This is a genomic window from Bacteroidales bacterium (assembly GCA_016707785.1).
GTDB lineage: Bacteria > Bacteroidota > Bacteroidia > Bacteroidales > UBA4417 > UBA4417.
In genome coordinates this window covers 1-57,671 of the sequence record JADJGZ010000018.1, presented here as the reverse complement: position 1 = coordinate 57,671, position 57,671 = coordinate 1, and the positions used below count along the sequence as shown (strand labels likewise).

The window sequence follows — 57,671 nt, the reverse complement described above, 5'->3', positions numbered from 1 at the left end:
ATAGATTTGCCTCGTAATTGGAGGGGCTATTCAGACAGACAATAAATCGGGTTTAATTAAAACTCATCCCTGATCCAATACTATCTTTCTAAACTACATTATTAATGTCAGGCTTTATGAAACATGATCCGGTGAATGCAATTTTTGATCTGAAGCAATTCGGAGAATATGGGGATGTGAATCCATCCATTACTGATTCGGCTACCTATACTTTTATGCAGGCAAAAACCATGACTGAAACCTTTCATGGTGAGACAGAAGGCTGTTTTCTGTATTCAAGGCACTGGAATCCCAGTAATAAATACCTGGCAGATGCCCTGGCAGCAATGGAAGGAACAGAAGAAGGCTGGGTGACAGCTTCCGGCATGGGTGCAATTACCAATACAATATTGCAAATGTGCAACAGCGGGGATCATGTTGTGTCGAGTATGACCACTTACGGAGGGACTTTTGCATTTCTACAGAACTATCTTCCCAAGTTCAATATTTCTGTCTCCTTTGTTGATATTACTGATATAGAAGCTGTTGAGAAAGCTGTTCGCCCTAATACCCGACTCATCTATACGGAGTCGATGACCAATCCATTGTTACAGATATCAGATATTCCAGCTTTGGCAACTATTGCCAATAAACATGGGATTAAACTGGTGGTGGATAATACTTTTACACCGATGATTATTGCCCCTGCCAGGTTGGGTGCTCATGTGGTGGTTTATAGCCTGACAAAATTCATCAACGGAAAGAATGATTGTGTAGCCGGCGCTGTTTGTGGCTCAGCTGAGTTCATCAATTCCCTGATTGATGTGAATAATGGCACTGCAATGCTTTTAGGCCCTGTACTCGATCCCCTGCGATCATCCTCTATTCTGAAAAACTTGCATACCCTTCATATCCGGATGCAACAACATAGCAGGAATGCATCCTTTTTAGCAGGTAAATTCCAGGAAGCCGGTATCAGAGTAATTTATCCGGGTCTTGAATCTCATCCCGGATATGCAGCTATGAAACGACTGATGAATCCTGATTTCGGTTTTGGTGGCATGCTTGCAATCGACCTCAATACTGCTGAACGTGCAGGCAAATTCATGGAACTAATGGAGATGAAGGATGTTGGATATCTTGCAGTTAGCCTGGGTTATTTCAAGACTTTATTCAGCAATTCCGGTAAAAGTACTTCCAGTGAAGTGCCTGAAGATGTTCAAAAACAGATGGGATTATCAGCAGGACTTATCAGATATAGCGTTGGTTTGGACCATGATATTGAAAGGACCTGGCAGAAAGATTCAATGGTGCCTTGAAAACCTTGAGAAATAACCCATGCAGATTGAAAGCGTCAGTTCTTTATTTTGAGAATCAGGACGGAGGGTAGTATTTCAGGATCATATTTTTTATTCGTAAACAGGGCTTTCCAATCATCAACGGCTAAAACCAGCAGATCATATCCATTTTCTGCATGAAGTTCCGGGATGAGTGCAGAGTAGGGTAGTAAGGAAAGTTTTGCCTGGGAATCTTCAGATAGTTCACTAGGCAATTCTGGAGGAAGACCTGTATCTTTTGAATTGATTAAAGTAATCCTGCTGGTTTCTTTCCGACCAATGTAGTTGTTTATCAGGCGGATGGCAAAAGTATTGGCAGTACCAGGAATTAACATCAGGACAGAGTTTGTTTCGGAATATTGTTTATTAACAAAAATTCCGAGGTTGCAATTACAGTCTGCGAGCATTCTTTTAATTTTTCCTCCCAGGTAATTACCTGAAAATACTGATCGGGCACTGCCGAGTAGCAGGAAGTCATATTTTTCCCGATTGGCAGTTCTAACTATTTCATTCTGAACATCATCGGTTGCTTTATAGATTGTGTTTATTGTGAGGCCGGCAGATTCGGCTGATTTTCGTATCGGGGCAAAACCCTCTTCTTCAAAGATAATAGCTTGTGCCGGATGAACTTCAGCACTTGGAGTCAGGTGAATCGCAGCATATTGATTGTTATCCAGGCTAGGATCTGGTGGAGAAATCTGCTGAGCCAATTTTAGCAGGGTACTACCCATTGCCGGAGGTCCGAACGAGATCAAAATCCTGAAGGGTTGCAATATTTTATCTGCGACAGCTCTTGCTTTTTTCTGGAAAAGATATTCAATAAGTTGTAAAGAAGGCGTTGTCATGAAGGTGGTAATCAATGCCATAAGCACCAGGATTGCAAAAATCTGCGGCGAAAGTATACCCAATTCATATCCAATATTCAGGACAACTAACTGTATAAGACCCCGGGTATTCATCAGCGCCCCGATTGAGAGGGAGATTTTCCAGGATAACCCGCCAAACCTTGCAGCCAATGCACTCCCTCCGAATTTTCCCAGTATGGCAATTCCCAGAACCCAGAAGAATACCTGCCATAAATGGCCTTCATTCAATAAGTTGATTTGAGTTCTCAAGCCGGTAAATGCGAAAAACAACGGAAGGAAAAGAACCAAACTTATGTCTTCAATTTTTTCAATAAGGTTTTTCTTGAAGTCCAGGTTGTGAGGCATGATCAAACCGGCAACAAAAGCTCCGAAAAGAGCATGAATACCTATGGTTTCTGTAATATATGCAGAGAAAAGCAGCAGGGCAAAAATGAGTGCAACCAGGGTCTTATTGATCGTCTCCCTTGAAATATAGATTTTCCCTACCTTGATAAGGAACGGTTGAACCAGGTACAACATGACGACCATATAAATTACAGTAAAGCCAATAGTAGAAATTGCTCCAATCATTGAGCCCGATTTTACTATTGCAATCACCGCAGCAAGGGCAGCCCAGGCGGTTACGTCATCAATAGCTCCACAAGTGAGTGACATCACACCCAGAGGGGTTTTTGTCAATCCTCTTTCCTGCAGGATGCGTGCAAGTATCGGAAATGCTGTGATACTCATTGAAATTCCCATGAACAGAGCAAAGGGGAGAAAACCAATATTTGCAGGGGCATAATCAACAAAAAGAAACAAGGACAGGATTACTCCGAGGAGGTATGGGAAAATAATGCTTGCGTGACTTACTAATACTGCTGTTCCTGCTGTATTACGGAGTAGTTTGAGATCAAGCTCCATTCCAATAATAAACATGAAAAGGATTAAGCCTATCTGGCTTAGGAACTGAAGGTTAACTAATGAGTCTTGCGGAAATACAAAGGTAAAAATGCCCGGAAAGAATAAACCCAGAAAAGAGGGTCCTAAAAGGATACCGGCCATTACTTCTCCTATTACGGCAGGTTGTTTAATTTTTTGAAAGAGAAAAGCGAATAACCTGCTGATCAGAATTATGATGAGTATTTGTAGGAGCAGAATACTGAGGGGATGTTGAAAGCTTTCATGAACACTCTCTGTTAGTTGCCCCCAAATACCAACTGAATCATGAGTTATTTCCTGGTTAAGTGTTGATGGATTTATGGCACCTCTGTGAAGAATTTCGAGATCCTTTCCTTTCTGCAAAATCAACCATATAGAAATGAGAAACACCACTATTGTCGTGAGATAAAAGATGGAATTTCGAGCTATTTTCATGAAAAGCGATCATCATATTTATAAGCGATGCAAAATTAATGCAATATTTACAAGGATGGTGACATGGCCAGGTTAAGTTTTCAACCGGAAAAAACAACAACGTTTTATCAGAGCCTTAGAATGTATTGGCCTGATAAAACGTTGATAGTATGTATTCTGTACTTTGTTGCGAGTTTAAATATCTTGAATTGTCACTATTGATAGTCCTCAATTGGTGCGCAGGAGCAAACGAGATTTCTGTCGCCAAAAGCATCATCAATCCTGGTAACAGCCGGCCAGTATTTATCTTCCCTGGCACAAGGCAGCGGGAATGCGGCTTTTTCTCTCGAATAAGGAAAGTCCCAATTGTCAGCTGTAACCATTGCTACTGTGTGTGGGGCTTTTTTGATCACGTTGATGGATTTGTCAACTTTCCCCTCTTCAAGCAGGGTAATATCTTTCCTGATATCAATCATTGCATCGGCAAAGCGATCCAATTCCGATAGCGGCTCGCTTTCAGTAGGTTCTACCATCAGTGTGCCAATAACAGGGAAAGCCACTGTTGGGGCGTGGAATCCATAATCCATCAATCGTTTTGCTATATCAATCACAGCCACATCTGCGGTCTTCAGGAATTGATTGCAATCAAGAATCATCTCATGGGCAACATGCCCTTTTCTTCCGGTATAGAGGATTTTGTAATGTCCTTGCAGGCGAGCCCTCAAATAGTTGGCATTCAATATGGCATATTTCGTGGCATCAGTCAGCCCTTCTCCTCCCAGTAATTTGATATAAGCATAAGAAATTGGCAGAATGAGAGCACTGCCAAATGGGGCTGCTGCAACAGCTGAAATGGCTTGTTCACCGCCAACCTTAAACTCACAATGCCCGGGAAGGAATGGTACCAGGTGACTGGCAACACCGATGGGGCCAACACCCGGGCCTCCTCCACCATGAGGAATGGCAAAGGTTTTATGGAGATTCAGGTGACAAACATCAGCCCCTATAATACCCGGATTGGTAAGTCCAACCTGGGCATTCATATTAGCGCCATCCATGTATACCTGTCCGCCATTTTCATGAATGATGGAGACAATTTCAAGGATATTTTCCTCGAAAACCCCATGAGTGGAAGGGTAGGTGACCATCAGGGCAGCCAGTTGATCCTTATGCTTTTCAGCTTTTTCTTTTAGATCCTGGGTATCGATATTCCCGTTCACATCGGTTTTAACAACCACCACACTCATTCCAGCCATAGCGGCACTGGCAGGGTTAGTGCCATGAGCGGAAGCAGGGATGAGGCAAATATTTCTATGGCTTTGACCCATACTTGCATGATAGGCGGCAATCACCAGAAGTCCGGTATATTCACCGGAAGCTCCTGAGTTAGGCTGGAAGGAGATAGCTGTAAAACCTGTGATTTCACATAATGCTTTTTCCAATTCATTGATCATGCTGAGGTAGCCTTCTGCCTGGTTTGCCGGGACAAATGGATGAATAGCCCCAAATTCGGGCCAGCTCAAAGGCATAAGTTCAACCACTGCATTCAGTTTCATTGTGCAGGATCCAAGAGGGATCATGGAACGGTTTAATGCCAGATCACGGTTCTCCAATTTCTTCAGGAACCTCATCATTTCAGTTTCCGAATGATAGCTATTAAAAACCGGTGCAGTGAGGTAAGCACTCTTTCGATCAAATTTTTCATCAAAGGATCTCATGAGTCCACAAACAGCCGGGTCACACACAAATTCAGAGAATTGCCTGTTACTGGCAGAAGCAAATATATGGAGTATGAGGTTTACATCTTCCAGGGTAGTTGTTTCATCGAGACTGATTACCAGTTGTTTAGAGTCAATATACCGGAAGTTCACATGGCTCTCAGTTGCCAGTTTACGGATAGCATCCATACTTGAACCTTCCGGAATCTCAACCAATACGGTATCGAAGAAATTGGTATTTAATTGTTTGTAATCATATTGGGCCATTTCCTGGGCCAATACTGCTGTAAGTATATTAATATGCCTGGCTATCTGTCTAAGCCTGTCAGGTCCGTGATACACAGAATACATACCTGCCATAATAGCCAGTAAAGCCTGGGCTGTGCATATGTTTGAAGTGGCTCTTTCGCGTTTGATGTGTTGTTCCCTGGTTTGCAGAGCCATACGAAGAGCCCTGTTGCCCTGGGCATCCACTGATACGCCAATGATCCTGCCCGGGATAAAACGTTTATACTCTTCTTTGGTAGCGAAGAAGGCAGCATGAGGGCCACCGAAACCCATTGGAATTCCAAAACGTTGAGTGCTTCCAAGAACCACATCAGCTCCCCATTCTCCAGGAGGAGTAAGCATTGTCAGACTGAGAAGATCAGCCGCTACAGCCACAGTAATATTCTTTTCATGGGCAGCTTGAACGATTGCTGAATAATCATTGATGCCTCCAAATTGATTGGGATATTGCAACATAATCCCAAACACTGAAGGATTCATATCGAATTCCTTTGTACAACTTACTTTCACTTCAATTCCGAGTGGAGCAGAGCGGGTTTTAAGAACCTCGATGGTCTGTGGGAATAGATTCCTGGAAACCATAAAGATATTTGCATTGTTTTTTACCGCTTCCCTGGATCTGGCATTATAAAGCATAATCATTGCTTCTGATGCAGCAGTGGCTTCATCCAGTAAAGATGCGTTAGCAATGGGCATGCCGGTGAGATCAATCACCATGGTCTGGAAAGTAAGCAGAGCTTCAAGCCTGCCTTGTGAAATTTCAGCCTGGTATGGAGTATAAGAAGTGTACCAGCCCGGGTTTTCAAATATATTCCTAAGGATTACCCCTGGAGTGATTGTATTATAATATCCCTGTCCAATATAGGACTTGAAGACTTTGTTTTTTGAAGCCAGAGCTTTTATATGCTCGAGGAATTCATATTCGTTTAATCCCTTAGGTAGATTTAGAGGCTTTTGTAACCTGATGGATGAGGGGACGGTTTCTTCTATGAGTTGATCAATAGAAGTTACTCCGATTGTTGAAAGCATTTTTGCCAGTTCCTTCTTTCCAGGACCGTTGTGCCGATCAATAAAGTTGTTGGTTATCATTGAGTTATAGAATTTATTCGTCATTTCTTTGGTGTGACAAAGTTAATAATCTTACAATGTCTCATTCATTTTCGCACCTTATTGTTAATTAATTAACGGGCTTGTTGATAAAAGCTATTCATATCGATGATTCAACACTCATTTTGGTTCCATATTCAAGCGGAACAGGGTTAAATTCAAATAACTGACTACCCGGTAAAACTCTATCGAAATAGCGAAACCTGTCAGGAATGAGTATAATCCTTACCATTTGATCATTTCAATTATCTTTGCCAGCCAAAGGATGTATTGGAGAGTATGATCTTTCCGATAAGGTAATGGTCGTGAACATATATATAGAGAGGATATGAAAGTGAACAGGCCCGTTTTTGCAGGGGCAATGGCTATTTGTGTTGCAGCCATATTATGGGGACTTGACGGAATAGTGCTCACTCCACAGCTTTACCGGTTGGATATCAGTCTGGTAGTATTTATCCTTCACGCATTGCCATTCCTGTTAATGAATTTTTTCTTTTTAAGGAATACCGGCATCTGAAGCGTTTTACAGGAAGTGATATTTTGATGATTTTCCTGTTATCCTTATTTGGAGGTGCCATCGGAACTTTATCAATTGTAAAGGCATTATTCCTTGTGAATTTTAAGGCTTTAACTGTAGTCGTGCTTTTACAGAAACTCCAGCCTGTTTTTGCGATAACTTTAGCTGCGATCCTTTTGAAGGAGAAAATGAAGTCGAACTTTGCAATTTGGTCAGGACTGGCTATTGTTGCAGGTTACTTCCTCACCTTTGGATTGAAGATGCCTGATTTAAGTTCCGGGAATAATACAGCTCTTGCTGCCGGTTATTCCCTTTTGGCGGCTTTTGCTTTTGGGAGTTCCACTGTTTTCAGTAAAAAAGTGCTTCAGAAGTACAGTTTTTTCACCGCTACTTTTTTCAGGTATGGCACCACTACCTTGATTATGCTGTTGATTGTGCTGATTACCGGCTCCTTAAATTTGCTTTCGGGTGTTCAGCGTTTCGAATGGTTAATATTCCTACTGATAGGCTTAACCACAGGATCGGGTGCAATATTTCTCTATTATTTTGGTTTAACCCGGATCAGGGCTATGCTTGCTACGATCTGTGAATTATGCTTTCCATTGTCCGCGATCTTGTTTGATTATCTCTTCAACCAAAAAGTACTGACCCCCGTTCAATGGGTAAGTGCATTAGTGATGATTTTCGCCATCTTAAAACTCAGCCTGCAGAAAGCAGATCAGGCTAAATAGCAGGAGATTCTTGGTGGCAGGGCTTTAACCTGGGGGTGAAGAATACCATTACTATTCATTTAGTGTAATATGCGTGGAGCTTTTTAAATAATCTCCCTATTCAATATTTGATATCGATTATTTCGGTGCCGGCATCATTGAAGGCCTGGTAACTATAGTGGAATGCAATGAAAAAAACCGGGCACCGCTTGATGTTTTCATAAAAAAAGCCACTATCCGATAAAAGAAGTGGCTGAATGAGTAATCAGGATCTAGTTTGAAATGCTTAATCAGCAAATTCCTTTAGGTTATCCATTAATTTGCGACGAGTGAAAAATATACGGCTTTTTACGGTGCCAATAGAAATATTCAAACTATCAGCGATCTCCTTATATTTAAATCCGTCGTTATGCATTTCGAAAGGCAATCTTTGATCAGGAGCAAGTCGGGAGATACTTTTCTTGATCTCTTTTTCTGAAAATTTTGACTCAGGAGAAGCAAATTCAGATTTACGGGGAATATTCAGATAAAAAAGATCCTCCGTACTGTCGATGATGGTATTTGCTTTCTGATTCCTGCGATAATTGTTAATGAAAGTGTTTTTCATTATGGTATAGGTCCAGGCTTTCAGATTTGTATCATCAGCAAATTTGTCACGATTTGCTAATGCCTTAAGATAAGTATCCTGAATCAGGTCTTTAGCTTCTTCACGGTTTGAAGTAAGCATGTTTGCATAATAATGAAGGTTGTCATGCAAACTTATAAGTTTATGGGTGAATTCTATCTGTGTCATAAGGCCAATGTTTAAGTAAACACACTGCAAAATTAAACAAAATAATTTAGAATCATTAAAAATAGTGTTAAATAATTGTTAATGAAAGTTAACACTAATGAGAGAATGACCACTATTCAATCTTATGTTTATTAAGAATGAATAAAAACTGTTCACGAATATACAATCAAAAATTAAACAATCAATATATTCAGAAAGAAAAATATGTTAAAAAATGAATATAAAATTTTAATATTCACATTTTCAGGGAAATAAAAACACTCATCCGCGGAGATTATCCGGAATGATTAAAAGGAATTTTAAGAAAATCAGAGTAGTTTCAGGTAGTTTTCGAGTTCTTCAACATTATGAAGAAGGGTCATGTTGCTTTTAAGTTCGAACTCATTGCTTAAAAACTGATATCCTCCCAGGAGAATCGTCTTATTTGAAAACATTGAACCTAATTTATCCAACAATTCCTGCAAACCGGATCCGGGTAAAGAGCAGGTAATGGAGGTGAAAAGGATATCAAAATAACGGATAGCAGCGATTTCAGGAAGATCAGCAACAGGCACATTTTGTCCCAGGTAAATGACCTGATGCCCGTGCTTACGAATGAGGTAATGGAAAAAAAGTAGTCCCATCTCATGGTATTCCTGATCAGGCAGAAATAGTAGGAAAGTTTTGGCATTTGAATGGAGTGCAACATGCTGTCCATCAATTGCAAGGATCAATTTCTGACGAATGAGATTCGATACAAAGTGTTCCTGAGCGGGTGTTATTGTGCCGGTTTGCCATAATACGCCTATTTTCTCAAGGAATTTATGCAAAACATCCGTAATCGTTGTTTCAAAACCAAATTTAATAATAGATGAGGACAATATTTTGTCAAATCTTTGTTCATCCATTTCAATCATTGAAAGAACCAGGCTTTCTACTTCATGGCTGAACATAGGGTCTTGTTCTGAAAGATCCAGTAATTTGCTATTCAACTCTTCAGAAGTCATTGAAACAATGTTTGAAATCCTGAAACCGTATCGGTTTAATACGGAGACATTTAACAATCGTTTCAGGTCCTCATCAGAATAATACCTGATATTAGTAGCTGTCCTGGATGGATCTACAAGATGATACCTCTTTTCCCAGATACGAATGGTATGGGCTTTAATACCAGTAAGCTTCTCCAGGTCCTTAATTGAATATTTAATCATGTTGGTGGCAAAATTTATGCGCAATTTCGTTATACAACATGAGAAAAGCAAAAATGTTTAATCTTTTAGTATAAAATATTAAACTAAGTGACTTTTAAAGTTATTGTTATTTGCATTTTTTGGAATCTAAAATCCTACCGGACTGACTAAATTGAGTTATTCCTGGTAATAACTATGGTCAGGGGGGAATTAATCTTAATTCTGAATACAGATCCTACTCAAGTCCCCAATTTTTTAATAATGTGCTAACTTTTAATTGCGTCTTTTCAAATTGCTGTTTCTGCATTTTAATGAAGCTGTTTTTAGCAGGATTTCCCATTACTGCATACATTTCTTCCGTATTCTGATAGGTCATTTGACGGAAAGGGTTTTCATAATCGCGCACCCTTGAATCTTTGATTTCATTAACAATTCTAAGTTTAAATTCCAGATATTTTGCAAATAAGGATGTAACGAACTCCTTGCCAACTTCTGCAGGTTTTAGAAGTTCATTTAAAGAACTTATCGCATGAAGCAGCCTTGCAGCAGGATATTGATCAGTCTGCAAATGGTAAAATTTATGTACATCTTCCCAACTGACAATTTCATAATCGATGATCTTTTGTTTCATCAGATCAAGTTCTGAAGTTGAAATCAATTGTCCACCTACATTTGTAAATAGTTCTCTTTTTGCGGTTTTTTGAAGTAAGGTTGTGAAAACTTCAAAATTCATATCAGGGTGATATTCAAGGTATTCTATCAATACTTCCACGGCATAGATCAGAATGAACTCCTGATAGGTCTCCCAGGCTTTTTGAGCTTTCACAATAAGACATTTCCTGTGGCCATGTTCAAATTCATTGCCATTAATTAATAAGTCCCTGACAAGAGGGTCTTTATCAATGAACAATTGCTTTCCTTTCACCTGGTATTCTTCTCTGGAATAAGTTTTTCCTGTAGGGGGCTCAGTCAAAACCATTTTCCCGGCAAGTACTTCCAGCGTTGTAATTGCGTTGAACATACTATTTACTGTATCAGGAGCCAGGTAATTTGTTTCCAGCGATTGTAATTTCTCAGGTCGTTTATCTCTGTCGCCGGTTTTCCATGAATTCCTGTCCAGGGCATACATATTATACATAAACCAGTATGCCGGCATGATAACTAACCGGTCATTTGCTACATCATTGCTTACCAATGAGAAAGGAAGTGTAATATTTAGTTCAGCGGGATAATCTGCTTTTGTTAGAAGCGTGAATGGTGCAAAGCGGCTATTATGTTTTACACTGGTGCAAAGAGCTGGCCAGAAGCCCCGTTCAGCAATCAATTCTCCATCCGCAGCCCTGCTATTGTGATTGGAGCCAATGGTTGCACCGGCTGCAATATTGCTTTGCCCTTCGATGGTTGCAGCAATAAGAAATGAATTATTATGATGTTGTTCGTGTGCAGGAAATATGAGAGAGTTGAGCACTTCACAACAAGAAATGGTGGCATTATCTCCCAGGAATGAGTTGATAAGCCGGGCACCATACTTTAACTGTGAGTTGGAACCCATAATGAACCTCACTGCTTTCACTCCATAGAAAATCCTGCATCCCAGGCCTATGATTCCATTCACCAGTTCACAACCTTCACCAATTTGGGTTGGAGCTTCTGCTGATGAATTGATTGTCAGGTTTTTAAGCTTGTTCGCTCCTTTCAGATAAGCATCTGTACCGGTTTTTACATCCTTAATAATACTGCAATTTTTTATAACAGTGCGGCTGCCTAATGTTCCATAATAACCTCTGAAATTATCAAATTTTTTCTCAGTCATTTCCCTGAAACGACGCTGTAAATCTGCATCATGGCGATTTCTGCTCCAAAGCCATGCATCACCGGCAAGCATTCCATCGAATGGCATTACGCTACGACCGGCATTTTCATTACATATTTCGAGCCATATCCTGATGTCTTCACTTTCACCTTCTTTCAGGATGCCATTTCCAAACTTTGCATGATCGGAAGTGGCAATTTCATTCACATTGGCAATAATCACTTCATCACCTGTGATATAGTATGCAAAGTAATTCACATTATCTACAACCACATTATCGCCGAAATCGCAATTGATAATGGTACTATTATAAAGTCCGACCGGTACCCTTAGATCGTGGAATTCCAGGTAATAGGGTTCCAGGTTCCCAATCCTGACTAGTCCGAAAAACTTGCAGTTTTTAACCAGGTCAGGGTTGAAAGCATCTGATACCAGCAGTTTGTTCCAGTCATCAGAGGTATTATGATTCTTTACCAGTACTTCAATTTCATAGGCCGTTAATTGCCTGTATCTTCCATTGGAGCTGTTTTGCCTGTTGCGGAGGTAGTATTCATCCTTGCCAACCGGGATATATTCTTTTGGGATAAATTGATAACCGAGGGTTTGGATTGGGTGTTTTATGATTCCTGACATGTTGAGGTTTTAAGAAGATATAAATGTATTAAAAAAGAATAATGTAGAATGCAAAGTGATAAATGCAAAATGCAAAATGCAAAATGAAAATGCAAAATGAAAAATGAAAAATGAAAAATGAAAAAAAATGAAAAATGAAAAATGAGCCTAGGGCTCCCCTTCGGGGTATTCCAAATCCACAATCCGATATCCGAAAGCCCAAATGGAACCGGCAACGGATCCCCCCATTAGGTACTTCACTCCTTAAGAATGAAAAATGCAAAATGCAAAATGCAAAAGCCCCCAACCGAGCCAAAGGCTTCCCTTCGGGACAATCCCGACATCCGAAATCATCGCACATCCAATCCGACATCAAACATCCGACATCAAACATCTGACATCAAACATCCGACATCAAACATCCGACATCCGACATCCGACATCAAACATCCGACATCCGACATCCGACATCCGACATCCGAAATCAAAAATCCGAAATTCTAGAAATTTTCCAGAAGGTTCCTGGCTTGGCTTAAAGCTGCAGGGATACCGGAAGGGTCTTTGCCACCAGCAGTAGCGAAATTCGGTTGTCCGCCGCCACCTCCCTGGATATTTTTAGCAAGCTCTCTAACTATTTGTCCGGCATTCAGGCCTTTAGATTTAACCAGGTCATCCGAAATCATCACTGAGAGTCCGGCTTTTCCATCAGATTCATTCGCAATGACGAGGAATAGATTTTCGACAGAATCACGTAATGCAAAAGCGAGGTCCTTGATGGATGCAGGATCAAGATCAGAAACGGTTGAAATAAAATGAATCCCACCAATATTTTCCTTTGAGGCAATCAGTTGATCTTTTACCCGAAGTGCTTTCTCAGCATTCATTGCATCAAGTTGTTTGCGTAGATCGGTATTCTGATCGATTAGTTGCTGGACCGCTTTCAAAGGATCTACCGGGTTTTTAACCAGGTTTTTCAATTGTTCCAGGATCAAATCCTGCTCATGGATGAAATCTTCAACTTTAGCAGCAGTAATTGCTTCAATTCTTCTAACGCCAGCAGCAATGGCACTTTCACTTACAATGCGGAAGGAGCCGATTTGTCCGGTTGCTTTCACATGTGTTCCTCCACAAAGCTCAACAGAAGATCCAAACCGGATCACCCTCACCTGATCTCCGTATTTTTCACCAAAAAAGGCTAAAGCACCCAATTCCTGAGCTTGTTTCATTGAAACCGCACGTTTTTCATCGAGGGCGTCATTTTCACGGATTAGTTTATTTACCATGGTTTCTACCTGTGAGATTTCTTCCTGGCTCAATTTCTGGAAATGGGAAAAATCAAATCTCAGGTGGTCAGGACTCACGTAAGAACCTTTTTGCTCAACATGAGCACCCAGAATCGTTCTCAAAGCATAATGGAGAAGGTGAGTGGCTGAATGGTTGTTGGCTGTCTGAGTTCTTTTTTCAGACGAAACCTTTGCTATAAAAGGGACTAATGGGTTTTGAGGGGGTACTTCTGAAAGATGGACTACAAGGTTATTTTCCTTGCGGGTATCAAAAATCTCAATTTTTTCAAAAGTTGATTCAACAATTCCGGTATCTCCCACCTGTCCACCACTCTCAGCATAGAATGGCGTTTTATCGAAAACCAGCTGATAGATTTCCTTACCTTTAGCGATTACTTTCCTATATTTTAAAATCCTGACTTCTGCTTCAATGGTGTCATATCCAAGGAATTCACTTTTATCGGAAGGTATCAGTTCTACCCAATCATCTGTTTCTACATTAGCATCCTGCCTTGAACGGTTTTTCTGTTCTTCGAGCCTTTTTAGAAAGCTCTCCATATCGACAGTCCAGTTGATTTCACGACTCATCAGCTGAGTCAAATCAATGGGGAATCCATAGGTATCATACATTTCAAAAGCAAAATCACCTTGCACGCATTTTTCCCCTTTGCCTGCAGCAATATATTGATGAAATTTCTGAATGCCAATGGAAAGCGTTCTCAGGAATGATTGTTCTTCTTCAGATATTACACGTTGAATAAGAGTGAGTTGAGATGTTAATTCCGGGAAATAGGGCCCCATTTGCTGTTCCAGTACAGGGATCAGTTTAAAGATAAAAGGTTCCCTGATATTAAGGAAAGAATAACCATATCTGACAGCTCTGCGGAGGATTCGTCGGATCACATATCCGGCCTTTACATTTGAAGGCAACTGACCATCCGCGATTGCAAAACTTACGGCACGTAAATGGTCGGCCATAACACGCATGGCGATATCAGCTTTAGGTTCCTGTCCGTATGGAATTCCTGAGAGCCTTGCTATTTCTGAGATAATAGGGGTAAAGACATCTGTATCATAGTTACTCTGTTTTCCCTGGAGTACCATACATAAACGTTCAAATCCCATGCCGGTATCCACATGTTTGGAAGGCAGCAGAACCAATGAGCCATTAGCCTGACGATTGAACTGAATAAATACATTATTCCAGATTTCGATAACCTGAGGATGGTCATTGTTCACAAGGGTGTCACCGGGGATAAGTTTACGATCGGCATCATACCTTATGTCCACATGAATTTCGGAGCAGGGGCCACATGGGCCTGTATCTCCCATTTCCCAGAAGTTATCTTTCTTGGAGCCCCTGAGAATCCTGTCTTCAGCAATATATTTTTTCCAAATCTCATATGCTTCCTGGTCTTCAGGCAGGTTATCAGCAGCATCTCCACCGAAAATAGTGACATATAGCCTGTCCTTATCGATTTTATAAACATCGGTAAGCAGTTCCCATGCCCAGGATATAGCTTCAGTCTTGAAGTAATCGCCAAAAGACCAGTTTCCAAGCATCTCGAACATGGTATGATGATAAGTATCGTGGCCAACTTCCTCCAAATCATTATGCTTCCCGGAAACCCTTAGGCACTTCTGAGTATCAGCAATCCGTGGAAATTTAACAGGTGAATTACCAAGGAATACGTCCTTGAACTGGTTCATTCCTGCATTGGTAAACATAAGCGTCGGATCATTTTTAACAACCATTGGGGCTGAAGGAACGATCTCATGTTGTTTGGATTTGAAAAAGTCAAGGAAAGTCTGCCGGATTTCAATACTTGTCATACCTGGTTTTATTTTCTTTAGTACATTTATAATTCTATCTTGTTTTTCAACTGCTTTATGTTCTTAAAGATGTTACTTTTAAAGGGTGTGTTAACAATTCTTCACAGTCGGAAAGGCTGCAAATTTAAGGTAAATAATTATTTTTGCCGTTAGGCATAGGATAATAGCCTTATTTTAGATGAAAAACTGATACAAAGCCAATGGCTAAAATCCGTTACCAGTTCAATACCAAGTCGCTAAAGATAGAGCGGGTTCAGGTGAGTATAAAGGAAAGGCTAAAAAGATGGCTTTCCTCACTCGCCTTTGGATTGGTATTCGGTGTAATTGTTATTGTGCTGGCATATAATTTCTTTTCATCTCCACGTGAAAAAGTTCTAATGAATGAGCTGGAGGCCTATAAACTCCAGTTTAAGATCATGAATGACAGGTTGAACCAAACACAAGCTGTTTTGGATGATCTTCAGGACAGGGATGATAATATTTACCGGGTAATTTTTGAAGCAGAACCCATTCCTTCATCTGTAAGGAAAGCCGGATATGGCGGTGCAGATCGTTACGCAAGCCTCACAGGAATGAGTAATACTGATATTGTTGAAAGTACTTCCCGGAAATTGGATGAAATTTCAAGCCAGGTTTATGTTCAATCCAAATCCTTTGATGAGGTTTTCAAATTAGCCAAGAATAAGGAGAAAGTGATAGCCAGCATTCCGGCAATACAACCTGTTAATTTCCACGACCTTCGCAGGATTGGATCCCATTTTGGATACCGGACTGATCCTTTTTACAAGGTAACTAAAATGCATGAGGGTATTGATTTTACTGCAGCTGTGGGCACGCCTATCTATGCCACAGGTGACGGAGTAATTACAGAAGCTGAATACAACAGGGGTGGATATGGGATGTGTATCAAGATAAATCATGGTTTTGGATATGAAACCTTTTATGCTCATCTTTCAAGGATGAAAGTGAAACTCGGGCAAAAAGTAACCCGTGGAGAAGTTATTGGATTTGTAGGAAATACAGGTAAATCAACATCTCCTCATCTTCATTATGAAGTTCATAAAAATGGTCAGCCAATTAATCCTATTTATTTCTTCTTTAACGATATCACCCCCCAGGAATATCAAGCAATGATTGAACAATCAAAGAATCCGTCTCAAACACTGGATTGATCAATTCGACAATTTGACAATTCGACAATTTGACAATTTCCCGAGGGGAAGCCTTCGGCTCGACAATTTGACAATTCGACAATTTGACACAATTTCAATTTCCCGAGGGGAAGCCTTCGGCTCAACTATTGGACTATTATGTTGGAGTTCTTTAGTCACCTTGTTTACTTTAGCTCACTCTAGCTCACTCTAGCTCACTCTAGTTCACTCTAGTTCACTTTAGCTCACTCTAGTTCACTTTAGCTCACTTTTTCTCACTTTATCCATCATTGAAATGCCATTAAGAACAAAAGATATAGAAAAGTTATACTTTAAGATAGGTGAAGTTGCTGAGATGTTTGGAGTAAATACTTCTCTGATACGATTTTACGAGAATGAATTTGATATTATTAAACCTCACAGGAATAATAAGGGGAATCGATTATTTACTAAGGCAGATGTAGATAATTTCCATATCATTTTCCATCTTATTAAGGATAAAGGCTATACACTGGAAGGTGCAAAGCTTCAAATCAGGAAACAAAAGACTCATACCCCGGATAAACAGGAAATAATACATTCATTACAAAAAGTCAGAAGATTCTTGCTTGAAGTCAGGAGTGAACTTGAAAAGTAAGCTGACAACCAAAATGATTGGTTACAATTTTTAATTATAGTAATAAATGTCAATATAAAAGACTCTGATATATGTCACTTAAATCCACATTATGAAAAACCTGATTACACTTTTATTAGTTTTTCTCAGTTTTATTTGCTTTGCTCAGCAATCTGAGAATAAGTTGACCTCCAAGTTTGATTTTATTCCGGGTGAAAAAGTCATTTTTTATGATGATTTCACAGATGTAGCAATTGGTGATTTCCCTTTGGCATGGAATACAAACGGAAGCGGGGAGGTAGTAACATCTGATAAATTTGAAGGAAGGTGGCTTTTATTGTCGAAACAAGGCTACTTCCTGCCTGAGGTAAATGAAAGTTTTACTGATAATTATACTGTTGAATTTGACCTGATTTCTTATGCCCAGGTGTATGACCAGCTTTTTTCATTATCCATTTTCCTGACTTCTGCCGATAGAGGTAATGTGATCAATGGCACTCAACCCGGCAATGCGGGGTTAAGAATTCGGCCTGAGAATGAAAGGGTCTCCTGGAATAACTGGGCGGAGAACAGGGAATGGGGTGGTGATGAAGGAATCGGGGCCTTCCAGTTTAAACCAAATGAAAAATATCATTTCGCTTTCTGGTTTCAGAAACAACGTGTTCGGTTATATGTAAATGAAAGTAAGGTATTGGACCTTCCACGGGGGTTAAATTCTGGCTATACTTATAAGTTCTTCAGGTTGGATTCTGAATCCGATGAAATCATTCCAATGATAGCAAATTTCAGAATGGCCGCCGGTTTGCCCGATATGAGAAGTAAACTGATCACTGAAGGGAAGCTGGTTTCATATGGGATTTTGTTTGATGTTAATTCAGATAAACTAAAGCCGGCATCAGCACCTACGATCAAAGAGATTGCAGCAGTGTTGAAGGAAAATCCTGCAGTCAGGATCAAAATTGTAGGGCATACCGATTCGGATGGTGAAGATGCATTGAACCTTGATCTGTCAAAACGCAGAAGCGTGTCAGTAAAGAATGAACTTATAAATGTATATGGAATTGATGCTGCAAGGATTGAAACCGATGGAAAGGGTGAATCGCAACCAGTGGCTGCAAATGATTCCGGGATCAATAAATCCAGGAACAGGAGAGTCGAATTTATTAAGCTTTAACCTTTGAAATATTTATTTAGATGAAAAAATATTATCTGTTGTTTCCTTGCATACTGCTGGCAGCATTATATTCTTTTGCACAGTCATCTTCAAGAATATCGAAACTGATTCCCAAAGGTGTCATTAACCCTGTTGAAACAATCCAACCTATGCCTCCCTTTATGGTCAGGGTTGAGTATGTCGGACAAGTTACTGAAACCACTTCCTGCTCAAAGGAAACAGTGGGAGAGATCAAAGTGGCTATGAGTTGGTATAATAACAATGATGAAACAGGTAAAATGATGCTTGGAATGATTTCATCTCCTTCTGAACTGCAAAAACAATGGCAGAAGAATACCGATGAACTCACAGACATCTGTCAGCAATACAAAAACGGGGGATATGGTGAAAACCTTAAAGTGTCAGAGGTTAAAACAGAAGAAGTGACTGGTGGAAAACTCTGTTTCTTTGATGTAACGAGTCCTTGTGTTGAATCAGCAGTCAAGGCAAGTCAAAGAACCTTTGCCAGGTGTTTTATTTTTGATGGTAAAACGCAGTGTGATATCAGGATAGAATCCCAGTGCAGCCCTGATGAAATCAAGGCTATGATCAAAATGATTGTCTTTGAGGTTAATAATTTTAATTTCTCCGGACTCTTATAAACTGGCAACAAACATTGTGGAGATCAATCTGTTGTGATCAGAAATACCTCTTTTCTGCCAGGTACTGCTGCACATATTCTGTAACACCTTCTTCCAGAGTGTAGAAAGGTGAAGGGAAGCCCATCCTGACAATCACTTTGTTCATGTCTGCTTCTGTGAAATACTGGTATTTGTCTCTTATATCTATTGGAGTATCAATAAATCCAATGTTTGCAGGTTTGCCAAGTGCAGCAAAAACAGCTTCAGCGAGATGCAGGAATGCCCTTGCTTTTCCTGTGCCCAGGTTAAATAATCCGGATTCCTGCTTTTTCTGCATCAGGAAATAGAGGACATCAACAACATCTTTCACGTAAATAAAATCCCGGAGTTGCATCCCATCCTTATAACCTTCCTTGTGTGAACGAAATAATTTTACCATCCCGGTTTCCCTGATCTGATGATACGCATGGAATACCACAGAAGCCATTCTCCCTTTGTGATATTCATTGGGCCCGTAAACATTGAAAAACTTAACACCAGCCCAGAACGGTGGGGTGTTTGACTGTTTCAAAACCCATTTGTCAAAATCATTTTTAGATTCCCCGTATGGATTGAGTGGTTTTAATTGTTCAACGATCTCATGATTATCAATATACCCATATTCCCCCATTCCATAGGTGGCTGCTGATGAAGCATATATTAAAGGAATTCCTTCAACAGTGCAGATATCCCAAAGTTGTTTTGAATAGTTAAGGTTTAACCTGTCGAAAATGGATTTGTCAAATTCTGTGGTATCGGTCCTGGCTCCCAGGTGATAAATGCAAGCTACCTGGCTGGCATTTTCCTTAAGCCATCCAAAGAATTCATTGCGATGGATTTTCAGTGCTATCGACTTATGTTCAAGGTTGCCCTGTTTGGAAGGAATGCTGAAATCGTCGACAACAACCACTTGCGTGAGTCCCTGGTTATTCAGTTTATTCACCATGCAGCTGCCTATAAAACCAGCTGCCCCTGTAACAATTGTATATTGCATGATACTTGTTTCTCTTGACAAAAATAGTGTAATCTGATCTAACTAATAGCTGCCTGCTTATTCAATCTCCACCTCGCTGATAAATAGCCAGGCTTTTTGACCTTCTCCAGGGTGGCCGGTGGGGCAGGTACCGGTATTATAGGCTTTAACTCTTAAGTATCTGGTATTCAGACTCTCAAAAGTTCTGGCCAGCAATACAGGCCCATCTTTACGGAGGTCATCAACATCCGCTGGATTGTAAGCGCCTTGTTCAATAAATTGAATCCCATCTTCAGAACTGTAAAACTCTATTCTTGAAGGCAGGAATATCCAGCTTGCAGGCAGTTGGAGCACATCCAGTCCAATACTTTCAATCTTCCTGATTTCTCCAAGATCAATATCTACTTCAAAATCATCACCTTCCCAACCCATCCATTGTTTGCCTTTATAATTGGCAGATCCAATCAAACCATCAAATAAACTATTGACTCCATTTCCAGGGTACTTTGAAGAAGGCGGAGTTTTGAGACTGGCAGAGTGAATGCCTTCAGTGAAACTGAATTTAAGGGTGATTACCTGGCTGGAATTGTTTCCGATAACTGCAACCGCATTCAGGGTAACATCCTCCGAAAGGGTAAAAGAACCGGTATATTTTTTCGAATTTTTCCCGGGTGTACTTCCATCAAGGCTATAGTATATGATTGATTCGGGAGATAATGATTTCAATTCGACAGGCTGGGGTGATGAATATACACCTTCTTTCAAGGAGCAAAAGGGTTTGCGAACCCAGGCAGATGTCTTGCTTTTTGGGTCAGTTGCTAAAGCAAATGCATCTTTGTTAGGACGTCCAATCCATTCAACAGGTGTTTTTAAAGCAAGGGTTTTTGCGATGGTCGGGGCTGTATTAGCCTGGTCATTAGGTCCATTCAGGATCTTATTTTTTGCAATCCCCGGACCGGAAATGATCCATGGCACCTCTAACTCAATTTTACTTTCACCCCCATGGCCTTTCCCTATACCTCCATGATCAGATACCACGAGTATGCATGTGGATGCATATAAACCAGTTTCTTTTAAAGTTGTAATCAGTTTGCCGATTTCAGTATCTACATCGTTAATAGATTGGAAATATTCGGGAGTTCCATGCCCAATTTGATGACCTACTTCATCCGGATGCCCATAATAGACAAAAGTAAATAATGGTTTTTGTTGTTTAATAAAGTCCCGTGCTGCTGAAGTTACGTTCTGATATCCTGTAATAAACTTATTTTCATTGAGATAAACAGGGTTAATAAAGCTGCCAATCCAGTCCCAGTCGTAAAACATTCCGGTTATGGCTTTTGGTTGCTGTTTCTTTATTACCGTGAATATGGAGGTGAAATACCCGGCATCATCTTTTATGGTTGGCTCATAGGGTTGATTATTCATGCTCCACTCATTGGAGGTTACTCCATGTTGTTCCGGTCCTGCACCCGAAAGAATAGTTGCCCAGTTCGGAGCACTGACAGTAGGCAGTACAGCCCTGGTTTTCAATGACAGGCATCCTTTGCTGATTAGGTCATCCATCACAGGTGTTGAAGCATACTGGAATCCTTCGGAAGAAACCCCGTCGAGCCCGATTAACAGGACATGTTTAATGGTTTGAGACTGCAGTACGGATACTGAAATGAATAACAGCAGCAATAAGCTCACACACTTTCTCATGATAAATGTTTGTATGGATAAGAGTCCCTGATTTAAGGATCAAGATACACAAAAATTAAATGCTTTTCCTGCTTGACAAGTAACTGTCAGATTATCAGTATGAATAGAACCTGGCAAATTGTGGATTGACAGGATAATCTTATTTTTCAACCACGATTTCATCCACAAAAACCCAGGAATCTCCTCCGGCAGAAGGATGCCATGACGGCAAAGCTTTGGTACCCTTGACAGTGAGCCGGATATACCTGATATTGGTAAGATTCTCTGTAAAATTAAAAGTCCGGGTAACTTCTTCCTTTTTCTGATCCCCATCAACTGTAATAAAACCGGATTCTTTCCAGTCTTTCCCATTAGCTGAGACCTCACATTTTACACTTTGAGGGTGTAATATCCAACTCTTAGGGTCATATAAGGTGCCCATATGAATAGATGTGGCAGTTGTGAGTTCTTCCAGGTCAAGGCTAAGTTGAAAATCGAGGGCTTCCCATCCCAGCCAATGTACTTTATAATCATTGGCACCCTGCACACCATTGGAAAGAGTGCTCATATCACCTTTGCTGTATTTTGGTGATGGGAGAGGGGTGGATTCAACTTTCTTATGAAATGCCTTGTTATTTTCAACCTGGACATTGATAAACCTGAGGGTGGATTTATAATAATCATCAGGGCTAAGACCGGCTTCAGACAGGGTTCTTACCCCATTATTTTTACAGGTCAGATAAAAAGCTTCCAGCATATCTTTCATAGGTTGCCTGAGGTGATACTTTCCTTGTGCTTCCTGGTACCAGCCACGAACCCCAAACATATCATTTTTTCCAATTTCCATTGCCGCAAATTGTATAGGCAGCCTGGCCACTTTGACATGTTGAAGCGCTTCATCATGAGTGGAAACAGCCTTTTCTGCCTTATTGAAAAGGAAGTTATAGATGGCCATATTTTCAGCGGAAAGGGCAGCATCAGCATTCCACACAGGGGAACCGTATATGTCCAATACCTGGCCTGATTTTTTATACTCTGACTCAAGTAAGTCAATATAATCCCTTATAAAAGGTGCTGCGGCACCATAATACCCGTTCAGGAATTCGTTGACAATGGAATCCGCATCTGCATCAGGGTTCCACAAGAGCCTGGCAATCAGATAATTTTTGAGTTCGGAAAATTCATGGCCCTTGTCTGTATTGGATTGCTGGAAATGCTCAAGGGCACCATTTTTTATAAAGAACTGAATATTGGGTTGCAGAACATGAAGGTTAGGGAATGGAGATATATGATTGGAGAAATTGACGGTATAATCCCACAGATAGATGTGGTTACTGATTTTTCCCCAGTCGATGATATCCTTCAGGAACTGGGCACTTCCCGGGTCTGATTCAATACTTTTTGAGCGGTTTAACTCAATGGTGCACAGCATGATTTGAACATTTTCCCTGGGTTTGGTAAGCTTTGGGGCCTGGCGCGAGTATTGGTAAGCGAGCGTAGAAATCGTTTTATCCGGAAACTGTTCGGCAATTTTATTCACAAAACGGATAATAGGTCCCGCCGGAGAACCTTCTTCTGCAATTATTTTACTGCATTGAGGGCATTGACAATAGGAAAAATTATCATTCTGGCTCACTGACCACAAATTCTTGTGCGGCTGAGCTGCCATTTCTACTTTCAGTTTTGCAATAGCCAGTTTCAGGACTTTAGGATTTGACAGGCATAGCTGGTCAATAATTCGCTTGCCATTCATCAGGGCAAAATATTCAGGATTGCTCTGAAAGTATTTCTCCCATGGAATCAGTCTGTTAAAAGTGTGAACATAATAACCATCTGCGAAAACATCTTCAATGTCATCCAGTCTTTGCCAGGCTTTATAGGTTTCATCCTTACAGAAATGTCCATTTACTATCCTGAACAATGCTTTTGGCTGATCCGAAATGAGCTTTGTTTTGAGAATGATGGATTGAACAGAAGGAATATACTCAGTATCCGGACTATATTTCCTGCATCCGAGTTCCTTCTCAAGCAATTCTACGACAGCATAAATGCTTCCATTATGCTCCCCACCCAAAATGAATATTTTTTCGGCTTCTACCTTAATCATGAATCCATCAGGAGCTAATTTGATTTTCGATGTTTGAATCTCCTGAGCAGATGTGCGGTTCGAATACCCGATGATAATTTCAAATGGGATAACAGGTTCTTTGTCTGTTACTACCTGAAGGTCAGCCCCGGAAATTTTCTTCACGTAATTTTTCAGGAGTTCCGCTGCGTAAAGATCTGCCGGCCGTGGTTTCTCAGCAAGTACAATTCGGCTGGTTGTTGTCCCATTTTTTGTCAATGGAAAACCCTGACCAAAGCATGAACCGCTGATTGTTAATGTGATTAACAACAATAAAAGGATGGAAGAATGTCTCTTCATAACGCCTATAGATAAGAGATGTAACCAAAAATGGGTTGCCGGGGGCTTGACTATTCAGCAATTACTTCATCACAAAAGATCCAGCATTTCTCACCTTTATATTCATGCCATTCAGGTAAAACACCGTTGTTTTTTGCACTGATTTTGATATACCGGACCTTAGTTGAAGGAAATTCTATCGAAAATTCCCTCTCTGCTTTTCCCTTTGTGGGTTGTGGAGCCGTTTCGATTTTACCAGCCGATTGAAATGAAACACCATCTGAACTGAGTAAAAATTCCACTTCAACAGGGTAGATCACCCATGATCCAATGGATTGTATAAATGTTGTGCTGATTTTATGTAAGTCAGATGGGGTGATAAGGTCAACAACAATTTCCATATCTGTACCCTCATAACCCTGCCAGCCTGTTTTGAGAGAGGCTGTGCCGGTTAGCCCGTCAGTCATGGCCTGATCCCCCGTTCCGGGATATTTGAAACTATAAGGTTTAAGTATTTTTACCGGTTTGCCGGAAGCCTGGTTGACTGTGATATTTCTTTCGTTTGATTGGCCTATGACTTCACCGTCTTTCACCATCACTGCTTTTACGATACTGCTCGATTTTAATTCGAAAGGAGCTGAATAAGGAATTGACAATGCATTAGGCTCAGTTCCATCAATCGTATAATGTATCGGGTAACCTTTGGTTTCACTGCTGATCAGTACCAGGTTCCTGTGTTGGATAGAATCCCTGACAGTAGTGATATCTGTTTGCATGGAACCTTTACTATAATTCACTCCCAGGTAGCTAAGGCGCTTATACTGATTTTCCATCCGTTGAACAAAATCATCCCAGTTCCTGGCATCTTTTTGTGACCAATTCACTTCAGCCAATGCAATAGCCCTGGGATAAGTCATGTATTCAACCATTTCAGGAGTCTTAATATACTCTGTCCAGACATTGCCTTGTGCTCCAAGAATGTGCTTTGCTTGTTCAGCGGTAAGTACAGGAGGAGTAGGTTCAAACGAATAGACGGTTTTAAGTGTGAGCATTCCACCTATCGCCAATGGTTCTGTTGCCGGATCAGCCTGGTAGTAGTCAAGGTAACAATAATCAGTGGGTGTCATGATCACATCATGGTTCTGCATTGCTGCATCTATACCTCCCTGCATCCCTCTCCAGGACATAACAGTAGCTTCAGGTGCAAGTCCACCTTCCAGGATTTCATCCCATCCTATCAAACGGCGGCCTTTTGAACTTAAGAATCTTTCCACTCTCTTGATAAAATAACTCTGGAGTTCCATCTCACTCTTTAATCCTTCGTCCTGCATCCTTTTCTGACATTTTGGACACTCTTCCCAGCGGGTTTTAGGTGCTTCGTCACCTCCTATATGTATATAGGTCGAAGGGAAAAGTTCCATCACTTCAGTAAGCACATCCTGGACAAAAATGAAGGCTGAATCGTTCCCTGCACACAGGATATCGTCGGCTACACCCCATTCCTGCCTTACCTGGAAAGGTCCCCCGGTACATGATAAATGTGGGTACGCCGTCAATGCTGCAACACTATGACCAGGCATTTCAATTTCAGGGATTATGGTAACAAATTTATCAGCAGCATAAGCTACGATTTCACGAATTTGATCCTGAGAGTAAAATCCTCCGTAAGGAACCCCATCAAATTCACTGGTCTTCCCCTTTGCTGTAGCTAAACGTGTTGATCCAACCTGGGTTAAACGTGGATATTTCCTGATCTGAATCCTCCAACCCTGGTCTTCTGTCAGATGCCAGTGAAAGGTATTCATCTTGTACATCGACATCAGATCAATGAATCTTTTAATAAATGAAACAGGATACATATGCCTGCCAACATCCAGGTGCAAACCTCTGTAAGGAAAGCGAGGCATATCCCTGATGGATACGACAGGTACGACATAATCAGCTTTTACCGGTTCCTGACTTTCCACCTCAGGAGGGAGTAGCTGAAGAAAGCTTAGCATGCCATAATACAGGCCCTGGCTGGAAATTGCTTTCATGACTATGCTTTTCGTGGTAACGTCCAGTGTATAACCTTCTTTACCAAGTGTTTGATCAGCGCCTTGCAAGGTAAGTACAATTGCGTTTTTTATCTTCATTTCAGGAGTATACTCGCCAATACTGAGTAAGGGCCCTCCAGCCATATTGATTTTCTGAACAATCAGTTTGACAATCTGGTGAATTTCTTTATTACCTGCATCCACCAGGATCCGGGTAGATGGTTTTAAAGGAAATACGCCTGAACCTTCCTTTATTTCCATTGGTCGGGGAGTAATCCGGATATTTTGCGCCTTCACTGTGAAACTAACCATGATGCAGAATAGGAAGGCAAAGAGCGTTAAAATGTTTTTCATTTTATGATTTCAATTAATAAGATCAATTATTTCCTTTACAATTCTGGCATGCTTTTATGATGATTTCTTCCATGGCTTCTGAGTTGTTTTCCATTGCTTCAATCAATTTGAATTGTACACGGGTCCGATCGAGGTTATGGGTTGGATAATTTGTTCTGAAGTAAGGATCTCCATCAATAAAATCAGTCAGGAACCTCAATCCGATGATAAATGTCATAAAGCGTGCGGCAAATGCAAGATTGGCGATTTCGCCAGCAACCAGACTGCGTTGAGTCATCTGTATAAATCCCCTTGCATAGGCTTCATAAATGGGCAGATTGATATTTACCAGGCTCAGGTCCTTTTCATCCTCACAACAAGTGTTGGCTCCTGTGCGGATGGCATCACCAAAATCGAATAATACACTTCCAGGCATTACAGTATCCAGATCGACAATGCAGATCGCTTTGTTTGAAGAATCGAAAAGAATATTATTGAATTTTGTGTCATTATGTGTAATCCGCATAGGAATAGACCCATTTTTGATAAGTGCCGGAATCTTCAGCATTTCTTCTGCCCTTTCTTCAATAAACCGGATCTCTTCAGAAATTTCAGATTTCCGATTCACCGGATCAGAATCAATAGATGTCCTGAAAGCCAGTAACCGTTTTTCCATGTTATGAAAATCGGGGATGGTATCTGTGAGTTCTGAAGCTGGCAGATCGGCAAGGTCTGATATAAACCTTCCAAATGCTTTTCCTCCTTCATATGCAATAGCTTCATTCTCAACTACGTCATAAACATGAGTGCCTGGAATATGATAATACATGCGCCAGAATTCACCTTTTTCATCCTGGATAAAGGTTTTCCCGTCCAATGCAGGTACCAGTTCCAGTACCCGGTATCCATCCCTGTGTGAAGTGTGAGACTTACTACCAAGGTGAAGAGTGACCATTTCAATATTCTTCATAAGACCTTTTACATCCTTGAAGATATAGCTGTTTATCCATTGAAGGAAGTAACCCGACGAATCGCCCCGGGTACGGATCAGGTACGAGTCGTTGATATGTCCTGTAGTAACTGCAGTGATGTCGATGATCTCACCACTGATGTTAAAACGTCGGGCAATTATTTCTAAATCCTTTTCCATCATAGTTTATGCCCATAGCTTTTCGGGGTAGATTCCTTCCCTGGTTAGTTTTACAAGTTTCTCTATAACCAAAGGTTTGTCTTCTTTATAAGTAACGCCAAACCATCGATCGTGACTTTGGAGCACTTTTACGCGCGCCTTGCCAGTTTTTATCAACTCATCAATAGCAAACGGAATATAAAATTCCGATTTCAGGTTTGTAATATTATTCCTGAGGAACTGACTAAACATTGGTTCTGCCAAATCAAAGAAAGAGGGGGTGAAACCCCAGAAATTCATAGAAACAATATCGTTTGAATTCAAGGGTAGTTGCAGGTTTTCTTCCTGGACATCGGCAATGCCATTAGCAATAAACTGAATTTTTGTTCTTTCAGTCACCTCCATGAGCCATCCGTTTGCATCAGAAGTGCAAATCCCCCTGGAGACTGAGCCATATTCACTCATTGTATTGGCAAGGTCATAACCAACCATTGAAAAATCAGTCTGTTGCCCTGGAGTGATTGAACTAAGGTAGTCAGCCATTACCTGGAAGGCACCTGCTCCGTAAAAATCGTCTGCATTAATGGCTGCAAAGGGTTCATGGATCAGATCTTTTGCCATGAGTATCGCATGTCCTGTTCCCCAGGGTTTTACCCTGCCTTCGGGAACCTGAATCCCATCAGGAAGCATATTAAGTTCCTGAAAAACATATTCAACCTTAATTTTTCCGGCAAGTTTTGTAAGAAAAACATCCCTGAAATCATTTTCAATATCCTTTCTAATGATAAAGACTACCTTGCCGAAACCTGCCCTGATGGCATCGAAAATGGAATAATCTATGATGGTTTCTCCTGATGGCCCAACAGGGTCGATCTGCTTCAGACTGCCATATCGGCTTCCCATTCCGGCAGCCATTACTAATAACGTAGGTTTCATATCAGGAACGATTGTTTTGTTTAAATTAATTATTTACAGGTTATTTTCAGCTCTTCCAATTCCTGAGTTTATGCCCTTTGATTGCGAAGAATAGAATAAAGAGATAAATGGGCATTAAAATCCAGTAAGCCTGTTGATTACTGATATTTCGGGCAATTACTCCATATAATAAGGGCATGGTTGCCCCACCTGCTATACCCATAATCAGCAAGGCAGATCCTGCTTTTGTAAATTTTCCAAGGTCGGCAATTGCCAGGGGGAATATGGATGGCCACATCATAGCATTGGCAAGTCCGAGAAGTGCAACAAAGGCAATGCTGGTCATTCCGATGGTGAAAACTGCACCCATAGTAAATAGGATGCCGAGTCCAGCACTGAGAGCTAATGCCTGTGATTGTCCTATGGTATTGGGAATCAGTATGATGCCTAGGATATATCCAAGTACCATAGAACCAAGGGTGAGACTTGTGAAAAACTTGGCTTCATCCAGCGGGATTCGAAGCGATTGACCATATAGCCCTATTGTATCGCCGGCAATTACTTCAGCTCCCACATACAGGAATAAGGCAAGGAAGCCAAGAATAAGATGCGGATATTGCCACCACGCTGTTTTTGGGGTAGTTACCTCGTCAGGAGAAGTTTCTTCCTTGTCAGTATCAATATCAGGAAGATGTGCAAACCGGATCATAATGGCAAGCAAGAATAATACAGATGCAATCACAACATAGGGTAGAATCACCCTGTTTGCAAGGTTGTCGAGCATTTCAATTTTAGCTGCACCTTCAAGTGTAGTCAGGCTATCCACAATGGTTGTGGCACCGGCCAGAACAATTGAGCTAAGAATTAAAGGACTGATCACACCGGCTATTTTATTGCAAATACCCATGATGGCTATTCTTTTAGCAGCGCTTTCCCTTGGGCCGATGATAATTATATATGGATTTGAAGCAGTCTGGAGTAAAGCCAGCCCGGTTCCCTGCACAAACAAACCAGCCAGAAACAGGCCATAGGTTCTGTTTAAAGCTGCCGGGATAAATATGAGTGAACCAATGGCCATGATGAAGAGTCCCAGCGACATCCCATTCTTATAGCCTACTTTATGTAAAACAATGGAAGAAGGGGGTGCCATCACAAAATAGGCAATATAAAATGCAAAAGTCACAAACAATGCCTGAAGATCATTCAATTCGCAGGCAATTTTTAAGAATGGAATTAAAGTGCCATTTAACCAGGTCACAAATCCAAAAATGAAAAAAAGAACCCCGATTATGATCAACGAAACCAGGTAGTTTCTTCTTTTTCTTTGAAAATCAGCAATCGTATTGCCCATATTGCAATTATTTAAGTAGGATTAATACTATTTGAGCTCTTTTCCTATCCATTTCAATATACATCATATCTTACAAATACTTCTATGGCTTCATATTCTGCCATGCCAAACTTATCGTATAATCTGGCAGTATTCCTGTTTCGTTCTTCTGCTCTCTGCCAGAATTCTCTTTTATCTGATCCCATAAACATGGCACCATCCTTCTGGGATTGATGCCTGAAGATGGCATTTCGTTTGATCTCAACTTCTTCAGGGCTGAGAGGGACAGCCATATCAACCATATCAAGTTCCCATTCCTGCCAGGCACCCCTGTAGAGCCAAACCCGGCAGTCTTTCATCCAGTCATCATCCTTCATCCGTTGCAAAGCTTCAATTACTATATCAATACAAACCCTGTGGGTTCCATGTGGGTCGCTCAGGTCACCTGCTGCATAGATCTGATGGGGTTTTATTCCCCTTAGAAAATCCATGGTAATAATGATATCTGCTTCACCTGCCGGATTCTTCTTCACAGTTCCTGATTCATAAAAAGGAAGATTCAGGAAATGTATATTCGTTTCCGGAAGTCCGATATACCTGCATGATGCCCGCGCTTCTCCTCTTCTGATAGCAGCTTTGATCGACAGCATTTCAGAGGGTTCTATGCTCTCTTTATGCTTATTCCTGTAATATTCGCGTGTTTCTTCGTAGATCCTGTCAGCGCCCTGGATACCTATTTTATATATGTCCTCGTAATTCCTGACGAAATCCAGGTAACGCAAAGCATCATCGTCGCTCACAGCAATACTCCCTGAAGTCTGGTAAGCTACATGAACTTCATGATTTTGCTGAACCAGCCTGGCGAAGGTACCCCCCATAGAGATAACATCATCATCCGGGTGAGGGCTGAAAAGCACTACTTTTTTAGGATAGGGTAGTGCTCTTTCCGGACGGGTAGAATCATCAACACCCGGTTTGCCGCCCGGCCAACCGGTGATGGTATGTTGAAGGTCATTGAAAACATCGATATTGATCTTGCTGAAAGGGCCATGTTCTGTGATCAGATCACTCATCCCATTGTCATTATAGTCTCTTTCAGTGAGCTTTAACAAGGGTTTGCCAGCTTTCAGGCAGAGCCATAATACAGCTTTCCTGATGAGGCGGTCATTCCATTTACATGTGCCAACAAGCCAGGGTGTTTTGAACCGGGTTAATTCAGATGCCGCTGCTTTATCAAGGATTAGTGTAGTATTCGGGTGATTTTGAAGGTACGAAGTGGGTAGGGTATCCGTAATGCTTTCCTCAACCGCTTTCTTAATTATACTTGCTTTTGATTCACCCCATGCCATCAAAAAGATTTCCCTGGCCGACATGATAGTGCCAACCCCCATGGTGATGGCATATTTTGGAACATTCTCCTCCCCGTTGAAAGAATCAGAAGTGTCAATACGGGTTAGCCGGTCAAGGGTTACCAGGCGGGTTCTTGAATTAAAAGCTGAGCCAGGTTCATTGAAACCAATATGGCCGGTACGACCTATGCCCAGCAACTGGATATCTATTCCACCGGATTCCCTGATCTTTTGCTCATAATCATTGCAGAACGCAGCCACTTCATCAAGAGGAAGATCGCCCTTTGGAATATTTATATTTTCAGGAAGGATATCCACATGTTTGAATAGCCGTTCCCACATGAAATGATGATAACTTTGAGAATGGTCAGGGTGCAGGGAGAAATACTCATCCAGGTTGAAAGTGATAACATTCTTCAAACTCAATCCTTCTTCCTTATGCAACCTGATTAATTCATTGTACACCATTACCGGTGTGGAACCAGTAGCGAGTCCCAGGACCAGCATCCTGTTTTCAGATTGGCGGTTCCTGATGGCTTCAGCAATTTTAAGGGCAATGGCTTTTGACGCTTGAAGTGCTGAATCAGCAACCCTGACAGGGACTTTTTCAAAGCGTGTTGAGAAGGCATCTTCCTCAAGAAGGAAGCTGTTATTTAGAGGGGAATTATAATAACTCAGGTTCATGATTCAGTGAATGTTTTGATAAACATCATCTAATGGAATGAAAGTAAGTTGATTTCTGCCAGGGATGGCAATGCCGGGAATCCCGATTTCAGTAAAGCTATAGGCTGCGCTTTAGCAAAAAGTATACTTAGAAAGGCCATGATGGCCGTAAAGTTGGCTTTTTTAAGCATAAAGACAGTTTCTGGCAGGTCGGGTAGTGCTTATTCCTTAACGAAGACCTTGTTCATCACAAGAGCTACAGTTCCTAATAAGCCGGCATTATTTCCAAGGCTTGAGGTTATGATCTGAGCGTCGCGTCTGATCTTTGAAATCGTATATTTATTCAGGTTCTGCTGGATCGGGTCAATCAGGTAGTTTTCAGCTTTCGTCAATTCCCCACCTATAATAATAAGTTCGGGATTGAAGAGATGGATCAATACAGCGATGCCTCTGCCCAGGTGCTCTCCGATATTTGACAGCAGGCTGATCGCAAACTGATCACCTCGTTGAGCAGCCAAAAGGATGATTTCACTGCTGATTTTCTCCAGATCATTATTCACCAGTGAACTGATTAATGAAGTTGCACCAGCTTCAATTTCTTTCTTTGCGTTGCGGATCATTGTTGTACCTGAAGCAAGAGTTTCGAGGCAACCGATTTTCCCACAATAGCAGAGAGTGCCATCGGGATCAACCTGGATATGTCCGAATTCGCCGGAGAAGCCTGAGTTTCCATGATAGAGTTTCCCATTCAGGATCATCCCCAGACCAATCCCTGAACCAATATTCAGACAGAGGACATTTTGTTTACCCATCGCTAGTCCGAATGCCAGTTCCCCCAGGGCCATCGCTTTGGTGTCGTGTTCAACGAATACAGGGTGGTGGAAACGGTCCTCAAACAAACTGGCAAGAGGTTTGTCCTCATGGAGGTAACTATAACTGATCCCGGTATGGATGTCAATCAGACCCGGAAGGGCGATTCCTATGCCCATTAACTTGGATTCATCGATATTGGCATCCCTGATATACTGGTCGACGGCAGTTTTAATTGCACCTATAATATCTTTAGTGGTCTCAAGGCCTTCATTAAGAACCCTGATTTCTGCGGCGGGTTCGTTATGAAAGTTAAAAAGACCATACCTTACTGAGTATCTGCAGATGTCGATACCGAGGACATAGCGGGAAGAGGGGTTGATTCCGTATAGGTTTGGCCTTCTTCCTCCACTTGATGATCCGATGCCTTCTTCGATGAGTAATGAATCAGCAATTAATTCATCAATCGCCCTTGTGATGGTAGGGGTACTCATGCGGATGATCTTGCTGAGTTCAGGAATCGACCTACATCCATGACGATATAACTCTTCAAGAATCAGGAGTTTGAGTGCATTCTTTTTAGTGAAATTGGCCTTTGTATCCGTTGACGAAGGACCGAAGAGCAGCCTTGCTGTCATAATATTTGCACTTAGATATGATTAATAAAATCAAATGATCAAATGGGTGAATTCTTTGCTTTGTTCTTAGTAAGCGGGAGTAAATTTACAAAAAAATTAATAATCAACCACTACATAGTTAAAATAATTATGAAGATTAGAATATATTCGTGATAAACACTGGCATGGCTGTTAGATATATGAATATCAGGCATTACAGCTTGAAAAGTTTATGAAGGATGGTTTGATCAATAGAGTAGAAATTCACACCAGAAATTTATTTTATTGTCTGAAATCAGTGTTTAATATATTCTTACTAAGTGAGATGCCGAATATTTTTGGTGGTGAAAATATTATTGGTTATATTTAAGGTATACATTGAAATATTATCAGTAAAAGATGATTTAAAAGCTGAATTCCTGGGGTGTTCATAAATTTAGTTTGAGAGTAGTTGTTTCAAATAACTAATTATCAAATAGATAGTATTATAACTTACAATGAAAGGTGCATAATCACAAAATAAAATTAAGAGACTGTTAAAAGTTCCTAAATAATTTTATATTTTAGCAGCTTCAAAGGAAAAAGTTTTATTTAGAATCATAGTTTCAACAAAAACAAACCTCAAGTCAAACATTAAACGTAAGTGCTTATGAAAAAAGTGACACTCTTGATGGCGCTGATACTTTTCTGCTCATGGCAGATTGTATTTGCCCAAAAGACCATCACCGGTAAAGTTACTGATGCCAAGGATGGCTCTACTTTACCCGGTGTAAATGTTGTGGTGAAAGGTACAACCACGGGTACAGTTACTGACATGAATGGTTCCTATTCTATTAAGGTAGGTGCCAATGGTCAAACCTTGGTATTTTCCTTTATTGGTTATGAGAGCAAGGAAGCTGCCATTGGTACATCAACAACCATTGATGTTGCCCTTGCACCTTCTGCAGAGCTTCTGGAAGAAGTTGTTGTTACCGCATTAGGTATTTCCCGTGAGAAAAGAGCTCTGGGCTATGCTGTAGCCCAGGTAAATGCCAAGGAACTTACCAATACAGGATCCACAAACTTTGGTTCTGCTTTGTATGGTAAAGCAGCTGGTGTTAGGGTATCCAGCGCACCTGGTGGTGCTACCAGTGCTGTGAATATCAATATTCGTGGTCTTAATTCAATCGGAGGTACATCTATTCCTATCGTAGTTGTTGATGGTATTCCTATCCGTGTTGGTGAAAGCAACAATGATGGATATTGGGGAGATCAGCGCATCCGTGGAAACGGTTTAATTGACATCAATCCTGAAGACATTGAAAGCCTTACAATTTTGAAAGGTGCTTCTGCAAGTGCCATGTATGGTTCTTCCGGTGCTAACGGCGTTGTTGTTATTACCACCAAGAGTGGAAAAGGCGTGAAAAAAGGTCTTGGTGTTGAAGCCAACATCACCTACACTGTTGAACAAGCCACTACACTTCCAAAATTCCAGAACTCTTATGGACCAGGTTACGACCGTGGTACAAACATGGTTAGTTTTGGTGCTGATGAAGACGGTTGGTTAACTGAAACTGTGAATGGTACATCCATGGTTAGGCCAATATACAGGTCTTATGCACAATTCGGACCTAAATTCGACGGCCGCGATGTTATTGGATGGGATAGCCAGGTACATCCTTATGTTGCCAACGAAGACAACTACAAGAATTTATTCCAGGCTGGTAGTAATGGTATTTATAATGTTGCCGTTACAAACTCTACTGAAAAGTCAAATGTTCGTGTTTCTTATACACGTTCTGATTATACCCCCGTTCAGATTGGTGGAAAGCATCACAAAAATTCATTCAGTGTAAATGCTTCTCTTAAAGCTAATAGTAAGAATACTACCACTATTATCGTGAATTATGTTAATCAGTTCACTCATAACCGTCCGGAACAGATCAACCGTATTACCAATAACTATGGTGGTTTCTTCAGCCGTTTTGATGATATGGACTGGTATTATGACAAATACAAAACCAGTAAGGATTATAAATATGTTACAGGTGTTAATCCAAGTTTTACTCCTGATGAAAACCTGAAATACAACATGCGTGCATATGACCTCATGGAATTCATCTGGAGAGCTAAAGAGGATTCATACGATGAATTCAACGATCGTATCATTGGTAGTATTACACATACCTTAGAACTTGCTCCTGGTTTAAAACTCCGTGGGAAAGCCGGTACAGATTTCACTGCTATCTTCGAACAGTCAAAGAACCGTAACCAGGTTCCTTTATTCTTAGGAAACTCAGGAAGTTATTCACAGGGTAATCAAACATACAAATCACTGTATGGTGACGTTCTCCTTATGTATGACAAGAAATTGACTGACAATTTTGGATTGGTAGCTAATGTTGGTATCACCGGCAATTATGATGCCGGTTATTATCAGGGTTCAGGTACCTCAGGTGGTTTAAGTGTTGAAGACTGGTTCCACAGCAATGCTTCTGTAGGAACTATCTGGGGCAGCTCATGGAGATGGGAACAAGCATCTTCTGCTATCCTTGGTACAGTGGGTATGAACTTTAAAAGCTACCTCAATTTAGAAGTAACTGCACGCCAGGAAAGATTCTCAACTCTTCCTCCTGCCAAGAACAGTACTTTCTATCCTTCAGTGAATATGGGCTTCATTTTCTCAGAAGCTTTCAAAATGCCTGACATGATGGATTATGGTAAACTGCGCGTTTCTTATGGTGCTGTGGGTGTTCCTCCTCAGAGGTATAAAGCATCCATCGCCTATAATCAATCAGCTATCAATAGCATCATTTACAATAACCTGCCTGCAGGATACGGTAATGAAAATATCAAACCTGAAGAAAAGAGGGAATTTGAAATCGGTGTTGAAACCAAATTCTTCAAAAACCGTTTAGGTGTTGACCTTACTTATTATAATGGCCGTATCATCGACCAGATCCTTGACGCTCCGATTCCAATTTCAACCGGATTTAACAACATGTTAGCCAATATTGGAACGCTGAAAAATTACGGATTTGAATTCTTTGGTTATGGCACACCGGTTATGACTCCTGATGTTCGTTGGGACATCAAGGCCAACTTTGCCATGAACAGGAACGAAGTAGTGAGCTTAAATGACGGTCAGGAAGTGCTTACCCATGCTTCTTATGATGCTGATGCTATGCGTCTCGTTTCAAGGGTAGGTGAAGCTATGGGTGATTTTATCACTTATATTCCTTATGTTGATGAAGCTACCGGTAAACCAGTGATTGATGATGCTGGTTACTATAAAGTTGATTTCACTGAAATGAAGAAAGTTGGAAACTTTACTCCAAAAGTAACCGGAGGTTTTGGAAATACTGTAACTGTAAAGAATTTTTATGTTGATTTCCTTATCGACTTCCGTTTTGGTGGTGATATGATTTCACTTGGAAACCATTACATGACAGGTGCCGGTATGTTCGAGAATACAATGGAATATCGTGATGCCGACAATGGTGGTGTTGCTTATTATGTGGATGGTGAAACCGGAAAATATACCCAAGCTTCCGGCGAACAGGGTCCTAATGGTGAAAGAGTTTTCCATGATGGAGTTATCCTTGATGGTGTTAAATCTGACGGCTCAGCCAATGACGTGATCATCGATGCTGCCAGCTATTATCTCACTACCTTCACATGGGGATTAAACGGAAGTTGGGCACCTAACACCCGTTACGATAAGTCAGTTTATGAGAACAGTTATATCAAGTTCAGGGAAGCTGCTATCGGATACAATCTTCCAAAAGATTTTGCATCAAAAATCGGATTCCAGAGCCTGACCGTATCTCTTATAGGACGTAACTTATTCTATCTCTATAAGACTTTCCCAAATGCTGACCCCGAAGTTGCTATTGGTTCACGTTGGACCAACCAGGCTGTTGATTCAGGATCCAGTGCAGCTATCAGGAGCCTCGGTTTCTCAGTTAGGGCTAGCTTCTAATTATTGAAAAATCATTGTAAACGAAAAAAAAGCATTCATATGAAAAAACTAATTATAACTACAATATTGTTTGCTTCGATGGTTGTGGTTTTCAATAGTTGTTCCCAGTCGAAGCTAGAGGAACTCTATGAAGATCCGTCCAAAACATCGACGGCGACAGTCGAAAATTTCTTCTCAGGTGTCCTTCAGTCAGCTAACCTCTATACCATGCCCTGGTATTGGAGATATTTCGTAGTAGAAAACTCAACCATGGGTCATTATACCCAGGTTTTTGGATGGGTAAATGGTAATGACCAATACCTGCCCTCATCAGCTGCTATGGAAGACCGTTGGACCAATTATTATGGTGTAGTGCGTAACTTCCGCGAATTGGAAGACCTGTATAACGGTTTATCAGAAGATGATAAAACAGATAAACGGATCTTTTACCTTGCAGCAAAGGTTTTCTTCTATGATCAAACCGAACAGGTTGTCACCATGTGGGGTGATATTCCATGGTCAGAAGCCGGAAAACTGAAAGTGAATGGTGGTGACCTGGGTGCATCACTTGCAAAATACGATAATGCATCTGATATTTATGCAGCTATGCTGGATGACCTGAAGAGCATTGCCGACGAACTGGCTACCATTTCCATAAAACCTGCTTTTGCCGGTTCATTTACCCAGAAAGATTACCTGAATGATGGTGATGTTCTGGCCTGGAGAAGGTATGTTAACTCCTTGAGGCTTCGCTTCCTGGCTCGTATTTCTGATGTTAATGCATCACGTACACAATCAGAAATGGCTTCTATTCTTGGTAACCCTTCACAATATCCTGTTGTAGAAGATAACTCCCAGAATATTCTTATTGATGCCAAGGGACCAGATTTGTTTGCTTGTCAGAATCAGCATGGTGATGGTATAAAAGATGGACTTGAAACCTGGGGAACCCAGAATTATGCTCCTTCATTCATGGTAAACATGATGAAAGCCAATACTGACCCACGTCTCAGGGTTTATTTCGAACCTTCATTAGGCGAATATCTTGGAGTTGATCCAACTGCTAATGCAGCAACACAGGAAACTTTTATTGCTGATAATAAAGTAGCCCGTTATGACTCAGCTACTTTCAGCCGTAACAATACTTTACCAGGAACTTTATTCACAGCAGCTGAAATCAGTTTCATTAAAGCCGAAGCTTTCCAGAAAGGCTGGGTTTCAGGAGATGCAAAATCATCTTATGAAAATGGGGTTAAACAATCCATCGATTTCTATTTTGCTTTGAATGGAATGCGTAATTTCTTTAATTTCTCAAAAGATCCTGAAGTAGCTCTCGACCAGGCAGAAGTAACTGCTTACCTGGCTTCTTCAGCGATTAACTGGGATGGAAATTCTGATAAAGTAAACCTCATTGCTACCCAGAAATGGATCCATTTTGGTATTCTGCAAATGGTTCAGAATTGGGCAGAACTCCGCAGGTTGGATAAACCAGCTCTTAATTTCCTTCAGGATGCTTCCAGCTCTCAAAAATTACCTCCTGTTCGTTTTGTTTACCCAAGTGGTGAAAAACAATTGAACGCTGATAATTATAGCGCTGTTTCCTCAAAGGATACCTATACTACTAAAATCTGGTGGGATGTAAACTAGTATGCTATTGCAATAAGAAAACCGGCCGATTGGCCGGTTTTTTTTTGCTTTTTACTTTTCAGGCTTCATTTTTTTTTCATCTTTGTATTTATACTCAGTCATGGCAGGTTTGCGAAAACAAAGCTGCCATGAATGAGTTATGCCGGCTATTCTGACTCCTGAATTCTGAATTCTTTTTGTACTGCATTTTAATGATTTTAGACAGTTTCTAAATATATTTCATGTACTTATAACAAATGTCATATGAAAAGACTCACTTTCCTTGCATTATTAATGATATCTTTCGCACTAATCGCTGTGTCCCAGGTTGACAATCCTGCAAAAGGATATCTTGTGACCATGAAAGGAGATACAATTTGGGGACGGATTTCAGATTTATATGGAATCAATAGAAGTACTGAAATCAACTTTATTCCGACTGATGGCAACTCTCCACGAATATTGGATACTAAAGATATTTTTTGCTTCTATGATCATGAAAATGGTTATTATTTTAGTTCAATAGTACCCGTAGACTATTCTCCTGTTGAGTTATCATCACTTCGCCAGGTTCCTGAACCCGATTTGAGAGTAGAAAGAGTATTTCTCAAACTCATGAGTGGTGGGCGAATGAATCTCTATTCATATTTACGAGGGGGCGGACGACAACTGTTCTTTGTTTCTAAAACCAATGATACCATCATTCCATTGATTGACTATACTTATTTTTATGATGGATATGAATATGATGAAAGAAACAGCAATAAAGTAGATAGTTTAAAAAATGTAAGTAACAATCATAATCAGGATTATGTGCCCGGTGGAGTACCTTCTTCAATTCATCTGGCTAAGTACAAAGGTCAATTAAGTTATCTCATGTCGGATTGGCCGGAAATTCAAAGAGAAATTGGAAGGTTAGCCTATAAACAAAAGGAAATTGTCCAGTTGGTTGATAATTATAACTATTACTTTGATCCTTCTCTTAAAAATAGCCGTCCAGGGTCAAAGATTTCAGAAACTTATTTCGGCATTTCTTTTGGCACTGGAATCGGAAAGTTCAATTATTTAAAAGCGAACACTTATAAGGAAGCGTATGAATTTGGTTTTGATGTTCCTTTAAGAATTTCAGGGTTTTACGAAATTATCCCGACGAAATTTAATGGTCATGTCAAATTCCAAAATCTGCTTAGCCTTGACTGGTATCAGTCCAGGTCGACCCGTACTTATTTCCAGGCACCGGTTGATATAACAGAAAACCTGGTTTTTTCCCCGGTTTCATTAATGCTCACCAATAATATTAAAATTTGTACAAATAAATCTCCCGTTTTGTACTATTTCACATTAGGTATATCAAACTCCTATATTCTTACATCAAAAAATAAACTTATCAAAACTTCATTATTAGGTCAGACTGAATCTGAATTAGAAATGGAAGTGGCTAAAGACCTGGTTAAGTATCATATCTCATATATTGTTGGAATAGGTGCAGACTATAAAAATTATGCGTTTGAGCTGAGGTTTGATCCACCCAGGGAGTATACCAAATACAGTTTTAATGATGCCTCTCATCAAGCCCTGTTATTAATGGTTAGTTATCATTTTTAATTTAAGAATCTTGAATCTGAAGTTCTTTAGCCTTCTGTCGCTGTTATTGTTAATAGCCATCCCCGGAATTATTGCCCAGTCTGTGAATGACAGCCTGCAGCCGGATATGCACACAAAGAACCTGAACTCAGATAGAACATCTAACACCGATGGTTTATACGGGTATCATGCTTCTGAAATTCAGGATAAATATTCATTCTTTATAAATTCAGGAATTGGTTTTGGACAATTTGAATACATTGATGTTCTTTCAAATAAAAAGGTCTATAAGTTCAACCCTGACATTCCTTTGCTAATTGGCTTTAAGCTGGAAAATAAATTACATCTGTTTAACTATAGATATTCCTTAATGACAGAGTTATCCTATCAGTATTATTCAACTGAAGCAATGACTAATCTTAGTACAAGAGTCGGGGAAATTAAATATTCAAAATTGCACCTGGTTGCTATGGGGAAGTATAACAGATATTTTAAAAATTTTGAAACTTATGCTGGTGCAGGACTGGATGCATCCATGCCTATTCGGATGAAAAGTGAAATTATCCATCCCAATGAGCTTTATAAATACAGGATAGTAATTCCGGTTTCTGTGGGTGTGCAATTCACCAGGTTTGGATTGGAACTCCGATATACAAGCCCTGAACAGCTTGTAATATGGGCTGATACGGATGTTAATCACTGGAGTGTTATGGCCATCGCAAGCTGGAGAATCAGGTATTAGTGTCCGCTGATTATCTGAAGAGATGTTTCATTATTTAATCTAACCATAAGGCTTTTATTTATCTTTGGTTATTGTTACTGTACTTTAATATCGTGAGAAGAAATCTGGCTTTTTCAATTGCAATCCTTCTGGTTACATGTGTCATTCAGGTGCATTCTGCTAACATCATTTATTTTAGTGGAACAAGGACAGCCATTGGTTTGAATCAGGGCTATTTGAACATGAATCGGAAAGCTCAACAGGTTTTACCGGTGTTTCGGGAACAGAAACCATTTATTGTTAAGTATAATCAAAGTTCCAGGCTAAACCAATTCCTTGACGAGAGTAATAAAAATGTATTTGGGATGATGGTAGGTATCGGCTACGGAAAACTCCGCAGCAATGATCTCAATGATCCTGAGTTCAATTTTAAACCATCCTATACAAAATATGCGGGCGTTACATTAGATGTTCCCATCCCCGCCCTGGAAAAAAGAGGTTACTTCTTTTCTGAACTTTCTTTCTCACAGTATACAGCAAACTCCTTTGTGCACCTGCCCGATACGACACTCGGTCACCCGGAAAGGGATTTTTATGAAGTCACCCAGAAATTTGCTCCCAATACACTTACACTTGTTAATACATTCAGGTATTGCTTCGTAAACCGTGATTTCAAGTATTATGTGAGTGCAGGGATTTCAAATAGTTTCCTGATCTCACCCGAAAACAAAAAAACGACTGTCAATTTCCGGAATGGTGAAACCAAATCAGAAGTGGAGTCTTTTATCCCTGATTATGCTGTACATGGTATTATGCTCATCGTTGGCACCGGGATTACTTATAAATATATTGGCCTGGAACTCAGGTATGACCCGGGCAGAAATTATACACGTAAGGTGGATTACTCCATCCATCAACCCATTCTTTCCGCTCATCTGCATATACGCTTTAATCCATAGTTACCATTTGTATAGTGGTAAATCTTCCCGGATCGTATGGGCTAATTCAAGGAAATTGGTCCCGCACCTTGAATCTCCGGCTTAGAATTTCCAGACACTCTCTAAATTATTTTACTTTTGTTAAGGAGTTTAATTAAAAATATTAAAAACATGCAAAGCCGTTTTTCCCTGATCTTTTTGTTGGCCCTGTCAGTTGTGCTGAACCTTCAGGCGCAAGTGAAAACCTATCAGCCAGGTATACTTGAGTCAGTTGATCCCTTTATTGGAACCGGCGGACATGTGCATACTTTCCCCGGGGCCACGGTTCCTTTTGGTATGATACAATTAAGCCCTGATACCGATATTACGGGCTGGGACTGGTGTGCAGGCTATCATTATTCCGATTCATCCATCATGGGTTTCAGTCATAACCACCTGAGCGGCACCGGCTGGGCCGACCTTGGGGATATTTTGCTGATGCCGACCACAGGTCCGGTACAAATGGAAGCCGGGCCCAAAAGTGATCCTGATAAGGGGTATCGGTCGAGGTTCAGTCATCAGCTGGAGAGCGCCAGCCCGGGCTATTATAAGGTTTTGCTTGCTGATTATGACATTACTGCAGAACTCACAGCTTCAGAAAGGGTAGGGTATCACCGGTATACATTTACCGGAAGTAAGGAATCAAATATAATTATCGACCCTGTACACAAGATTTTTGGGAAGACCATCCAAAGCATGGTGAAGATTGAAGGAAATATTGTGAAAGGTTACTGTTACAGTGATGGATGGGGTGGAAAGCGATATGCCTATTTTGTTGCTGAATTTTCGAAGCCTTTTGCCTCTTTTGGAACCTGGAATAAGGGTGAAATGAATCCCGGAAGCTCATTTGAAGCCGGAACTTCAGCAAAAGCCTGGGTAAGCTTTGATACAAAACCCGGCGAACAGGTTGAAGTGAAAGTGGCTCTCTCTTCAGTAAGTCTCGAGGGTGCCATCAGAAACCTGGCCGCAGAACCCGCAGGAAGAAATTTTCAATCAGCCCGGGAAGCAGCAAGGGAAACCTGGCTGAAGAAATTATCGGTAATCGAGGTGAAAGGGGGTACTGCTGAACAGCGTAAGATATTCTACACAGGTTTGTACCATTGTTTTATTGCTCCCAATCTTTATATGGATGTGGACGGCCAATATACTGCAGTGGGTAAGAGGTTGCAGGCCAAAGGATTTGATAACTACAGCACCTTCTCATACTGGGATACTTTCAGGGCAACACATCCGCTTTTTACCATCGTGGACCAGAAACATACTGCTGAATTTGTGAATACCCTGATCAGTCGTTATTCGGATGCAGATGACCATATGCCGGTATGGGAACTCTGCGGGTTCGACAATCTGTGTATGCTGGGTTATCATAGCGCTTCAGTGATATGGGATGCAATTGCCAAGGGAGTTCCAGGCATTGATCCTGTTAAAGCATTTGCCGCCATGAAAGATGCTTCGCTCACTTCAAAATCGAGCAGCAGCGATGGGATTGGAGGGCTGGATGTACACGCCAGCAAAGGTTTTGTGCCTGTTGAATATGGAGTGTCGGTATCACAAACCCTGGAATTTGCCTACGACGATTGGTGTGTAGCATCCCTGGCAAATCAACTGGGGCTGAAAGAAGATGCCACAACATATTATAAGAGATCCATGAATTTTAAGAACCATTATCAGCCATCCACTAAGCATTTCTGGCCAAAAAATGAAGATGGCAGCTTTGTGGAAGCTTTTGAACTGAATGACTGGAAAAACCTTCAGCCGCACTGGGTTTCAGGAAATATCTGGGCATATGATTATTTTGTTCCTCATCGCCTTGACACCCTGGTGGCGCTTCATGGAGGGAAAAAAGCTTTTGAAAAGGATCTCGACCGGCTTTTCAGCGAAAGCATCGAAATGAAAGGCGACCAGCATGTTGATATTTCAGGGTTCGTAGGGATGTATGGCCATGGGGATGAACCGGGACATCATATCCCATACCTTTTCAATTATGCGGGAGCCCCTGCCAAAACACAGTATTGGGTGGATTACCTGCGTCGCACCATGTATTCTACAAAGCCGGATGGGATGATCAATAATGAAGACTGCGGACAGATGTCGGCCTGGTATGTTTTTTCAGCCCTCGGATTTTACCCTGTTTGTCCGGGAAAGAACCAGTATGACCTTGGAACACCGATGTTTCCTGAAGCAATTATTCACCTGGAGAATGGGCAAAGTTTCAAAATCATTGCGAAAGGCGTTTCCCCGGGAAATATCTATGTGAAATCAGTGAAGTTAAACGGAAAACCATTTTCAGGCCTGATACTTCAGCATGAGGATCTGATGAAGGGTGGCACACTTGAATTTCAGATGGGGAAGGCAAGCCCGAATGTAAAATGATGCGGGTATTGGTTGGATGATGCCATTCATAATCAAGCTTGAAGTTATTGTTAATTCCGTTAATTTAAACCTGTCAGGTTTTTGAAACCTGAAAGGTTTTTTATCCGTAATAGAGGGCATTTCTATATTATCAGTTACAGCAATTCTTGCTTTGAATCAAGGAAGATGAAAGAGATGGTGATGTTGGTATATTGATTCTGAATTTTATTATGAGTTAACTAATTTAATTTTCATTAATTCTGGCATTATATGATCCAGTCCAGATAGTTATCCGGATTAATGATCAGAAATGGTGCATCTGGATAGGCTCTCTTCCATGCTCCAGGAACCTTTACCTTTTTATCTTTCCATTTGATTTCAAAAGCCTTTAGTGAATCTGTGCCAGTTTCGACCAGGTCAATTTCCTGTCCGTCGTAAGTTCGCCAGAAATGAAGATTGACCGGCTCCGATCCATATTGCCTTTTCTTCAGCCGCTCCGAAATCAGGTAATTCTCCCATAGTTGTCCGGCATCGTGACGAATGGAGAGTGGATTGAAATTGCTGATCAGGGCATTGCGGATACCGTTATCATAGAAATACCATTTTGAGTTTTTGGATATTTCTTTACGAAGATTGGATGAATACCCTCCCAGACAGTGAATGATAAAGACCTTTGAAAGCAGGTCGAGATACTTGTCGATCGTATTTTTATTTAATCCAAGCTGCGCACCTAATTCAGTCATTGAAACTTCGTTTCCGGTTTGAAAAGCCAGAAGAGTAAGTAAATCCCGAAGCTTCCCTGCGTTTCGGATACCTTCAAGGCTCAGAAGATCTTTAAACAGATAAGCATTAACCAGTTCTTTTAGGTAATCAGAGCGTAATGCATTATCATTCATGGTGACAACCTCCGGGTATGAGCCATATACCATCCTCAATTCAAGATTTTGCCTTGTTTCCAACTTGTTTTCACTGCCGGCAAGCTCTCTCTGGCTTATGGGAAATAGCAGAAAAGAGTAACTTCTACCGGTTAGGGGTTCGCCTGTTTTATTTAGAAGGTCAAATGAAGAGGATCCACTAGCAATCACCTTGACCTGTGGTACTTCATCAACAATCAGTTTCAACACCTTACCTATATCCGGAACATTTTGAGCCTCATCAATAATTAGTAAATCAATGTTATTGAGAAGGTTGCGATAGTTCGATATGCTCCTTTCCGCCAACAATAACAGACTGGTAGTATCTTCACCGTTAAGTACCAGTCTCCTCTCGGTAGAATGTTTTACGATCTCATTAATAAGCATGGTTTTTCCTACCCTGCGCGGACCAAAAAGCAAGATAACCTTACCGGGGCTTAGCCGTGCTTCAATCCTTTCCTGAAGCTCTCTTTTTATAAGCATTTGTTGCATATTTCATTTGATACAAATATACGACACAACTATTAATTCTATCATAAAAATTGATAATTCAGTTAATATAATAACTTAATTACTATTAATTCGGTCATTATGAGAACCATTTTACTGTTTTAAGGTCAGCCTTGGAAAATTTGATTTCTGAAATTGAGTCTGTAGAAAGGATGATTGTATGCTTAAATTACGCTCAATAATACCTGACTGACATTTCAGGAAAAAAGAATTAACTGTAAACGGATTAAGATACTTTTTTATGAGGCGTTCGCTACTACTGGGTCTTATCTCGTTGTACTCAACGAACTTTCTTTTTGCCCAGAAAGAAGCAACTAATTGGTTTTTTGTAGAGATGAATGCCCTGACCTTTAACTATGGCGTTACTTAGAATATGGCATGCTCCAATCTTCTGGTTTTTAAACTTTTATATCCTATATAACAATGCGGAAAAGAAAATTAGGAAGAGAATGGGGATGGTAACGCTTGTACTGTAATTCCTGTAATTAACCTGACAGGTTTATTTTAAGCAAAAGGTGGGGGATTCTTATCTTATCAGTTATTGTGTTGCTGCATGGGAAAACAGGACAAAGACAGTGATGCTGACTCTGATAAGATAAATCCGTTAATTTAAACCTGACAGGTTTATTTCCGATATGGGGGTTTATAATTTAAACCATCAATACATGTATCCACCCCTACTTCCTGCTCACCTTCAATAAACGTACTCCATGAGAGGGCAGGCTGGTTTCAAACCGCTGATCAAAAACACCAATGTTTTCCTGTTTCCAGACATCTCTCAGCATTTGTTTTCCTTCTAAACCGAGATCACTCCATTTCATCACGATTTTCTCATTGAATAGTCCACGGTTAAATAAACCTACTGCAACCGAACCATCTTCCAGCTCCTTTTTCCATATTTCAAGGTTATTGAGCTGCAGTACCCGGCTGGCCTGCCGGCCCAGGGGATCCTGGTTGATGTCCAAGTACTTCACTGTTGGTAAGCAGGTTTAGAGTGAAATCATCCATCTGGGTCATATCACAGCCAATAAGCAGGGGAGAGGCCAGCAATGACCATAAGGAGATATGGGTGTATTGTTCGTTGGGTGAAAGCCGCGTTGGATGAAGACTGGGCCCCCAGCCTACCATTCCGACTACCAGCATATCCGGGTCATTCCAGTGGCCTGGTCCTGCATATTTCTCCTTCCCTGCCTGTCCGAAGCCAATACTTTCCATACTCGACCAGTCATCGGTAATATCACCGGTTGTCCTCCAGCAGTTGCCACCCACTTCTTCACCCCATTCCCATACATCTCCCATTCCATACTGGCATAAACTGTACACAATATCCCTGTCGGCCTTGTCCAGTGCATTACGCATAACAGTATAGGGTTTCTTGAGTTCAGCAAGGCTATGGTCCTTTGCAATTCTTTCATAATCGCACCAGTCGTATTTCAGGTAATCGAATCCCCACCTGGCAAACTGAAGGGCATCAGCCTCCTCGTGGAGGTAGCAGGCTTCATATCCGGCACAGGTTTTGGGCCCCGGACCAGAATAGATACCGACTTTTAACCCCTGAGAATGAACATAATCAGTTAATCCCTTAATATCAGGGAATTTTTTATTGGTAGCATAATTTCCCTGTTCATCCCTGGTTTTCCCGCCTACAATGGGATCATCGCTGTCAGGTTTTACCATCCAGCAATCATCGATATTGATATAACTCCAGCCATAATCGGCAAGGCCTGATTGGATCATTGCATCAGCTGCCGCTTTCACTTTATCCTGATCAATGGCACAGGCAAAGCAATTCCAGCTGTTCCATCCAAGGGGAGGAGTGAGGGCTATCTGATCGCCAACCACAATGGTGAATTTCCTTTTGTCGGCACCCAGTTCATTTTTAGCAACAAGGGTCGTTTCATACTTACCCGGTTTTTTCACTTTCCCGCTGATGATTCCGCTCGCTTTATCAACGGTTAATCCATCCGGCAAGCCTGTTACTGCATAAGATATGGGCTTTTTTCCGGTAGCAGGGATCTTGTAAAGAAAATCGTGCCCTGGCCTTACCCCATAGATCTTTGGCCCGTTAATCCTGGGATTTGGGGAGGGTTTAGGGGTTAAAATGATGGCTTCTTCCTTCACGCGGTTCACAGTTTCGGGACTGACACCTGTAACAAGGAAATAGGCCTGTGCCCAGTCGGCATGGTCATAATTGATGCCGTCACCGGCCCCATCTGCAATAAGGATCAGTGTATCGATGCCGGTAACGTTGATGTCGAATTTCTCGGAAATCCCTCCGGAAGTCAGAACCTGGCTTTTCCAGAGCATAGCCCCGGCACCATAAATACTGAAAACTACCGAACCGGTTGTCAGTTTTTCTTGATCATCAACCCCAACTATGGCACTGAAACGTATGCAACCTCCATTCAGCCTGACATATAACATACTGTTGGCATGAGTGCCGAATCCCTTCTGATATTCAACACCGTTCAGGCGCAAGGGGTTTCCCATGCAGGAAACATCTTTTCCAAGTTGTCCCCAGCCAGTAGAGGCTTTCGACAAATCGAGAGAGGAAAGCCAGACAGTATCTGCATTCTGGGATGAAACAGATTCAAAACCCGCCATCATAAGCAGGGCCAGTAAAAGTGAAAATAATCTCATGACAGTGAAATTGAAAAGATTACTCCTTTTTTTGTAAACCTAGGGGGGGGGGCCCCCTTTTGGGGGCGAGGGGGGCCCCTTTTCTCTCTCGCCCCCTGACCCCTGAATTCTGGATTCTTTTTTGCACTACATTTTAATAATTGTAGACAGTTTCTAAATGTTTCTGAGTATCTGCGGGTGCTCTTTGTAAACCTTGATGATCAACTCTCCGAAGAGGGTGTTGGCCCAGGCAAACCAATTCCTGGTATAGTCGGCGGGATTGTCTTTGTTAAATGATTCATGCATAAATCCTTTTCCGGCATGGGTGTTTTTCAACGTCACAATACATTCCCTGATTTCATCGGGTTGCGTGCTGGTAAGGGCCTGCATGGTTAGGGCGATGGGCCATATTTTATCGATCAGCGTATGCGGACTGCCAATTCCTTTGGCTGCTTTTCCACTGAAATACCATGGATTATCCTTGCTGAGCAGGAACCTTCTTGTATTTGAATATAATTCGCTACCGGGTTCCATGCAGCCCAGGTAGGGTAATGACAGCAGGCTCGGGACATTGGCATCATCCATGAATAATTTGTTTCCAAATCCATCCACCTCATAAGCAATGATTTTGCCATAATCAAGGTGAGCAGAAACAGCATACTTCATTAGTGCATTTTCAACCTCATTGGCAAGGGCTCTTAATTTCAGGGCAAAAGCGGCATTGGCTCTTACTTCCTGCTGAATATCGGCCAGTTGTCGCAACGATTGGACGGCAAAGAAATTCGATGGTACCAGGAAAGGGAAAATTGTGGCATCGTCTGAAGGGCGGAAAGTTGAACAGATCAGTCCTACAGGGTTGATGGGATTGCCATATCCATTGCCGGCAACAGTATCTGATTGCCAGGCTGTTTCTCTCTTAAAGGTATAAGGGCCGCGGCTTTCTTTACGTTGTTGCTGAATAAAAGTGGCATACACCAGTTCCATGGCGGCCTGCCATTCGTCATCGAAAATGGAAGTGTCACGGGTTTCTTTCCAGTAACCATGTGCAAGTCGGATCGGATAGCAGAGGGAGTCAATTTCCCACTTCCGCTCATGCAACCCCGGCTTCATATCGGTAAGGTCGGTCTTCCACTGGCTGATCTCTTCACCATACATGAAGGCATTGGCGTAAGGATCCAGTTTTATGCATAGCACCTGCCTGTTTACTACCCCTGAAATAAGCCTTTTCAACTCAGGTTCCTTGTTAAGCAGGGGCAGGTAAGGCCATACCTGTGCAGTAGAATCCCTGAGCCACATAGCCCGGATGTCGCCGGTAATGACAAATGTATCTGCCTTTCCGCGGATGTTGGCCGGAATCACTGTGGTGTCGAGGGTGTTTGGAAAACAATTCTCAAACAGCCAGGCCAGTTCAGGATCGCTGATGGCTGCTTTAACTTCGGCAATCATAGCTTCTACTGCCTTACTTTCAAAATTCCTTTTTCCAACTATCGGACGGTTACTGGTATATTCGCCAAAAGGCTGAAAAACTGAACCGAAAATATGATTTGATACAGCTAAGCCAGCAATCCCGGCAGAGGTGTTCGCAATAAACTTTCTTCTTGAAACCATGGGAGTGGAGAATTTATTTATGGATGATTTTTTCATCCTGTTTCTTGTCCAGACAAATATAGGTTTTTCGTTAAAAAATAAGCGTTAGTAGAGGATTTTAGATGCAAGTTACGGGCATTATTAAATTAACATTAATTTTACCCTCTAACAAGATATCCTCAACAGTAAAAAATCCCTCAGCATATGATGAAACGATACCTTCTCCTGGCAACTTGTTTTCTCTGTTTTTCATTTAGTTATCACCTGAGAGCATAGGTGGTTATCAATGAGTATTGTGTAACAAATGTAGATCAGCATGCGGATAATTATGGAGAATTTCCTGATTGGATTGAATTGTACAATGCTGGCAGCTCAGTAGTTAACTTAAAAGATTATGGTTTAAGTGATAATCCTGATAATCCTGATAAGTGGAAGTTCCCGGTAAATTTCAACCTTCCTTCGCATGGATATAAAATTATTTGGCTTTCCGGAAGAAATGAATCCTCATTAACAGGTATTCACACCAATTTTAAACTCACTCAAACCAAAATTCCGGCTGAGTCGCTGGTACTCTCTGATCCTACTGGTGTTGTGCTAGAGGAAAAGGTTTTGGAAGTCACACAATTAGGACATTCCAGGGGCCGCACTACCGATGGATCTTCAGAGTGGTCAGTATTTACGGCTCCCACATTCGGAAGTTCAAATAATTCAGCAACGCCATATACCAGGTATGCTGAAAAACCTGTTATGAGTGTTGATGCCGGTTTTTATACCAATAGCTTCAGCCTTACAATCACCACCAATGAGTTGAATGCTGTTATCAGGTATACCACAAATGGCTATGAGCCCAAACCGACTTCCTTAACGGTTACCGGACCCATTACGATGGCCACAACCAGGGTGATGAAGGCTAAGACTTTTAGCAGTGATCCGCAGGTTTTGCCCAGCCTTGTTGAGTTCAGAACTTATTTTTTCAATGTAAGCCATTCATTGCCGGTTATTTCAGTGGCTGCTGATAACCTTACTGACCTGCTGAATGGTGACGCTTCTCTTGTCCCTTATGGATCCTATGAATATTTTGGAACGGATGATCAATTGACTACCTCTTCGTACGGACAGATCAATAAACATGGCCAGGACTCATGGGGCAACCCTCAGCGCAGTATTGATGTGGTTAGCAGGGATGAATGCGGTTATAATTCTGCTTTAAAGAATAAATTTTTCAAAACCAGCGACAGAACTGAGTTTCAGCGGTTGATCCTCAGGGCATCCGGTGATGATAACTATCCTGCAAAAGATTCTGCCATCCAGATGAGAGACGATTTTATCATGACAGCATCTGACCTTATGGGTCAAAACCTGGATTGGCGCCGTTCACATCGCTGTGTGCTTTATGCCAACGGTCAATTCTGGGGCGTATATGCTATCCGCGAAAGAGATGATGATGCTGACTATTGTGAGTATTATTACGGGCAGGATAAATATAACCTTCAATTCTGCATGCTTTGGGGTGGAACCTGGTCAGAATATGGGGGACAGCAGGCCATTGACGATTATCATGATCTGTATTATTACATCATGCATAACAATATGGCATCACCTGAAAAGTTCGATTACGTAGCCAGTCAGTATGATTATACCAGCCTGGCCGATTATGTGATCATCAATTCCTATGTGGTTTGCAGCGATTGGATCAACTGGAATGTGGGTTGGTGGAGAGGAATGGATTCAACCGGTTCGCATAAAAAATGGGGATATATTCTATGGGATGAGGATGCCACATTCAACCATTACATTAATTACACTGGGTACCAACACAATTGCCAACAGCTACACCATGTTTCCAGGAGGGTATCACGCAAGATCCTGAGGGTCATATTGATATCCTGAACCGGCTTAGAATGAATCCTACATTTAACCAGTATTATGTAAGCAGATATATCGATTTGATGAATACCGGGTTCAACCCTCTTTCATGATTCCTCTGTGATAGTATGGCTGCCATGATTGAACCTGAAATTCCAAAACACTGCAACCGCTGGGGTGGATCGCTCACAGAATGGCAGGAAAATGTGCAGAAAGTCAGGGATTTCATAAATACCAGGTATACTGTTGTGAAAGACGGGCTGTTGGATTGTTATGATCTAACAGGTCCTTATCCCATTACACTCAATATTGATCCCCCTTTAAAAGGAAAAATCCAGGTAAATTCCATCACCCCTGAGCTTATCCTGGGAAGGATACTATTACGGTGGCATTGATGTATTACTTAAATCTGTCGAGATTGATCCCACCTATAAGTTCGATCATTGGGAACTTAACAATCATATTGTCCAGCCTTCTGATACCGCCACTTTAGTCAGGCTGCAATTACTAACCAATGATGTCATTACGGCGGTATTTGTCCCACGTACAAAAAATGATACGCTGGTAATCAATGAGATAAATTATAATTCAAGTCCTGATTTTGATCCGGGTGACTGGGTTGAAATTTATAATCCTCAGTCTTATTCAGTGGATGTTTCCGGTTGGGTTTTTAAAGATGAAGATGACTTACATTCTTATGTAATTCCCCAGGGAACTGTGATGCCTGCAATGGGATATCTGGTTCTTTGTACTGATATTACTGCATTTGACCCTTTATTCCCTGCAGTTCAGAACAGAATAGGGCCGACAGGTTTTGGTTTAAGCGAAAATGGGAATTAATCCGGCTATATAATCCTGATGTGCTTCAGATCGACACTGTGAATTATGATGATACAGACCCATGGCCTGTTGAACCGGATGGAAATGGTCCCACACTGGAACTGATTAATCCTACGCTCGATAATGCGCTGGCCAGCAGTTGGAAAGCTTCCTATACGCCGCATGGCACACCCGGTGAACCTAATTTTTATGTGAAAGTGCCTGAAATACCCGAAGCTGGTAAGCGCCCGGTTATCAGCCTTTCCCCAAACCCTATGAATTCCTTTACACAGGTATCGGTTAGAATGGATCAACTCACAGGATCGAATTCACTGGCAATTTTTGATCTGACAGGCAGGGAGGTCAAACGTTACGAAACGTCAGGAACCATTGTGCGAATCGACAGGGAAGGTTTATCAGGCGGGGTCTATGTGGTACGTTTGATCGATCAGTCAGGACGTTGGCTGCAATCAGCAAAGCTGGTAGTACAGTAGTAGTTCATAGAGGATTACGCCTGATTTTCCATTTTATTTAGAGTACTCTTCATAGGCTAAGAGCTGCTTGTTCTTTAGCTATTTCTAAATTCGATAAACTTAAGCCAGGGATTATATTCAGGAGCTTTGTTTAAAAGAGTCAACAAGGAAGTTTACTACATTATCTTACCGAAAGGCTTTACCAGGCTCTCCTGCCGGAAATCCAGGTCTTTCAATTCATTTTCTTTTTTAAAGATCATGAATGTATGATGATTTAAAAGGTTAGCAGGATGTAGATTCAGCTTTAATTGTTCACTGTAAATTCTTTTAACAGTTTCCGGGTTTAAATTCTTATGTTTCCTGAGGCACCTAAAATACCGAAGGATTGAGCTAAGGAAAATAAATGGGTAAAAAAAAGGGAATAGTATAACAGAAGCCTTGCTGATCCTGGTATAACGGACCTCACTGATCCTGAATCCGGCAAGTGTTGCAAGTATTCTGAGTTTCTGCAACCCAATGAGGAAAATATGACCATGGTAAATCTCCTGATGCAGGCTTTTATCCGACATCCAGATATCATCAATTTCATTGGGAGGCATTTTCCGGAAGTTCTCACTTTCAAATAAAAGATAGGAGATCCTGGATCGAATGTTGGAATAGGAGGGAGTCGTGATAAGTAAGCGGCCTTTCAATTTCAGTATACGGTTGAACTCTTTGAACACCTTGAGCTGGTCACTGAAGTGTTCAATTCCTTCCTGGCAGATAATCATATCGGCATGGTCATCTGCAACAGGAATACTTTGCATCACATCCGCGAAATTGCACTTAACCTCCTTGAGCATGAAATAATCAGGAAATAGGTCAAAGCTTCAACGTTCGCTCCCATTTCCAGAAGTAGTTCGCTGGTCACCTATTCCCTGCAGGAATATCCACACATTTGCCAACCAGTTCATTCCTGATCCCTTCGAGGTATTTTTTGATATGAAACTTTGGACTTTTTGGATTAAAGATATTCGAATCAATCATTAGCTAAACATTAGTGAACAGATGAGACTTCTTTTTGAGAGTGCTTTAGTTCAGCAGAGTTACTGGACAGCAAAGAAAGGAATTATCCTTCTACCTACAGCCGGTATCCCAGGTTGAATTCGAGGAATTCAGCCAGCATAAAGTTGATGGCCCTCACATTTACACCCAGCGACCATTGGTTGTAAATCTCAAACCTTGCACCCAGCCTTTGATAGGTTTGCTTGAAATTGCCATAATTCAGGTGCCTGGCATAAATTCCAACACCGCCTAATAAGGTTAATTTTCCTACGATCACCTCGGGTTGTGCACTGAACCCTACTGTGAAATTTTCGAGTGTGCGAGGACCAATAGTCCCGTCGGGATTGGCATTTAGCCCCCACCAATAGTTGAGATCCGTACCAATACCAGCCCTGAAGGCATTGCTGAACTGATAAAGATAGAATGCACTCAAGCCTCCCACTGCAAAATAATTGGAATCGAGTTCGTGGTCAACGCGCTGATGATCGCCATATCCCGGTCAGCTCTGCCAGCTTTCTCAATAGTTCGCGTTTCAGGCCTTCCCCTGAAATGATATTTAAGTTCGGCAAAAGGGGCATAAAGATTCATTCCCCGGTTTGGCCGTTCAAAGCCTCCGTTGGAAAAGTGGGTGAAACTGACACCCGCACCGAGATCCAGGTATTTTGTCAATGGATACCAGGCATTCACACCAATGTCAAGGTGTACCGTGAGTCCACCCCCGATAGCAAGGTTTTTGGGATTGTAGATGGAATCGTAATGTGCCCAGTTCCAGGCAATGCCATACTGAAATTCAGTATAAAGTTCTAGTTTTTTGACCCGAATGATCGGAATTCCCAATACTCCGTAGGCTGACAAGGGATATCCGATCTCACGGGCATTATAGAAGTCGCCGGCATAAAAACCTATTCCATAATAAGGACCTTTAAAGATTTTTTGCCATTCGGTATAACCCGGATTCTGCCATAGTAGTTTTAAGGAAATGGATTGATGTTGGGTGATAGGCCTATGCGAAAGATTATCGCCTTTCACAAAATCAGTCGTTTGTAGTACATCCCCTTTATGATAACTGACAGCAATGCCCGGAAAGTCGCGGGTTCTGCCGGAATAAAGGGAATCTTGAGAATAGCTTTGAATTGAAATAACCAGGAGAAATAGTGGAAGGAACGATTTCATTGCTTAATCCGGATGGTTTGAAGGTAATACTGTTGATTTTTGCTGATGATTCTTCTTTACCTGTTTTTAACGACAATTTTTATCCATTATTTTTTGGATATAGAAAGTTATCATATGAAGTCAAGCTTTTGCGTCTTTGCGCATCCTTCGCGTCCTTGCGGTAAAAAAGCAGGCCCTTTATTCCTACCTTCCTGTAATAAGTATTTTACCTTTCATCGCCTGTGTTTCATTGCTGAGTATCACATAATATAACCCTTGACTCCCCGGCTTCAACATTGAATTGGCTTATTAGATCACCATTCAAAGAGATAATCTTTAATTGCGAAGGCCATAGTAACGGAGAATGGAGTTTAAGGACCGCAATCAGTTGCCGGACAGGGATAAATTACAAGGTGTCCGTTTTCACTTCAGTAAATGGCTTAATATCAGTGGTTCCATTGAATTCATAAACTCCCATATCTATCCTGCCATTCCATATTCTTCCGCCACCTTCAAGGTCGGTTTCCGGTAAATTCAGGAAACCTGCATCCGGGGTACCGGAATCGATACAAGGAGAGTTGGCATTTAATTGGTAAGGGTAATTCCCGGAACCATAGAATGATGGGGGCAGATTCAGATTATTAAGGTATTCGCCATGATAACCTTCATGTCCGCCACTGCCTTCAAAACCTGCGCTATCGCCTTCAATGTTGCAATAATAAAAGGAAGGGGCGGAATAAACATCCCAGATATATACACTGCTTCCGAAACCCTGGTTATTATAAATGATGGAATTATACATTTTCGGGGCGGCAGAATCATTGCAATAAAATCCTCCGCCATATGCACTGCTGTTATCAGTAATGGTAAGATTTGAAAACACCGGGAAAGACCGTATACAACAAATTCCCCCGCCGAAAAAGAGACAACCGTTCTGGGCTGCAAGGTTATTGCTTAAGGTATGTGTAGGGGAGGACCTGAGCACACCCAGTGCACCTCCGAGGCCACTGAAATTATACATCATCAGGTTATGATTAAACTGGGGATCAGAGTTGTCGAATGAAGCTGCCCCTCCAACACCAGTAGACGAATTTGAAAAGAAATCATTGTTGTTCACCACAGGCGATGAATTGATCGCACAAACTCCTCCGCCATAACCATAAATAGTACCTGTATTCCCTGAATAGTTATCACTAAACCTGCACATACCGAATGATCGCATTTGCATTCCGGAGGTAAAACAGCCCCGCCTGAATAGGAAGCTGTAATTATGGTAGAAATAGCAGTGTTCAATCCTGGCTTTCCAAAGTTTTTCATTTGGATGGCTCCACCCATAGCAATTTGAAGAATCTTCTGCTGCTTCCCAAATTCAAACCTGCAATAACTAAAATAGGAAGAGTCATTCTCAGGAGTTGATTAATAAATCATCCCTGACCAACCCCTCTTCCTGAGGTTTGGCTACAAAATTGGAAGTATCACGTGTGGTAAAGAGGATTGAATCCCTGAAATCCAGCTGCGATAAGACAGCCCTGTACTTCCAGCCTGAAATCCGATTGAAACTCAACCCGGGTTCCCGGAGCAATGATCAATATCTCATTATTGGGAATCATCAAATGATCCGTAACCAGCACTGTGTCTACCGACCAGGTACCTGATACAATCCCTGAAACCGTCAGAGAGGTTGAAAACACCTGAGCAATAAAAGAAAATGAAAGAATTGTCAGGAAGACTTTAAGCGAAAGGTATTTCATTCGGATATATTGAATTACCCTGTAAAGCTAAGTGAAATATTGTAAAATGGAGGACCATCAATTTTTCATTGCATGTTTTTATCCACAATTACACGAATTATAGCACGAATTAACACAAATGATTTGTGCTTATTAGTTCAAATTATTCGTTTTAATCCGCGTAATAATCCGTTTCAGTCCGCGTTCCATTTTTGCCTTATAGCAAATTTTGCATTTTTCATTGTATTTTTCATTTGCATTTTTCATTTTGCGTTTTTCATTTTATTCATCCAACTCTCCTTATATCCTTCTCCGAAGCTCAAAATATCCAACAGCCAAAATTACAATAGAAATCAATGTCCAAACCAGCAGGCTCGTGAAAAGAACTCCTGCCTCATCGCTCCCTCCCTGGGAGAAATTGAAGACAAACCCATACGGAAAGCATAAGGATCATAAATAGAGGTTTCCATCGCAACACATTTGGATTCGTTATCAGTCCTGGTGATACCCAGTACAAATAAAACGGCAACAGGGAGAATGGGATCAGCGAAATTC

Annotated in this window: 41 protein-coding genes and 1 pseudogene; 16 read left to right on the top strand and 26 right to left on the bottom strand. The window is 41.2% G+C overall.

Annotated elements, in window-relative coordinates:
* Positions 1-116 precede the first annotated feature (116 nt).
* Entirely contained in the window at positions 117-1,298 is a 1,182-nt protein-coding gene (locus IPH84_11480) for an aminotransferase class I/II-fold pyridoxal phosphate-dependent enzyme (protein ID MBK7173830.1), read from the top strand.
* A gap of 35 nt (positions 1,299-1,333) precedes the next feature.
* Here IPH84_11480 and IPH84_11475 read toward each other — a convergent pair whose 3' ends face one another.
* Complete coding sequence (locus IPH84_11475; GenBank protein ID MBK7173829.1) at positions 1,334-3,538, bottom strand: cation:proton antiporter; 2,205 nt, start codon at positions 3,536-3,538, stop codon at positions 1,334-1,336.
* A 194-nt stretch (positions 3,539-3,732) separates the two neighbouring features.
* Positions 3,733-6,612: an aminomethyl-transferring glycine dehydrogenase gene (gene gcvP, locus IPH84_11470; GenBank protein MBK7173828.1), complete on the bottom strand. Its 2,880-nt coding sequence runs from the start codon at positions 6,610-6,612 to the stop codon at positions 3,733-3,735.
* Positions 6,613-6,958: 346 nt separating this feature from the next.
* Here gcvP and IPH84_11465 point away from each other — a divergent pair.
* A pseudogene (locus IPH84_11465) lies at positions 6,959-7,878 on the top strand (DMT family transporter).
* 265 nt (positions 7,879-8,143) lie between these two features.
* Here the strand turns inward: IPH84_11465 and IPH84_11460 are convergent.
* From IPH84_11460 to alaS, 4 genes are all read right to left on the bottom strand, one after another.
* Positions 8,144-8,650 carry an RNA polymerase sigma factor gene (locus IPH84_11460; GenBank protein MBK7173827.1) on the bottom strand — a complete coding sequence of 169 codons (507 nt, stop codon included), beginning with the start codon at positions 8,648-8,650 and terminating at the stop codon, positions 8,144-8,146.
* Between the two features lie 308 nt (positions 8,651-8,958).
* Positions 8,959-9,840, bottom strand: a complete 882-nt coding sequence (locus IPH84_11455) for a MerR family transcriptional regulator (protein MBK7173826.1) — start codon at positions 9,838-9,840, stop codon at positions 8,959-8,961.
* A 214-nt stretch (positions 9,841-10,054) separates the two neighbouring features.
* Positions 10,055-12,265, bottom strand: coding sequence for a DUF4954 family protein (locus IPH84_11450; GenBank protein ID MBK7173825.1), 2,211 nt, complete (start codon positions 12,263-12,265; stop codon positions 10,055-10,057).
* A 479-nt stretch (positions 12,266-12,744) separates the two neighbouring features.
* On the bottom strand, positions 12,745-15,360 hold the full coding sequence (gene alaS / locus IPH84_11445; GenBank protein MBK7173824.1) for an alanine--tRNA ligase: 2,616 nt from the start codon (positions 15,358-15,360) through the stop codon (positions 12,745-12,747).
* Positions 15,361-15,560: 200 nt separating this feature from the next.
* On the opposite strand from alaS, the gene IPH84_11440 reads away from it, so the two are divergent.
* The 4 genes from IPH84_11440 to IPH84_11425 all read left to right on the top strand — a co-directional run bounded on the left by IPH84_11440 (position 15,561) and on the right by IPH84_11425 (position 18,942).
* Positions 15,561-16,532 carry a M23 family metallopeptidase gene (locus IPH84_11440; GenBank protein MBK7173823.1) on the top strand — a complete coding sequence of 324 codons (972 nt, stop codon included), beginning with the start codon at positions 15,561-15,563 and terminating at the stop codon, positions 16,530-16,532.
* 274 nt (positions 16,533-16,806) lie between these two features.
* A complete protein-coding gene (locus IPH84_11435; GenBank protein MBK7173822.1) occupies positions 16,807-17,148 on the top strand; it encodes a MerR family transcriptional regulator in 342 nt (113 codons plus the stop codon).
* 91 nt (positions 17,149-17,239) lie between these two features.
* The gene (locus IPH84_11430) at positions 17,240-18,301 is read left to right on the top strand and encodes an OmpA family protein (protein ID MBK7173821.1); all 1,062 of its coding nucleotides are present in this window, start codon (positions 17,240-17,242) and stop codon (positions 18,299-18,301) included.
* A gap of 20 nt (positions 18,302-18,321) precedes the next feature.
* The gene (locus tag IPH84_11425) at positions 18,322-18,942 is read left to right on the top strand and encodes a hypothetical protein (GenBank protein ID MBK7173820.1); all 621 of its coding nucleotides are present in this window, start codon (positions 18,322-18,324) and stop codon (positions 18,940-18,942) included.
* Positions 18,943-18,979: 37 nt separating this feature from the next.
* Here IPH84_11425 and rfaD read toward each other — a convergent pair whose 3' ends face one another.
* The 10 genes from rfaD to IPH84_11375 all read right to left on the bottom strand — a co-directional run bounded on the left by rfaD (position 18,980) and on the right by IPH84_11375 (position 33,223).
* A complete protein-coding gene (gene rfaD / locus IPH84_11420; GenBank protein ID MBK7173819.1) occupies positions 18,980-19,954 on the bottom strand; it encodes an ADP-glyceromanno-heptose 6-epimerase in 975 nt (324 codons plus the stop codon).
* A gap of 57 nt (positions 19,955-20,011) precedes the next feature.
* Positions 20,012-21,637: an alkaline phosphatase family protein gene (locus IPH84_11415; protein MBK7173818.1), complete on the bottom strand. Its 1,626-nt coding sequence runs from the start codon at positions 21,635-21,637 to the stop codon at positions 20,012-20,014.
* 139 nt (positions 21,638-21,776) lie between these two features.
* Positions 21,777-24,041, bottom strand: a complete 2,265-nt coding sequence (locus IPH84_11410) for a DUF4838 domain-containing protein (GenBank protein ID MBK7173817.1) — start codon at positions 24,039-24,041, stop codon at positions 21,777-21,779.
* Positions 24,042-24,091: 50 nt separating this feature from the next.
* The gene (locus tag IPH84_11405) at positions 24,092-26,410 is read right to left on the bottom strand and encodes a family 20 glycosylhydrolase (protein MBK7173816.1); all 2,319 of its coding nucleotides are present in this window, start codon (positions 26,408-26,410) and stop codon (positions 24,092-24,094) included.
* 22 nt (positions 26,411-26,432) lie between these two features.
* Entirely contained in the window at positions 26,433-27,539 is a 1,107-nt protein-coding gene (locus IPH84_11400) for an aminoglycoside phosphotransferase family protein (GenBank protein ID MBK7173815.1), read from the bottom strand.
* A 6-nt stretch (positions 27,540-27,545) separates the two neighbouring features.
* Complete coding sequence (locus IPH84_11395) at positions 27,546-28,454, bottom strand: nucleotidyltransferase (protein MBK7173814.1); 909 nt, start codon at positions 28,452-28,454, stop codon at positions 27,546-27,548.
* Between the two features lie 46 nt (positions 28,455-28,500).
* Positions 28,501-29,784: a sugar MFS transporter gene (locus IPH84_11390; protein ID MBK7173813.1), complete on the bottom strand. Its 1,284-nt coding sequence runs from the start codon at positions 29,782-29,784 to the stop codon at positions 28,501-28,503.
* Between the two features lie 53 nt (positions 29,785-29,837).
* The gene (gene nagB, locus IPH84_11385; protein ID MBK7173812.1) at positions 29,838-31,796 is read right to left on the bottom strand and encodes a glucosamine-6-phosphate deaminase; all 1,959 of its coding nucleotides are present in this window, start codon (positions 31,794-31,796) and stop codon (positions 29,838-29,840) included.
* A gap of 29 nt (positions 31,797-31,825) precedes the next feature.
* Positions 31,826-31,966 (bottom strand): hypothetical protein, encoded by a 141-nt coding sequence (locus tag IPH84_11380; GenBank protein ID MBK7173811.1) that lies wholly within the window; start codon positions 31,964-31,966, stop codon positions 31,826-31,828.
* Between the two features lie 30 nt (positions 31,967-31,996).
* Positions 31,997-33,223: an ROK family transcriptional regulator gene (locus IPH84_11375; protein ID MBK7173810.1), complete on the bottom strand. Its 1,227-nt coding sequence runs from the start codon at positions 33,221-33,223 to the stop codon at positions 31,997-31,999.
* Positions 33,224-33,851: 628 nt separating this feature from the next.
* Here IPH84_11375 and IPH84_11370 point away from each other — a divergent pair.
* The 6 genes from IPH84_11370 to IPH84_11345 all read left to right on the top strand — a co-directional run bounded on the left by IPH84_11370 (position 33,852) and on the right by IPH84_11345 (position 44,423).
* Positions 33,852-37,163 (top strand): SusC/RagA family TonB-linked outer membrane protein, encoded by a 3,312-nt coding sequence (locus IPH84_11370; protein ID MBK7173809.1) that lies wholly within the window; start codon positions 33,852-33,854, stop codon positions 37,161-37,163.
* 39 nt (positions 37,164-37,202) lie between these two features.
* Positions 37,203-38,789: a SusD/RagB family nutrient-binding outer membrane lipoprotein gene (locus tag IPH84_11365; GenBank protein MBK7173808.1), complete on the top strand. Its 1,587-nt coding sequence runs from the start codon at positions 37,203-37,205 to the stop codon at positions 38,787-38,789.
* 243 nt (positions 38,790-39,032) lie between these two features.
* Positions 39,033-40,373, top strand: coding sequence for a hypothetical protein (locus IPH84_11360; GenBank protein MBK7173807.1), 1,341 nt, complete (start codon positions 39,033-39,035; stop codon positions 40,371-40,373).
* Between the two features lie 10 nt (positions 40,374-40,383).
* Positions 40,384-41,094: a hypothetical protein gene (locus IPH84_11355; GenBank protein MBK7173806.1), complete on the top strand. Its 711-nt coding sequence runs from the start codon at positions 40,384-40,386 to the stop codon at positions 41,092-41,094.
* A 221-nt stretch (positions 41,095-41,315) separates the two neighbouring features.
* Complete coding sequence (locus tag IPH84_11350) at positions 41,316-42,032, top strand: hypothetical protein (protein ID MBK7173805.1); 717 nt, start codon at positions 41,316-41,318, stop codon at positions 42,030-42,032.
* Positions 42,033-42,182: 150 nt separating this feature from the next.
* A complete protein-coding gene (locus tag IPH84_11345) occupies positions 42,183-44,423 on the top strand; it encodes a GH92 family glycosyl hydrolase (protein ID MBK7173804.1) in 2,241 nt (746 codons plus the stop codon).
* 245 nt (positions 44,424-44,668) lie between these two features.
* On the opposite strand, the gene IPH84_11340 is transcribed toward IPH84_11345, so the two are convergent.
* The 4 genes from IPH84_11340 to IPH84_11325 form a co-directional block, all read right to left on the bottom strand.
* A complete protein-coding gene (locus IPH84_11340) occupies positions 44,669-45,799 on the bottom strand; it encodes an ATP-binding protein (protein ID MBK7173803.1) in 1,131 nt (376 codons plus the stop codon).
* 704 nt (positions 45,800-46,503) lie between these two features.
* On the bottom strand, positions 46,504-46,791 hold the full coding sequence (locus tag IPH84_11335) for a hypothetical protein (protein MBK7173802.1): 288 nt from the start codon (positions 46,789-46,791) through the stop codon (positions 46,504-46,506).
* Complete coding sequence (locus IPH84_11330) at positions 46,733-48,466, bottom strand: NPCBM/NEW2 domain-containing protein (protein ID MBK7173801.1); 1,734 nt, start codon at positions 48,464-48,466, stop codon at positions 46,733-46,735. Before IPH84_11330 ends, IPH84_11335 begins: the two co-directional genes overlap by 59 nt.
* 153 nt (positions 48,467-48,619) lie before the next feature.
* Positions 48,620-50,053, bottom strand: a complete 1,434-nt coding sequence (locus IPH84_11325) for a glycoside hydrolase family 125 protein (protein ID MBK7173800.1) — start codon at positions 50,051-50,053, stop codon at positions 48,620-48,622.
* 255 nt (positions 50,054-50,308) lie between these two features.
* Between IPH84_11325 and IPH84_11320 the strand changes: the two genes are divergently transcribed.
* The 4 genes from IPH84_11320 to IPH84_11305 all read left to right on the top strand — a co-directional run bounded on the left by IPH84_11320 (position 50,309) and on the right by IPH84_11305 (position 53,211).
* Positions 50,309-51,922 (top strand): lamin tail domain-containing protein, encoded by a 1,614-nt coding sequence (locus IPH84_11320; protein ID MBK7173799.1) that lies wholly within the window; start codon positions 50,309-50,311, stop codon positions 51,920-51,922.
* Positions 51,923-52,026: 104 nt separating this feature from the next.
* The gene (locus IPH84_11315) at positions 52,027-52,293 is read left to right on the top strand and encodes a hypothetical protein (protein MBK7173798.1); all 267 of its coding nucleotides are present in this window, start codon (positions 52,027-52,029) and stop codon (positions 52,291-52,293) included.
* Positions 52,241-52,738 (top strand): lamin tail domain-containing protein, encoded by a 498-nt coding sequence (locus tag IPH84_11310; protein ID MBK7173797.1) that lies wholly within the window; start codon positions 52,241-52,243, stop codon positions 52,736-52,738. Before IPH84_11315 ends, IPH84_11310 begins: the two co-directional genes overlap by 53 nt.
* A gap of 20 nt (positions 52,739-52,758) precedes the next feature.
* Entirely contained in the window at positions 52,759-53,211 is a 453-nt protein-coding gene (locus IPH84_11305) for a T9SS type A sorting domain-containing protein (protein MBK7173796.1), read from the top strand.
* Between the two features lie 155 nt (positions 53,212-53,366).
* Here the strand turns inward: IPH84_11305 and IPH84_11300 are convergent, their stop codons facing one another.
* The 6 genes from IPH84_11300 to IPH84_11275 all read right to left on the bottom strand — a co-directional run.
* Positions 53,367-54,032, bottom strand: coding sequence for a methyltransferase domain-containing protein (locus IPH84_11300; GenBank protein MBK7173795.1), 666 nt, complete (start codon positions 54,030-54,032; stop codon positions 53,367-53,369).
* A gap of 278 nt (positions 54,033-54,310) precedes the next feature.
* Complete coding sequence (locus IPH84_11295) at positions 54,311-54,667, bottom strand: hypothetical protein (GenBank protein ID MBK7173794.1); 357 nt, start codon at positions 54,665-54,667, stop codon at positions 54,311-54,313.
* Entirely contained in the window at positions 54,664-55,407 is a 744-nt protein-coding gene (locus IPH84_11290) for an acyloxyacyl hydrolase (GenBank protein MBK7173793.1), read from the bottom strand. Before IPH84_11290 ends, IPH84_11295 begins: the two co-directional genes overlap by 4 nt.
* A gap of 385 nt (positions 55,408-55,792) precedes the next feature.
* The gene (locus IPH84_11285; GenBank protein MBK7173792.1) at positions 55,793-56,608 is read right to left on the bottom strand and encodes a hypothetical protein; all 816 of its coding nucleotides are present in this window, start codon (positions 56,606-56,608) and stop codon (positions 55,793-55,795) included.
* Positions 56,609-56,861: 253 nt separating this feature from the next.
* Entirely contained in the window at positions 56,862-57,137 is a 276-nt protein-coding gene (locus IPH84_11280; GenBank protein MBK7173791.1) for a hypothetical protein, read from the bottom strand.
* A 332-nt stretch (positions 57,138-57,469) separates the two neighbouring features.
* The coding region (locus IPH84_11275) for a hypothetical protein (GenBank protein MBK7173790.1) at positions 57,470-57,671 on the bottom strand (202 nt) is incomplete at its 5' end.

Excerpts from the sequence above, each read along its gene's own strand:
- IPH84_11480 (MBK7173830.1), top strand. The coding sequence starts at position 117 with ATGAAACATGATCCGGTGAATGCAATTTTTGATCTGAAGCAATTCGGA.
- IPH84_11475 (MBK7173829.1), bottom strand. The coding sequence starts at position 3,538 with ATGAAAATAGCTCGAAATTCCATCTTTTATCTCACGACAATAGTGGTG.
- gcvP (MBK7173828.1), bottom strand. The coding sequence starts at position 6,612 with ATGATAACCAACAACTTTATTGATCGGCACAACGGTCCTGGAAAGAAG.
- IPH84_11460 (MBK7173827.1), bottom strand. The coding sequence starts at position 8,650 with ATGACACAGATAGAATTCACCCATAAACTTATAAGTTTGCATGACAAC.
- IPH84_11455 (MBK7173826.1), bottom strand. The coding sequence starts at position 9,840 with ATGATTAAATATTCAATTAAGGACCTGGAGAAGCTTACTGGTATTAAA.
- IPH84_11450 (MBK7173825.1), bottom strand. The coding sequence starts at position 12,265 with ATGTCAGGAATCATAAAACACCCAATCCAAACCCTCGGTTATCAATTT.
- alaS (MBK7173824.1), bottom strand. The coding sequence starts at position 15,360 with ATGACAAGTATTGAAATCCGGCAGACTTTCCTTGACTTTTTCAAATCC.
- IPH84_11440 (MBK7173823.1), top strand. The coding sequence starts at position 15,561 with ATGGCTAAAATCCGTTACCAGTTCAATACCAAGTCGCTAAAGATAGAG.
- IPH84_11435 (MBK7173822.1), top strand. The coding sequence starts at position 16,807 with ATGCCATTAAGAACAAAAGATATAGAAAAGTTATACTTTAAGATAGGT.
- IPH84_11430 (MBK7173821.1), top strand. The coding sequence starts at position 17,240 with ATGAAAAACCTGATTACACTTTTATTAGTTTTTCTCAGTTTTATTTGC.
- IPH84_11425 (MBK7173820.1), top strand. The coding sequence starts at position 18,322 with ATGAAAAAATATTATCTGTTGTTTCCTTGCATACTGCTGGCAGCATTA.
- rfaD (MBK7173819.1), bottom strand. The coding sequence starts at position 19,954 with ATGCAATATACAATTGTTACAGGGGCAGCTGGTTTTATAGGCAGCTGC.
- IPH84_11415 (MBK7173818.1), bottom strand. The coding sequence starts at position 21,637 with ATGAGAAAGTGTGTGAGCTTATTGCTGCTGTTATTCATTTCAGTATCC.
- IPH84_11410 (MBK7173817.1), bottom strand. The coding sequence starts at position 24,041 with ATGAAGAGACATTCTTCCATCCTTTTATTGTTGTTAATCACATTAACA.
- IPH84_11405 (MBK7173816.1), bottom strand. The coding sequence starts at position 26,410 with ATGAAAAACATTTTAACGCTCTTTGCCTTCCTATTCTGCATCATGGTT.
- IPH84_11400 (MBK7173815.1), bottom strand. The coding sequence starts at position 27,539 with ATGGAAAAGGATTTAGAAATAATTGCCCGACGTTTTAACATCAGTGGT.
- IPH84_11395 (MBK7173814.1), bottom strand. The coding sequence starts at position 28,454 with ATGAAACCTACGTTATTAGTAATGGCTGCCGGAATGGGAAGCCGATAT.
- IPH84_11390 (MBK7173813.1), bottom strand. The coding sequence starts at position 29,784 with ATGGGCAATACGATTGCTGATTTTCAAAGAAAAAGAAGAAACTACCTG.
- nagB (MBK7173812.1), bottom strand. The coding sequence starts at position 31,796 with ATGAACCTGAGTTATTATAATTCCCCTCTAAATAACAGCTTCCTTCTT.
- IPH84_11380 (MBK7173811.1), bottom strand. The coding sequence starts at position 31,966 with ATGCTTAAAAAAGCCAACTTTACGGCCATCATGGCCTTTCTAAGTATA.
- IPH84_11375 (MBK7173810.1), bottom strand. The coding sequence starts at position 33,223 with ATGACAGCAAGGCTGCTCTTCGGTCCTTCGTCAACGGATACAAAGGCC.
- IPH84_11370 (MBK7173809.1), top strand. The coding sequence starts at position 33,852 with ATGAAAAAAGTGACACTCTTGATGGCGCTGATACTTTTCTGCTCATGG.
- IPH84_11365 (MBK7173808.1), top strand. The coding sequence starts at position 37,203 with ATGAAAAAACTAATTATAACTACAATATTGTTTGCTTCGATGGTTGTG.
- IPH84_11360 (MBK7173807.1), top strand. The coding sequence starts at position 39,033 with ATGAAAAGACTCACTTTCCTTGCATTATTAATGATATCTTTCGCACTA.
- IPH84_11350 (MBK7173805.1), top strand. The coding sequence starts at position 41,316 with ATGAATCGGAAAGCTCAACAGGTTTTACCGGTGTTTCGGGAACAGAAA.
- IPH84_11345 (MBK7173804.1), top strand. The coding sequence starts at position 42,183 with ATGCAAAGCCGTTTTTCCCTGATCTTTTTGTTGGCCCTGTCAGTTGTG.
- IPH84_11340 (MBK7173803.1), bottom strand. The coding sequence starts at position 45,799 with ATGCTTATAAAAAGAGAGCTTCAGGAAAGGATTGAAGCACGGCTAAGC.
- IPH84_11330 (MBK7173801.1), bottom strand. The coding sequence starts at position 48,466 with ATGAGATTATTTTCACTTTTACTGGCCCTGCTTATGATGGCGGGTTTT.
- IPH84_11325 (MBK7173800.1), bottom strand. The coding sequence starts at position 50,053 with ATGGTTTCAAGAAGAAAGTTTATTGCGAACACCTCTGCCGGGATTGCT.
- IPH84_11315 (MBK7173798.1), top strand. The coding sequence starts at position 52,027 with ATGGCTGCCATGATTGAACCTGAAATTCCAAAACACTGCAACCGCTGG.
- IPH84_11300 (MBK7173795.1), bottom strand. The coding sequence starts at position 54,032 with ATGCTCAAGGAGGTTAAGTGCAATTTCGCGGATGTGATGCAAAGTATT.
- IPH84_11290 (MBK7173793.1), bottom strand. The coding sequence starts at position 55,407 with ATGAAATCGTTCCTTCCACTATTTCTCCTGGTTATTTCAATTCAAAGC.
- IPH84_11285 (MBK7173792.1), bottom strand. The coding sequence starts at position 56,608 with ATGCGATCATTCGGTATGTGCAGGTTTAGTGATAACTATTCAGGGAAT.
- IPH84_11280 (MBK7173791.1), bottom strand. The coding sequence starts at position 57,137 with ATGAAATACCTTTCGCTTAAAGTCTTCCTGACAATTCTTTCATTTTCT.